The sequence below is a fragment of the Pantoea sp. FN0307 genome, assembly GCF_050113815.1.
In the GTDB taxonomy this organism is placed as follows: domain Bacteria; phylum Pseudomonadota; class Gammaproteobacteria; order Enterobacterales; family Enterobacteriaceae; genus Mixta; species Mixta alhagi.
The window spans coordinates 398,228-455,898 of the sequence record NZ_JBNJSO010000001.1 but is presented as its reverse complement, the minus strand read 5'-3'; the positions used below and the strand labels follow the sequence as shown (position 1 = coordinate 455,898).

49 protein-coding genes and 1 pseudogene (2 of these 50 running past the window's edge) are annotated in these 57,671 nt (G+C 54.4%); 13 read left to right on the top strand and 37 right to left on the bottom strand.

Annotated features, from left to right (window positions below; all coding sequences use genetic code 11):
- The 3 genes from ACQE3Z_RS02150 to ACQE3Z_RS02140 all read right to left on the bottom strand — a co-directional run.
- Positions 1 to 563: the 5' portion of an oligogalacturonate-specific porin KdgM family protein gene (locus ACQE3Z_RS02150; RefSeq protein ID WP_426971916.1), read on the bottom strand. 118 nt of this gene lie to the left of the window's left edge; only the first 563 of its 681 coding nucleotides appear in the window; its start codon is at positions 561 to 563; its stop codon lies beyond the left edge, outside the window.
- A 59-nt stretch (positions 564 to 622) separates the two neighbouring features.
- Positions 623 to 2,674 (bottom strand): right-handed parallel beta-helix repeat-containing protein, encoded by a 2,052-nt coding sequence (locus ACQE3Z_RS02145; RefSeq protein WP_426971915.1) that lies wholly within the window; start codon positions 2,672 to 2,674, stop codon positions 623 to 625.
- Between the two features lie 74 nt (positions 2,675 to 2,748).
- Positions 2,749 to 4,326 carry an MFS transporter gene (locus ACQE3Z_RS02140; protein WP_426971914.1) on the bottom strand — a complete coding sequence of 526 codons (1,578 nt, stop codon included), beginning with the start codon at positions 4,324 to 4,326 and terminating at the stop codon, positions 2,749 to 2,751.
- Positions 4,327 to 5,073: 747 nt separating this feature from the next.
- Here ACQE3Z_RS02140 and nrdA point away from each other — a divergent pair.
- From nrdA to yfaE, 3 genes are all read left to right on the top strand, one after another.
- On the top strand, positions 5,074 to 7,359 hold the full coding sequence (gene nrdA / locus ACQE3Z_RS02135) for a class 1a ribonucleoside-diphosphate reductase subunit alpha (protein ID WP_426971913.1): 2,286 nt from the start codon (positions 5,074 to 5,076) through the stop codon (positions 7,357 to 7,359).
- 160 nt (positions 7,360 to 7,519) lie between these two features.
- A complete protein-coding gene (gene nrdB / locus ACQE3Z_RS02130) occupies positions 7,520 to 8,650 on the top strand; it encodes a class Ia ribonucleoside-diphosphate reductase subunit beta (protein WP_085071046.1) in 1,131 nt (376 codons plus the stop codon).
- Between the two features lie 2 nt (positions 8,651 to 8,652).
- The gene (yfaE, locus tag ACQE3Z_RS02125) at positions 8,653 to 8,913 is read left to right on the top strand and encodes a class I ribonucleotide reductase maintenance protein YfaE (protein WP_426971912.1); all 261 of its coding nucleotides are present in this window, start codon (positions 8,653 to 8,655) and stop codon (positions 8,911 to 8,913) included.
- 48 nt (positions 8,914 to 8,961) lie between these two features.
- Here the strand turns inward: yfaE and ACQE3Z_RS02120 are convergent, their stop codons facing one another.
- A complete protein-coding gene (locus ACQE3Z_RS02120) occupies positions 8,962 to 10,158 on the bottom strand; it encodes a nicotinamide mononucleotide deamidase-related protein YfaY (protein ID WP_426971910.1) in 1,197 nt (398 codons plus the stop codon).
- A gap of 226 nt (positions 10,159 to 10,384) precedes the next feature.
- Here ACQE3Z_RS02120 and ACQE3Z_RS02115 point away from each other — a divergent pair, with 226 nt between their 5' ends.
- Together ACQE3Z_RS02115 and ACQE3Z_RS02110 are read left to right on the top strand one after the other, a co-directional pair.
- On the top strand, positions 10,385 to 11,827 hold the full coding sequence (locus tag ACQE3Z_RS02115; protein ID WP_426971908.1) for a catalase: 1,443 nt from the start codon (positions 10,385 to 10,387) through the stop codon (positions 11,825 to 11,827).
- A gap of 116 nt (positions 11,828 to 11,943) precedes the next feature.
- Entirely contained in the window at positions 11,944 to 12,543 is a 600-nt protein-coding gene (locus tag ACQE3Z_RS02110) for a LysE family translocator (protein ID WP_426971906.1), read from the top strand.
- 19 nt (positions 12,544 to 12,562) lie between these two features.
- Here the strand turns inward: ACQE3Z_RS02110 and ACQE3Z_RS02105 are convergent, their stop codons facing one another.
- From ACQE3Z_RS02105 to elaB, 8 genes are all read right to left on the bottom strand, one after another.
- Positions 12,563 to 12,958 (bottom strand): VOC family protein, encoded by a 396-nt coding sequence (locus ACQE3Z_RS02105; protein ID WP_426971905.1) that lies wholly within the window; start codon positions 12,956 to 12,958, stop codon positions 12,563 to 12,565.
- Between the two features lie 91 nt (positions 12,959 to 13,049).
- Complete coding sequence (gene menE / locus ACQE3Z_RS02100) at positions 13,050 to 14,453, bottom strand: o-succinylbenzoate--CoA ligase (RefSeq protein WP_426971903.1); 1,404 nt, start codon at positions 14,451 to 14,453, stop codon at positions 13,050 to 13,052.
- Positions 14,435 to 15,397 carry an o-succinylbenzoate synthase gene (gene menC / locus ACQE3Z_RS02095; RefSeq protein ID WP_426971902.1) on the bottom strand — a complete coding sequence of 321 codons (963 nt, stop codon included), beginning with the start codon at positions 15,395 to 15,397 and terminating at the stop codon, positions 14,435 to 14,437. The genes menE and menC overlap by 19 nt, the downstream gene beginning before the upstream one ends.
- On the bottom strand, positions 15,397 to 16,254 hold the full coding sequence (menB, locus tag ACQE3Z_RS02090) for a 1,4-dihydroxy-2-naphthoyl-CoA synthase (protein ID WP_085071038.1): 858 nt from the start codon (positions 16,252 to 16,254) through the stop codon (positions 15,397 to 15,399). Before menB ends, menC begins: the two co-directional genes overlap by 1 nt.
- Positions 16,255 to 16,269: 15 nt before the next feature.
- A complete protein-coding gene (gene menH, locus ACQE3Z_RS02085; RefSeq protein ID WP_250650430.1) occupies positions 16,270 to 17,040 on the bottom strand; it encodes a 2-succinyl-6-hydroxy-2,4-cyclohexadiene-1-carboxylate synthase in 771 nt (256 codons plus the stop codon).
- Positions 17,037 to 18,701, bottom strand: a complete 1,665-nt coding sequence (menD, locus tag ACQE3Z_RS02080; protein ID WP_426971901.1) for a 2-succinyl-5-enolpyruvyl-6-hydroxy-3-cyclohexene-1-carboxylic-acid synthase — start codon at positions 18,699 to 18,701, stop codon at positions 17,037 to 17,039. The genes menH and menD overlap by 4 nt, the downstream gene beginning before the upstream one ends.
- 67 nt (positions 18,702 to 18,768) lie before the next feature.
- Complete coding sequence (locus ACQE3Z_RS02075; protein ID WP_426971900.1) at positions 18,769 to 20,106, bottom strand: isochorismate synthase; 1,338 nt, start codon at positions 20,104 to 20,106, stop codon at positions 18,769 to 18,771.
- A gap of 196 nt (positions 20,107 to 20,302) precedes the next feature.
- Positions 20,303 to 20,668 (bottom strand): stress response protein ElaB, encoded by a 366-nt coding sequence (elaB, locus tag ACQE3Z_RS02070; protein ID WP_250650432.1) that lies wholly within the window; start codon positions 20,666 to 20,668, stop codon positions 20,303 to 20,305.
- Positions 20,669 to 20,934: 266 nt separating this feature from the next.
- On the opposite strand from elaB, the gene ACQE3Z_RS02065 reads away from it, so the two are divergent.
- On the top strand, positions 20,935 to 22,593 hold the full coding sequence (locus ACQE3Z_RS02065; RefSeq protein WP_426971898.1) for a glucan biosynthesis protein D: 1,659 nt from the start codon (positions 20,935 to 20,937) through the stop codon (positions 22,591 to 22,593).
- A gap of 36 nt (positions 22,594 to 22,629) precedes the next feature.
- Here the strand turns inward: ACQE3Z_RS02065 and ACQE3Z_RS02060 are convergent, their stop codons facing one another.
- Entirely contained in the window at positions 22,630 to 23,079 is a 450-nt protein-coding gene (locus ACQE3Z_RS02060; RefSeq protein WP_426971897.1) for a GNAT family N-acetyltransferase, read from the bottom strand.
- A gap of 173 nt (positions 23,080 to 23,252) precedes the next feature.
- On the opposite strand from ACQE3Z_RS02060, the gene ACQE3Z_RS02055 reads away from it, so the two are divergent.
- Positions 23,253 to 24,182, top strand: coding sequence for an omptin family outer membrane protease (locus tag ACQE3Z_RS02055; RefSeq protein WP_426971895.1), 930 nt, complete (start codon positions 23,253 to 23,255; stop codon positions 24,180 to 24,182).
- A gap of 52 nt (positions 24,183 to 24,234) precedes the next feature.
- Here ACQE3Z_RS02055 and nuoN read toward each other — a convergent pair whose 3' ends face one another.
- The 15 genes from nuoN to ACQE3Z_RS01980 form a co-directional block, all read right to left on the bottom strand.
- Positions 24,235 to 25,692, bottom strand: a complete 1,458-nt coding sequence (nuoN, locus tag ACQE3Z_RS02050; RefSeq protein ID WP_426971893.1) for an NADH-quinone oxidoreductase subunit NuoN — start codon at positions 25,690 to 25,692, stop codon at positions 24,235 to 24,237.
- Positions 25,693 to 25,698: 6 nt separating this feature from the next.
- Positions 25,699 to 27,219 carry an NADH-quinone oxidoreductase subunit M gene (gene nuoM, locus ACQE3Z_RS02045; protein WP_426971892.1) on the bottom strand — a complete coding sequence of 507 codons (1,521 nt, stop codon included), beginning with the start codon at positions 27,217 to 27,219 and terminating at the stop codon, positions 25,699 to 25,701.
- Between the two features lie 126 nt (positions 27,220 to 27,345).
- Positions 27,346 to 29,181: an NADH-quinone oxidoreductase subunit L gene (nuoL, locus tag ACQE3Z_RS02040; protein ID WP_426971890.1), complete on the bottom strand. Its 1,836-nt coding sequence runs from the start codon at positions 29,179 to 29,181 to the stop codon at positions 27,346 to 27,348.
- Positions 29,178 to 29,480, bottom strand: coding sequence for an NADH-quinone oxidoreductase subunit NuoK (gene nuoK, locus ACQE3Z_RS02035; protein WP_085071027.1), 303 nt, complete (start codon positions 29,478 to 29,480; stop codon positions 29,178 to 29,180). The genes nuoL and nuoK overlap by 4 nt, the downstream gene beginning before the upstream one ends.
- Positions 29,477 to 30,034, bottom strand: a complete 558-nt coding sequence (gene nuoJ, locus ACQE3Z_RS02030; protein WP_426971888.1) for an NADH-quinone oxidoreductase subunit J — start codon at positions 30,032 to 30,034, stop codon at positions 29,477 to 29,479. The genes nuoK and nuoJ overlap by 4 nt, the downstream gene beginning before the upstream one ends.
- Before the next feature lie 10 nt (positions 30,035 to 30,044).
- Entirely contained in the window at positions 30,045 to 30,587 is a 543-nt protein-coding gene (gene nuoI, locus ACQE3Z_RS02025) for an NADH-quinone oxidoreductase subunit NuoI (RefSeq protein ID WP_426971887.1), read from the bottom strand.
- A 13-nt stretch (positions 30,588 to 30,600) separates the two neighbouring features.
- Complete coding sequence (gene nuoH / locus ACQE3Z_RS02020; protein ID WP_426971885.1) at positions 30,601 to 31,578, bottom strand: NADH-quinone oxidoreductase subunit NuoH; 978 nt, start codon at positions 31,576 to 31,578, stop codon at positions 30,601 to 30,603.
- The gene (gene nuoG, locus ACQE3Z_RS02015; RefSeq protein ID WP_426971883.1) at positions 31,575 to 34,298 is read right to left on the bottom strand and encodes an NADH-quinone oxidoreductase subunit NuoG; all 2,724 of its coding nucleotides are present in this window, start codon (positions 34,296 to 34,298) and stop codon (positions 31,575 to 31,577) included. The genes nuoH and nuoG overlap by 4 nt, the downstream gene beginning before the upstream one ends.
- Positions 34,299 to 34,508: 210 nt before the next feature.
- Positions 34,509 to 35,849, bottom strand: coding sequence for an NADH-quinone oxidoreductase subunit NuoF (nuoF, locus tag ACQE3Z_RS02010; RefSeq protein WP_208615357.1), 1,341 nt, complete (start codon positions 35,847 to 35,849; stop codon positions 34,509 to 34,511).
- Between the two features lie 2 nt (positions 35,850 to 35,851).
- The gene (gene nuoE, locus ACQE3Z_RS02005) at positions 35,852 to 36,367 is read right to left on the bottom strand and encodes an NADH-quinone oxidoreductase subunit NuoE (RefSeq protein ID WP_085071021.1); all 516 of its coding nucleotides are present in this window, start codon (positions 36,365 to 36,367) and stop codon (positions 35,852 to 35,854) included.
- Between the two features lie 2 nt (positions 36,368 to 36,369).
- Positions 36,370 to 38,169 (bottom strand): NADH-quinone oxidoreductase subunit C/D, encoded by a 1,800-nt coding sequence (nuoC, locus tag ACQE3Z_RS02000; protein WP_426971881.1) that lies wholly within the window; start codon positions 38,167 to 38,169, stop codon positions 36,370 to 36,372.
- 118 nt (positions 38,170 to 38,287) lie between these two features.
- Positions 38,288 to 38,962 (bottom strand): NuoB/complex I 20 kDa subunit family protein, encoded by a 675-nt coding sequence (locus ACQE3Z_RS01995; protein ID WP_085071019.1) that lies wholly within the window; start codon positions 38,960 to 38,962, stop codon positions 38,288 to 38,290.
- 15 nt (positions 38,963 to 38,977) lie between these two features.
- Positions 38,978 to 39,415: an NADH-quinone oxidoreductase subunit A gene (locus ACQE3Z_RS01990; protein WP_085071018.1), complete on the bottom strand. Its 438-nt coding sequence runs from the start codon at positions 39,413 to 39,415 to the stop codon at positions 38,978 to 38,980.
- A gap of 661 nt (positions 39,416 to 40,076) precedes the next feature.
- Positions 40,077 to 41,003 (bottom strand): transcriptional regulator LrhA, encoded by a 927-nt coding sequence (gene lrhA, locus ACQE3Z_RS01985; protein ID WP_085071017.1) that lies wholly within the window; start codon positions 41,001 to 41,003, stop codon positions 40,077 to 40,079.
- A 793-nt stretch (positions 41,004 to 41,796) separates the two neighbouring features.
- Complete coding sequence (locus ACQE3Z_RS01980) at positions 41,797 to 42,009, bottom strand: hypothetical protein (protein ID WP_426971879.1); 213 nt, start codon at positions 42,007 to 42,009, stop codon at positions 41,797 to 41,799.
- Between ACQE3Z_RS01980 and ACQE3Z_RS01975 the strand changes: the two genes are divergently transcribed.
- Together ACQE3Z_RS01975 and yfbR are read left to right on the top strand one after the other, a co-directional pair.
- The gene (locus ACQE3Z_RS01975; RefSeq protein WP_426971878.1) at positions 41,997 to 43,214 is read left to right on the top strand and encodes a pyridoxal phosphate-dependent aminotransferase; all 1,218 of its coding nucleotides are present in this window, start codon (positions 41,997 to 41,999) and stop codon (positions 43,212 to 43,214) included. The genes ACQE3Z_RS01980 and ACQE3Z_RS01975 overlap by 13 nt on opposite strands.
- A gap of 107 nt (positions 43,215 to 43,321) precedes the next feature.
- On the top strand, positions 43,322 to 43,921 hold the full coding sequence (gene yfbR / locus ACQE3Z_RS01970) for a 5'-deoxynucleotidase (RefSeq protein WP_426971877.1): 600 nt from the start codon (positions 43,322 to 43,324) through the stop codon (positions 43,919 to 43,921).
- Position 43,922: 1 nt separating this feature from the next.
- On the opposite strand, the gene ACQE3Z_RS01965 is transcribed toward yfbR, so the two are convergent.
- From ACQE3Z_RS01965 to yfbV, 4 genes are all read right to left on the bottom strand, one after another.
- Positions 43,923 to 45,758, bottom strand: a complete 1,836-nt coding sequence (locus tag ACQE3Z_RS01965) for an SLC13 family permease (RefSeq protein ID WP_426971876.1) — start codon at positions 45,756 to 45,758, stop codon at positions 43,923 to 43,925.
- 77 nt (positions 45,759 to 45,835) lie between these two features.
- On the bottom strand, positions 45,836 to 46,495 hold the full coding sequence (locus ACQE3Z_RS01960) for a sugar phosphatase (RefSeq protein ID WP_426971875.1): 660 nt from the start codon (positions 46,493 to 46,495) through the stop codon (positions 45,836 to 45,838).
- Between the two features lie 13 nt (positions 46,496 to 46,508).
- Positions 46,509 to 47,003 (bottom strand): YfbU family protein, encoded by a 495-nt coding sequence (locus tag ACQE3Z_RS01955; RefSeq protein ID WP_085071013.1) that lies wholly within the window; start codon positions 47,001 to 47,003, stop codon positions 46,509 to 46,511.
- Positions 47,004 to 47,140: 137 nt separating this feature from the next.
- Entirely contained in the window at positions 47,141 to 47,590 is a 450-nt protein-coding gene (gene yfbV, locus ACQE3Z_RS01950) for a terminus macrodomain insulation protein YfbV (RefSeq protein ID WP_426971873.1), read from the bottom strand.
- A gap of 334 nt (positions 47,591 to 47,924) precedes the next feature.
- Here yfbV and ackA point away from each other — a divergent pair, with 334 nt between their 5' ends.
- From ackA to ACQE3Z_RS01935, 3 genes are all read left to right on the top strand, one after another.
- A complete protein-coding gene (gene ackA, locus ACQE3Z_RS01945; RefSeq protein ID WP_085071011.1) occupies positions 47,925 to 49,127 on the top strand; it encodes an acetate kinase in 1,203 nt (400 codons plus the stop codon).
- Positions 49,128 to 49,193: 66 nt separating this feature from the next.
- The gene (gene pta, locus ACQE3Z_RS01940; RefSeq protein ID WP_426971871.1) at positions 49,194 to 51,347 is read left to right on the top strand and encodes a phosphate acetyltransferase; all 2,154 of its coding nucleotides are present in this window, start codon (positions 49,194 to 49,196) and stop codon (positions 51,345 to 51,347) included.
- A 407-nt stretch (positions 51,348 to 51,754) separates the two neighbouring features.
- Complete coding sequence (locus ACQE3Z_RS01935) at positions 51,755 to 52,786, top strand: hypothetical protein (RefSeq protein WP_426971870.1); 1,032 nt, start codon at positions 51,755 to 51,757, stop codon at positions 52,784 to 52,786.
- A gap of 46 nt (positions 52,787 to 52,832) precedes the next feature.
- Here ACQE3Z_RS01935 and ACQE3Z_RS01930 read toward each other — a convergent pair whose 3' ends face one another.
- From ACQE3Z_RS01930 to ACQE3Z_RS01910, 5 genes and pseudogenes are all read right to left on the bottom strand, one after another.
- A complete protein-coding gene (locus ACQE3Z_RS01930) occupies positions 52,833 to 53,786 on the bottom strand; it encodes a transketolase family protein (RefSeq protein WP_426971868.1) in 954 nt (317 codons plus the stop codon).
- A complete protein-coding gene (locus ACQE3Z_RS01925; protein WP_426971866.1) occupies positions 53,779 to 54,609 on the bottom strand; it encodes a transketolase in 831 nt (276 codons plus the stop codon). Before ACQE3Z_RS01925 ends, ACQE3Z_RS01930 begins: the two co-directional genes overlap by 8 nt.
- Positions 54,606 to 55,996, bottom strand: a pseudogene (locus ACQE3Z_RS01920) (PTS ascorbate transporter subunit IIC). Before ACQE3Z_RS01920 ends, ACQE3Z_RS01925 begins: the two are co-directional and overlap by 4 nt.
- 127 nt (positions 55,997 to 56,123) lie before the next feature.
- On the bottom strand, positions 56,124 to 56,396 hold the full coding sequence (locus ACQE3Z_RS01915; RefSeq protein WP_250650450.1) for a PTS sugar transporter subunit IIB: 273 nt from the start codon (positions 56,394 to 56,396) through the stop codon (positions 56,124 to 56,126).
- 77 nt (positions 56,397 to 56,473) lie between these two features.
- Positions 56,474 to 56,917, bottom strand: coding sequence for a PTS sugar transporter subunit IIA (locus ACQE3Z_RS01910; protein ID WP_426971864.1), 444 nt, complete (start codon positions 56,915 to 56,917; stop codon positions 56,474 to 56,476).
- Positions 56,918 to 57,151: 234 nt separating this feature from the next.
- On the opposite strand from ACQE3Z_RS01910, the gene ACQE3Z_RS01905 reads away from it, so the two are divergent.
- Positions 57,152 to 57,671: the 5' portion of a LacI family DNA-binding transcriptional regulator gene (locus ACQE3Z_RS01905; RefSeq protein WP_426971863.1), read on the top strand. The gene runs 500 nt beyond the window's last position; only the first 520 of its 1,020 coding nucleotides appear in the window; it begins with the start codon at positions 57,152 to 57,154; the stop codon falls past the right edge of the window.

Below are 57,671 nucleotides of genomic sequence, written 5' to 3'. Positions count from 1 at the left end.
GCCTTTATGTTTTGCTCGTAGTCCCATTTTTTATTATTAAAACGGATCTGATCGCTGTGTTTGTAGATATAGTTATATTCCACTTTCCAGTCAGTAAAGTCGTAACCTAACCATATTTCACCGCGGTTGGTTTTCATATCCTCTTTATCAGTCTCGCTCTCACGGGTGTATTCATAGCGGTAGCGGCCGTTAATATAGATACCGTTAGCAAACGCATAGCCGGTCATTAAAAAGGGCTTATAAATACTCCTTTCTTCCGAAGATTCCAGGGTAAAGCCCGGCTGTACAAACCACTCTTTGATCGGACGATACTGATAGTTGAGCGTACTTTCAGTGCCGTTACTCACCATATCGCGAAAGGCTTTGTTTTTATTATCGCCTCCCGACCTCCACTTTGCTTCCAGGCCAAAGCCAATACCATTATCAAAGCGATGCGATACGGCGATGCGATCCTTATGGGCTTTGCTGTCATCCAGCCATTCATGACGTACATCGATAGTTACCGCCGCGGTCTGTGTTGAAGCCAGCAGTAATCCGCAGCACATTAAAGTCTGTTTATTCATTGCTTGATCCCATCAGTATTGATACAGAGGTTTTTTATTATTTTATTAAGTTCGAGGCGTTATTTTTCGCTTAATAAAAAATCATTATCTTTTTCAATGCTTCCTGTTACCACATCGGCATATTTCACTGCATTATTTCGCAGTGACAGATTTCCGGCGAACTGACCCTGTTTTTCGGGTTGCGTATAAGGTCCGGCGCGGAAGATAAAATTAAAACGATGGTTATCTACGGCGATATTATTTTTCACCACCAGCATGCCAGGATTAAAATTGTCGGTGAATCCATCCATGCCATTTTCTATCGCTACGCTGTTGGTTATGCGATGCGCAACCGGGATCCCTTCACCGCCGAGCTTGAAACCATTATTGGTATTGCGTAACGCCACGCTATGCTCAATGCTGACCGCGCCGTTGGCACCATCTTCAATCTTGTTGAACAGATCAAAACCGTCATCAGCATTATCATGCGCAAAGCAGGCTACCAGCCGGTTTCCCTCACCCACACGCATTTTTACCGCAAATCCATCCGCATTGATGCGGCCAGCATCCTGATTTCCCCAGGATTCTGCGTGAGCAATCAGGTTATGACTGGCCCACAACGCCCTCCCCACACCTGGCGGCGAGGCGACCCAAATCCCGGTATCATCCGCATGATGGGCGATAACCTGACGGATCTGATTATGGCTGCCGGATATATTGAAACTCTTGTCGGTTACCTCGATATGTTCAATATCCCAATAGCTGGCCGGGAGATTTAATCCATGAAAAACCACCTTTCCTGTCAGCGGCCTGAGCTTTTTAAGTTGATCCCTGCTGCCGCTGCTGGCTGCTGCCAGCGTCGTTAATGGGTAGTCGCCCGGTGCCAGCCATAGCGTACCGCCGGGTGATAACAGTGCTGCCGCCGTCGCGACATCAAGCGGGTGCTGCTGGCTGCCGTCATTCTGCGCGTTACCCTGCGGGGAAGCGTAGAGGCGGCTGGCATCCGCAACGTGCTGCCGCGTAACGGTCAGATTATCCTGCACTACCTCGCCATGCCGGGTTTCCAGCCGGTAATCGATACGGGTGGCGTTGGCACTAAGCGACAGCGGCAGGCTCACCATTTCTCCCGCTTTTAGCGGGCGATCCTGCAGATGCACAATGCCATTACTGCTTACCGTTAACTGCCCGTCATCGCTGCTACGCAGCTGAAACTGATAGCGCGCGGTGGCAGAAACAGCCGCTGAGGCTATTTCAACGCTTACCGGCGGTTGTGGACTGACAAACGGCTGATGCGTCTGGGCCCGATGCTCGCTAAGCGTCAGGCTGGCGCTGTGTACGGTAATGCGGGCGTTACGTGAGGCGAAAAAGCCCACATAATAGGCGTCTGGCTCCAGTACCCTTATCCGCTCCGCATCTCCCGTCTGTTGGCTTTGCCAGTTATCACTGCCTGCTGGTGCCCATGCGGCGCTAAAGCCGGTATCAGTGCGTGCCAGACGCAGTCGAAAACGCGGCGTCTGGCTGAGATCGATCCTGGGCTGGTAAGACTGACGTTTGATCTCTACGCCGGTATTGCCCCACGGCTGGGTGACGCCATTACGGGAAATGAGCGTCGCCTCTACCTGGTGATGCGAACGCTTTTGGGCAGCAACGATCGCATTCATCACCATATTGGCGGCGGCGGGAAACTCTTCGTAACCAGCCTGTACCGGATCGCGGCGTGCTTTGCCGAGCGTATCCCGAACCAGCAGTCCTGCCCCCTCCTGACCCGCCGGTAACGCGCCGTTTTCGGGTCCGAACTGGTCAACGCTGATTTCAGCTTCCAGCTGCATGTTGGCGCTGGCTGGCAGGCGGGTATAATAGAAGGTCAATCCATCATGGCTGTTGCCAATTTTACCGCCGCGACTTTCCAGGATAGCGGGCAAATGCAATCTTTCGCCTTTTGCGCCTGCGCGGCTGCCATCGGCAAAGCTCACCTGATTCAGGCCCACCTTTTCCGGCAGAACATTGGTGGCGAAATTAACGTCGGTTGACTGACCAAAGGTAATCGCGTGCCACTCCAGCGAAGCGGTTTGCGGCAAAGCTGCGGCCGCGCCATTGCTGGCAATAACTAACCATAAACAAGCTTTGTACATTTTGTTTCCTTGAGGCGCAGGTATCCTGGCCCACCCGAAGGATGGGCCTTAAAAGCCATTTAACGTGGGGGTTTTTATGCCTGAGGGGCCTGTTTCGGCTCCGGCGTATTCTCCGTGACCAGCGGGGCCAGTTTCATTTTCTGGCAGATAGCGCTACGGCCCCAGCACTGCTCATAGGGATAGCCTACCAGCGCCTCGATAACTTCCCGTACTTCCGGTTTGATATCGCTCTGTGCGCCGCCAGCTTTAATGCGCGCCACCTCTTCCAGCACCACCAGATGCGTTTTACGGTTGAGCAGCATCTGTCGGCTGAAAATAATGGCGATAAGAGCCAGGCCAATCACACCGCCGAAGAAGACCCAGGAAATGGCATGCATCGCCGTTTCTGGCTGGGTATGAGATTTAGACTGGAAGCCGTAATAGCTAAGGATTGCCCCCATCACAAACACAATAATTGAGCGCATGATTTTACCGGAGAAGGTCATTGCCCCGGCGTAAATGCCTTCACGACGGCGGCCGGTAAAGACCTCGTCGACATCCGCCAGGAAGGTATACACCGTCCACGGAATGTAATAGACGCCGCCGGTGCCGAGGCCGAAAATAACGGTGATCGCAATGATAGCCACGGTCGCAGTTTGCGGCGGCAGGTTGAAAAAGTGCAGCAGGGAATAGCAGCAGACAGCGAAAATCACAATGCTCAGCGCCCAGATATAAGGCTTACTGAAACCGCGCTTCACGCAGAGCGCGATAAAAATCGCCGTGGAACAGAGCTGCAAAATGGCGTTCAGGCTGTTCAGCCCGGCAAGGATAGCCGGATCGTACAGCAGCACAAACACCACATAATAGGTAAATACCGAAGCGAACAGCCACTCCGCGCCAAAGCCGAACAGGTACATGCCTAAATGTTTGCGAAATACGCGCAGATAGAAAGTGGACTGCATATCACGCGCCAGCGCGCTCAGGGTTTTCCAGAGAGACTGCTTCTGGCGTAACTCTTTTATGCCGTTGTCTTTGCGCTCCCAGCTAAACCAATAGAGCAGGCCCACCGCAATAAACAGAATAGCGCCGTAGGTAATACCGGTATAAAGAAACGGCTGCGCCGATTCTTTGCCATACAGCAGAATAAACTGGCCCGGAATTAACGCCGCGAGGAAATTAGCAATCTTACCAAAGATGGCTTTATAACCGGTGAGCTTGGAGCGCAGGGTAAAGTCATCCGTCATTTCGGTAGCCAGCGTTTCATAGGGCACCATGACGGAGGTATAAATCAGCTCAAAAATAACGTAGGTGGTCAGGTAATACCAAAAGCCAAAGCCTTCAACCCACAGCAGCGGATAAAACACCATCAGCGGCGCGCCGATTAACAGAAAAAAGCGCCGACGGCCAAACCGCTTACCGAGCCAGGTATTACCAAAGTTATCGGTGAGATAGCCCATTATGGGGTTACTGATGGCATCAATAATGCTGGCGACGGAAAAAATAAACGAGGCCTCCAGCAAAGAGAGCCCGCAAAAGGTGGTGTAAAAATAGAGTAGCCAGGCGCCCGCGATGGCTAAAGCTCCACTACCCAGCAGATTTCCGCCGCCGTAGGCCAGTTGATGACCCAGCGTGATTTTCTTATTGGTTCCCAGAGGTATTGATTTTCTTATCATGATATGTCGGCCTTTATATTATTAAACCGCTGTTTCATTTTAAATGAAGTGCTTTTTTATATATTTATAACGAGCGGAATAATGTGATTAACGCCGCATTAAAATCACGTTAATGAGCTATTCATAAGCGCCGTAACGCTTATGGCAGGAGGGGCAGAAAGGAGGCTAAGGAATTTTTTTATTTTTAATCAGCCTTTTACGAAAAGAACACGACAGGAAAAAGTGGGCGGCAAAGCTGATAAACATGAGTATTGTTAAGAAAATATTTTTGATTTAGCGAGATATGTCACATGCTGAAAAAACGCCCAGCTTTTCACTTGAAATTTTTATTTGGTTTCTCTCTTTTCAGGCAACCGTAAAACGCCAGAGATAAAGCAGACCAGGCCTGCTCTGCATTTGACTGTTTTTGCTACAGCGCGTAGACGTTTTTTGCAGAAAAAAAAAGGAATTTTTGCCAGCTGAACAAGAACCAGGCGCTCGATCAAATTCTAACGTTTTTTTTTCAAAGGATTGACATCCGCTGCGCGCCTTATGAAACGTGGACTTAGGAAATTACTTACCCACCGATCACGATTTTTACGCGAAAATCAAGGCTTGTTAAGATGCGATTAATTACTAGAATACTCACCATCTTGTTGTTCATTTACTCCTCACCCCCTATATATAGTGTTTATCCACAGAGTTACTCACAAAGAGCAAGCTGTGTATAAACGGGGGATATTTTTTCACGGACAGGTATAACGCGACATGAATCAGAGTCTGCTCGTCACTAAACGCGATGGCCGCAAAGAGCGCATCAATCTGGACAAAATCCACCGGGTTCTCGACTGGGCTGCGGAAGGCCTGCAAAATGTTTCCGTTTCTCAGGTTGAGCTGCGTTCCCACATCCAGTTCTACGACGGCATTAAAACCTCCGATATTCACGAGACTGTTATCAAAGCCGCCGCCGATCTGATCTCGCGTGACGCGCCAGATTATCAGTATATGGCCGCACGCCTGGCGATTTTCCACCTGCGTAAAAAAGCCTACGGTCAGTTTGAGCCGCCAGCGCTCTACGACCAGGTGGTGCGCATGGTCGATATGGGCAAATACGATCGTCATCTGCTGGAAGACTACAGCCGCGAAGAGTTTGAGCAGATGGACGGCTTTATCGACCATTGGCGCGATATGAACTTCTCCTACGCGGCAGTCAAACAGCTGGAAGGCAAATATCTGGTGCAGAACCGCGTCAGCGGCGATATCTATGAGAGCGCCCAGTTCCTCTATATTCTGGTAGCGGCCTGCCTGTTCTCTAACTATCCGCGTGAAACCCGTCTGGATTACATCAAGCGTTTCTATGACGCGGTATCCACCTTTAAGATTTCATTGCCGACGCCGATCATGTCTGGCGTTCGCACCCCGACTCGTCAGTTCAGCTCCTGCGTGCTGATCGAGTGCGGCGATAGCCTGGATTCCATTAACGCCACCTCCAGCGCCATTGTGAAATATGTTTCCCAGCGTGCCGGTATCGGTATTAATGCGGGTCGTATTCGCGCGTTGGGCAGTCCGATTCGCGGCGGCGAGGCGTTCCATACCGGTTGTATCCCGTTCTATAAGCATTTCCAGACTGCGGTGAAATCCTGTTCGCAGGGCGGCGTGCGCGGCGGTGCGGCTACGCTGTTCTACCCGATGTGGCATCTGGAAGTAGAAAGCCTGCTGGTGCTGAAAAACAACCGTGGCGTGGAAGGCAACCGCGTTCGTCACATGGACTACGGCGTACAGATCAACAAGCTGATGTATCAGCGCCTGCTGAAAGGTCAGGATATTACGCTGTTCAGCCCTTCTGACGTACCGGGCCTGTATGATGCGTTCTTTGCCGATCAGGATGAGTTTGAGCGCCTGTACACTAAATATGAGCAGGACGACAGCATCCGCAAGCAACGCGTGAAAGCGGTCGATCTCTTCTCGCTGATGATGCAGGAACGCGCCTCAACCGGCCGTATCTATATTCAGAACGTCGATCACTGCAACACCCACAGTCCGTTCGATCCGTCGATTGCCCCGGTACGCCAGTCCAACCTGTGCCTGGAAATCGCGCTGCCGACCAAGCCGTTGCTGGATGTCAATGACGAGAATGGCGAAATTGCGCTCTGTACGCTTTCGGCCTTCAACCTGGGCGCCATTAACAGCCTGGAGGATCTGGAAGAGCTGGCGACGCTGGCGGTGCGCGCGCTGGACGCCCTGCTTGACTATCAGGATTACCCGATTCCGGCCGCGAAGCGTGGCGCAATGGGTCGTCGTACGTTGGGTATCGGCGTGATTAACTTCGCCTACTATCTGGCGAAGCATGGCGTGCGCTATTCCGACGGCAGCGCTAACAACCTGACGCATCAGACCTTTGAAGCCATTCAGTATTACCTGCTGAAAGCCTCTAACGAGCTGGCAAAAGAACAGGGCGCCTGCCCGTGGTTCAATGAAACCACCTATGCGCAGGGTGTTCTGCCGATCGATACCTATAAGAAAGATCTGGATGCCATCTGCAACGAGCCGCTGCATCTTGACTGGGATACGCTGCGTGAGTCGATCAAAACGCACGGCCTGCGTAACTCCACGCTGTCTGCACTGATGCCGTCTGAAACCTCTTCGCAGATTTCAAACGCCACCAACGGTATCGAGCCGCCGCGCGGTCATATCAGCATTAAAGCTTCTAAAGACGGCATTCTGCGTCAGGTGGTGCCAGAGTACGAGCGTCTGAAAGATAGCTATGAACTGCTGTGGGAAATGCCAAACAATGATGGCTATCTGCAGCTGGTCGGCGTCATGCAGAAATTTATCGATCAGGCGATTTCTGCCAATACCAACTACGATCCGTCACGCTTTGCCAACAGTAAAGTGCCGATGAAGCAGCTGTTAAAAGATCTGCTGACCGCCTATAAGTTCGGTGTCAAAACGCTTTACTATCAGAACACCCGTGACGGTGCGGAAGATGCGCAGGACGACATCGCCCCATCCATTCAGGATGACGGCTGTGAAAGCGGCGCCTGTAAAATTTAATCGGGTCTGGCCGGCACCTCTCCGGCCATGACGCTTCTTTTGGCCACGTTGGCGACGTGGCCGCAACATGGCAGGCCGTGCGATGCACGGTCAAAACGGCTGTCAGCGCCTCGCCCTGTGCGGCAAGGCCAGCCTGTCCCGTTAGCATGTGGAATCAACTATGGCTTACACCACTTTTTCTCAGAATAAAAACGATCAGCTGCTGGAGCCGATGTTTTTCGGCCAGTCGGTCAACGTTGCGCGCTACGATCAGCAAAAATATGACATTTTTGAAAAGCTGATTGAAAAGCAGCTCTCCTTCTTCTGGCGTCCGGAAGAGGTTGACGTATCACGCGACCGCATCGATTTCCAGGCGCTGCCGGATCATGAAAAACATATCTTCATCAGCAACCTGAAATATCAGACGCTGCTGGATTCCATCCAGGGCCGTAGCCCGAACGTGGCGCTGCTGCCGCTGATTTCGATCCCGGAACTGGAAACCTGGGTAGAAACCTGGGCCTTCTCAGAAACCATTCACTCACGCTCCTACACGCATATTATTCGTAATATCGTTAACGATCCGGCGCTGGTGTTTGATGACATCGTTACCAACGAACAGATCCTGAAGCGCGCCAGCGATATTTCCGGCTACTATGACGATCTGATCGAGATGACCAGCTACTGGCATCTGCTGGGCGAAGGCACCCATCAGGTCAACGGCAAAACCGTAACCGTTAACCTGCGCGCGCTGAAAAAACAGCTTTATCTCTGCCTGATGAGCGTTAACGCGCTGGAAGCGATCCGCTTTTATGTCAGCTTTGCCTGCTCTTTTGCCTTTGCCGAGCGCGAGCTGATGGAAGGCAATGCGAAAATTATCCGCCTGATCGCCCGCGATGAAGCGCTGCACCTGACCGGCACCCAGCATATGCTGAACCTGATGCGCAGCGGCGAAGACGATCCGGAAATGGCTGAGATTGCGCAGGAGTGCCGCCAGGAGTGCTACGATCTGTTTAAGCTGGCCGCCGTGCAGGAAAAAGAGTGGGCGGAATATCTGTTCCGTGACGGCTCGATGATCGGCCTGAATAAAGATATCCTCTGCCAGTATATTGAGTACATCACCAATATTCGTATGCAGGCGGTGGGTCTGGATCTGCCGTTCCAGACGCGTTCAAACCCGATTCCGTGGATTAACGCCTGGCTGGTCTCTGATAACGTGCAGGTTGCGCCGCAGGAGGTAGAAGTCAGCTCCTACCTGGTTGGTCAGATCGACTCCGAAGTAGGCGAAAACGACTTCGACGACTTCCAGCTGTAATCATGGCCGGGAAGCGAATCACGCTGTGCATCTCCGGTGCGCAGCTTGAATATACCGACGAGCACCCTTCTCTGCTGGCGGCGCTGGAAGCGCATAATATCTGCGTGGAATATCAGTGTCGTGAAGGCTACTGCGGCTCCTGCCGCACCCGCCTGATTAAAGGGGAAGTGAGTTACGCCGGTCAGCCGCTGGCCTTTATTCAGCAGGGCGAAATTCTGCCCTGCTGTTGTAAAGCCAACGGTGATATCGAGATAGAGCTGTAGCGTTACTGCCTTCAAGCCCAACCATCGGTTGGGCTTTTGCGTTTCCCATTACGCTTTTAGCGTTTCCACCACATCAACCCAGCCATGCCCGGTAGAGACATCCATGCCGTGCAGCCAGCGACGCAGCATATTCATCGCCATCATCGCCACCAGCTCCTGACGCGTTTTGACCGTGTGACGCTGGTTATTAAACTTCACCTGCTGACCATACGTGCCATCCGGCGTGTGCAGCGCAAAACCGAGCTGCTCATCCTGCAACGATCCTACCAGCAGCGCCAGCGACGCCTGCTGCGCCTTTGCCCGCGCCTGCGCCCGCTGCGCCAGCTGTGAAAGCGTCTCTTCTCCGTCAGGCAGCACTTCACCAGCCCGGCACGCCACGCCGCCGGAAAGGAGCTGCCACAGCAGCAGGCCCGCGCTGAACCGTTCGCTGACGGTGAGTGTCAGCTGCCGCGCGTTTAGCTGCTGCGCCAGCAGCGCCGGTAGCCCCTGCGTGCCTTCAAACAAGGTGCATTCCGCCAGTTGCAGACGCACCTGCTGCCAAACCTGCTCCATTGCTACCCGCTGCGCGGCCGGGCCGGTGAGTTTGATTTCGATAATCGGCGCAGAGGAGCGATAGCCCATGACCACGCCTTTCGGCAGCGGCAGCGGCTCCAGCTCCGCCGCCAGATCGCTCTCGCCGCGCCCAAAGGTAGTCAGACGTAAACAGAGCGGCGGCTCCGGCAGTGCAAAGCGCGCTTTCAGGCGCGGCAGAATTTGCTGTTCCACCATCACTTTAAATTCTGACGGCACGCCGGGCGTAAAGAAGATCCAGCAATCATTGAGCGTGACGGCAAAGCCGCAGGCGGTGCCTACCGGGTTATCAATCAGTTCGCTGCCAGCAGGGATCTCCGCCTGCTTGCGATTGCTGGCTGCCATTGGCCGTCCACGGCTGGCAAAAAAAGCCTCGATTTTTTCCAGCCAGGCAGGCTGCAGTTCCAGCTGTACGCCACAGGCGTTTGCTGCCGCCTGCGCGCTTAAATCATCGCTGGTCGGGCCGAGGCCGCCATTAACAATCAGCACATCCGCAATGCGGCTGCGCTCGGTCAGTGCTTCCACCAGTGCGGAGAGGCTGTCGCCGACGGTGGCGCGGCTGGTCATTGGCAAGCCCTGCTGAAACAGGGTATCAGCCAGCCACGCGGCATTGGTATCGATAATCTGGCCGTGCAGCACTTCATCGCCCGTTGAGAGCATTTCCACTCTAATCACTTCACGTCCCTCGTTTGGTTAAGGCTTTTACTGTAGGAAGGCACGTCAGTGAATACAACGAAAATATCGCAGATGAGAGCGTTTCAGAGATAGCAGTGATAGCTTTTGCCTGATTGTCAGCACGGCGGCTTAGCAGCAAAATAGCGGAAACAATAGGTTTACCCAATCAATGACGGGTTTTACCTCGGTTAAACCTTTGACAATCACACCGATAGAGAATTGCCATATGAATAAAAAAGGTCTTACTACCGCTTCAGGCGCGCCGGTTGCCCATAACAATAACTCTATGTCTGCCGGACGTCGTGGCCCGCTGCTGTTGCAGGATGTCTGGCTGCTGGAAAAGCTGGCGCATTTCGATCGTGAAGTGATCCCGGAACGTCGCATGCATGCCAAAGGCTCAGGCGCTTACGGCACCTTTACCGTAACGCAGGATATTACCCGTTTTAGCCGAGCAAAACTCTTCTCAGAAGTGGGTAAAAAAACCGATCTTTTCATCCGTTTCTCTACGGTTGCCGGTGAACGCGGCGGCGCTGATGCCGAGCGTGACATTCGCGGCTTTTCCATGAAATTTTATACCGAGGAAGGCAACTGGGATCTGGTTGGCAACAATACGCCGGTTTTCTATCTGCGCGATCCGCTGAAATTCCCGGATCTTAACCATGTGGTTAAACGCGATCCACGAACTAACCTGCGCAACCCCACCTACAAATGGGACTTTTTCTCGCATCTGCCGGAAGCGCTGCATCAGTTGACTATCGACTTTAGCGATCGTGGTCTGCCGCGCTCTTACCGCCACATTCATGGTTTTGGCAGTCACACCTACAGCTTTATCAATGACCAGCAGGAACGTTTCTGGGTGAAATTCCATATGCGTTGCCAGCAGGGCGTGGAAAACCTGATGGATGAGGAAGCCGCGCAGCTGATCGCCCGCGATCGTGAAAGCTCGCAGCGCGATCTGTTTGAATCGATCGAACGCGGTGATTTTCCGCGCTGGAAATTTTACGTACAGGTTATGCCAGAGCAAGAGGCGTCACAGACACCGTACAACCCGTTTGATTTAACCAAGGTCTGGCCGCACGCCGACTACCCGCTGATTGAAGTGGGCGAGTTCGAGCTGAACCGTAACCCGGACAACTATTTCGCCGAGGTTGAGCAGGTTGCAATGAGCCCGGCTAACGTGGTGCCCGGCATCGGCTTCTCGCCGGACCGCATGCTGCAGGGCCGTCTGTTCTCCTATGGCGATGCGCATCGCTATCGTCTGGGCGTGAACCACCACCAGATCCCGGTGAACGCGCCGAAATGCCCGTTCCATAGCTATCACCGCGACGGCGCAATGCGCGTGGACGGCAACAGCGGCAATGGGGCGACCTATGAACCCAACAGCTTTGGTGTGTTTCAGGAGCAGCCAGACTTCAGCGAGCCGCCACTGTCGCTGGAAGGCGCAGCCGATCACTGGAACCACCGTGAAGATGATGACTACTTTAGCCAGCCGCGCGCGCTGTTTAATCTGCTGAGCGAAGAAGAGCATCAGCGTATGTTTAAGCGTATCGCCGGTGAACTGGTGCAGATACCAGAGTTTATTCAGCAGCGTCAGATTGCGCTGTTCCGTGAGGTAGACGAAGCCTATGGTGCCGGGGTGGAAAATGCGCTGCGGGCGCTGCAGGGGTAAGCCTGCATTTTCCTGGTACTGAATCAACCGTTTACAGCCCAACCGCAAGGTTGGGCTTTTTTATTGCCTGTTAGCGGCTGGTCAGCAATGGGAGCGTCACCTAATATTCAGGGTTAATGGACATCAATCTAATCGGCTTTCTGCCGGCCCTGTTACCCGTGGCGCTTTCGCCTGGCGCAAGCTTTACGCTGGCCATTAACAGTGCGCTGGCAGGTGGCCGTCGCGGACTGTGCTCTACTCTGCTCGGAACGACACTGGGTATTTATACGCACGCCGTTTTAATCGGATTGGGTATCACGGCGATGGTCGCTTCGCCTGCATTTTTCAACATGCTGAAAATTGCCGGCACCGCTTATCTTCTCTGGTTGGGCATTCAGCTGATCCGTAGCGGCCTTTCAGCGCATACGTTTTCTTTCGATCATGCAGCAAATCCCGTGACGTTAAAAAAAGCCTGGCTGGCCAACGTGCTGAATCCCAAGGCCATCCTGTTTTATCTGACGGTGGTCTCCCAGTTTGCCGGCAGACAGGGGAATATCAGCGATTATCTGGTGCTGGCTTCGCTACACGTTGTGGTAATGGTCGCCTGGCTGCTGCTAGTCAGCAGAGCACTAATTTGTTCTGTCCGTAAAATCGATCCGTTAATGCTGAAAAAATCTGTAAATATCATTGGCGGGCTGCTGCTTATCGCCCTCTCTCTAAAAGCGCTGCTATCCTGATTTTGTTATCAATAACAATTCAGGAAGCCGCCCATCGGCTGTTTTGCAAAACCACACGGTAGCCATCCTTGTCCTGAAAAGTGATACCTTTATTCTTCCAGTACGGGTTAAAAGCACAGGTTCGGGTAAAACCCGCCTGCTCCATTTGATTACAGGCTGCCGTCCACGCTTCCCTTTCCGGAATATACAAAACCAGAAGATCCTCTGCCGAGGGCGCAGGCATAACAGGATGGTCATGGCACAGAGTAAACTCCAGGTGCCAGGGCAAGTCATAACGACCAAGCATACATCCGCTAAAGCCTTCATGGTTGGTAAATTCGCCGATTTCCTGTAGCCCCAACCCACGGCAATACATGTCGCTGCTCTGCCTGAGATCTGTTACCGGTCGCGCGATACGTAAGTGATGAAATAACATCTGTTTTCGCCTGCAATGAAAGGTCAAAACACCATAACACTACTCCCGGCCATTTTCACAGAGAGCCATATCATCAGCTTCCACTCTCCTGCTACCGGGCCTGCAGCCACTGCGCCAGCTGCTGACGTGATAATTTAATACCGCCCTGTGCAAGGTCTTCCGGTAGCTGCAGCCAGCGGAAGGGGCGTTGAAAGCTGGCCAGCTGCGTGCGTGCCCAGGCGGCGATGTTTTCCATCTTTTCATCCGTTGCCAGCGTCAGCAGCGCAACCGGCCTTGCGCCCCACTCTTCATCCGGCTGCGGCAGAATAACCGCCTGCATCACGGCGGGATGCTGCATCAGCAGGCTTTCTATCGCTTCCGGCTGTACCGCCTCGCCGCCGCTGAAAAACAGATTGTCTTTTCTGCCCAACACCTGCAGTTCGTCCTGATGCCAGCGCCCCAAATCGCCAGTGGCAAACCAGCCCTGCTCATTTGTCAGCGGCCACAGTTGTCCATCGCGCCAGTAGCCACTGGCTAAGGTTGCGCCACGGATCCAGATTTCGTCATCAACAATCGCTATCTCACGCCCGTTTAACGCCCTGCCGACGCCAGCCCGGTTGTCCGCCCGCTTGCCACATACCGTGGCGGCGCTTTCCGTCAGGCCATAACCACACCAGCAGCCGATGCCTGTGGCTTGTGCGCGCGTGACTAAATCAGCAGGGATCGCAGCGCCGCCGAGCAGTACCGCCCTTAACCCCGCAGGCCGCTCAGGCTGCCGGAGAAGACGCCATAGCTGGGTTGGCACCAGCGATGCAAAACTGCATCCGCTGAGCGCCTGCGACAAAGGCGATACGGGTAGCACCAGGCAGGCGCCCGCCAGCAGCCAGCGCCAGACGATCCCCTGCCCGGAGACATGATACAGCGGCAGCGACAGCAGCCAGCTTTCGGCAGCGTTGAAATTCATTAGCTGATTCACCCCCGCCGCGCTGAGCAGCAGCGCCTGAAACGTGTGTGCTGCCGCCTTCGGCAGGCCAGTGGAGCCAGAGGTGAGCGTCAGCGTGGCAAGAGCATCGGGCCGCCATAAAACCTGCATTGTTGTCGCCAGCGGCGGCGTCTGGTTTAACCACTGCGCCGTCGGAAAAGTAAGAGGCTGTGTTGCAACCGGCATAACGTCAGACAACGGCTCGGCCAGATCCAGCATGAAGTCAGGAAGCAACATGCGCAGCAACGGCAGCAGCGTCACTGACGGCAGCTGCGGATTAAGCGGTAATACCCGCGCGCCAGCCTGCAATAATGCCAGCCAGGCCAGCAATAGCGACAGGCTGTTATTACCACGTAGCGCCACCAGCGATCCGCACGTCACGCCCTGCTGCTGAAAACCGCTACAGAGCCGCTCCAGCCGCTCTGCCAGCGCCTGCCAGCTTAGCTGCTCTTTGCCTGCCTGCAGCGCGATTGCCGCAGGCAGGGTTTGCGCCCGCACGCGCCATGGAAAATCATTTAATAAATGCGCGTCCACGTTTCCCGATCCTGTAAGGGCAGCATGCAGCCAGGCCAGCATCGCACCAGCTGCTGACGCATCAACGTTAAGGTACCCAGCCCCGGCAGCGACTGTGGCGTTAGCCAGTGCGCCAGCCGCGCCAGCTGCGTCAGTCCCAGGCTGGACTCCAGCGCCGAGCTGATAATCACCTGTAACCCCAGCCGCTGCGCCTCGTGGATTTGCTGCTGAATACGCGCCAGCGAGCCGGTTAACGTGGGCTTGATTACCAACGCTGTCAGCCCCGGCGCAGCCTGTAACTGAAAGCCCGGTTCACGCAGGCTCTCATCCCAGGCGATCGCTATTCCCCATTCGGCGGCAAACGCCAGGCTTTCGGCAGGTGTACGGCAGGGTTCTTCAATAAAGGCGATACGCGCACGCTGTGACGGCGTCAGGCAGCGGGCAAACTGCCGCGCTTTTTCCAGCGTCCAGCTGCGGTTGGCGTCCAGGCGCAGCTGCAGAGCGGGCAACGCTTCCAGCAGCAGGCTGACCTGCAGGCCGTCGCGTACCGCTTCATACAGTCCGACTTTCATTTTGGCACTGGGCGTTTCCTGCTCCTCAAGCTGTAACAGCAGCGCATCGGGATCGCCGTGACACAGCTGCGCGCTGCGCCAGATACCCGCTAACGGCAGCTCCTCCGCCAGCTCTGCGCGGGCACAGCTCAGGCCAAAAGCCACCGAAGGCAGCAGGCTTTCATCAACCGGCCGTGCGGCAAGCCACTGCGTCAGCCAGGCTACGCAGGCCTGCTGCGCCTGCTCCAGCGTTTCGCAGCTGAATCCCGGCAGCGGCGCGATTTCGCCCCAGCCCTGCCGATCCTGCTGTTGCAGCATCACCAGCAGCCCTTGCCGCTGCGTCAAACGACGATCGCGCAATACCACGCCGCTTTCCATGGGAATGGCATAACGCCACAGCTTCGCCTGACGCATCAGGGGTTACGCCTGAACTGACTGAAATCGGGCTGACGCTTCTGGTTAAAAGCGTTGCGCCCTTCCTGCCCCTCTTCGGTCATATAAAACAGCATGGTGGCATTGCCAGCCAGTTCCTGCAGCCCTGCCTGACCGTCGCAGTCGGCGTTCAGCGCCGCTTTCAGACAGCGCAGCGCCATCGGGCTGTTATGCAACATTTCGCGGCACCAGCGCACCGTTTCCGGCTCTAACTGCGTCAGCGGCACCACATGATTCACCAGCCCCATCGCCAGCGCCTGCTGTGCATCGTACATGCGGCACAGGAACCAGATCTCACGCGCTTTTTTCTGCCCAACAATGCGCGCCATGTAGGATGCGCCCCAGCCGCCATCAAAGGAGCCGACTTTCGGCCCGGTTTGTCCGAAGCGCGCATTGTCCGCTGCGATGGTGAGATCGCAGAGCATATGCAGCACGTGCCCGCCGCCAACCGCATAACCCGCCACCATTGCTACCACCGGCTTCGGGCAGTTGCGGATCTGGCGTTGAAAGTCGAGCACGTTAAGATGATGCACGCCGCCGTCATCCTGATAGCCGCCGTAATCACCACGCACTTTCTGATCGCCGCCAGCGCAGAAAGCCTGTTCACCTTCGCCGGTAAGAATAATGACGCCGATCCCTTCGTCATAACGCGCATCCTGCAGCGCCAGCATCATCTCCTGTACCGTCAGCGGTCGAAAGGCATTGCGCACCTGTGGCCGGTTAATGGTAATTTTGGCTATGCCCTCCGGCGATTTGTGATAGCGGATATCGCTGAATTCACCACTGCAGTCATGCCATTCAACCGGCGCGGTAAGCTGTTGTTCATCGGGATAAAGCATAAAGTTCTCCAGAATTCAGACAGGTTGACGCAGCAGTTGCGTCAACCGATCGCTAAAGGCGGCAGGACTGGCACGATGGGCATTGTGTCCGGCAGCCGGGATGGTGTGCAGCGGCAGACGCGCCTGCATGGCGAGCTGAATAAATTTATTGTCCCATTCACCGCACAGATAGCTGAAAGGCACGCTCAGCTGCTGAAGTTCCGGCAGCAAATCAGGCTGCTTGCTTAATGAAGTGGCGTGCAGCATTGCCGCCAGCGAAGGGCCGTCGCCCGTGCTTCGGTGCCTGACCAACGTGTTGCGCTGTTGCTCGGTCAGCTCGTTAAAGAGCGGCTGCCGATACCAGACCTGTAGCGCGTCAGGCAGCGGTAGCTGGCGGAAACGGCTTATCCACAAGGTATCGCGCGCAGCGCGCGCCCGACGCTGTTGTTCATCGGCCAGCCCCGGATGCCCCGCCTCCACCACCAGCCCGCATAGCCCAGGCAGCGCTGCGCGGCAGGCGTAATACATCGCCACGCGTCCGCCGAGGGAATAGCCGATGAGCCAGTAATGTTGAATCTGGTAATGACGCAGCGTAGCGCCGATGCGCTCGCTGAGTTCATCAAAGCCGCTGACGCGCTGCCCGCAGGAGCCGCCGTGCCCGGGCAGATCGATGCTCAGCATCGGCCAGTCGATAAACGCCTGCTGTACCGGCAGCCAGTCATGCAGGGTGCCCAGGAAACCATGCAGCCAAACCAGAGTTGGCTTGCTGCTGCGCCGATGTCCCTGCCAGCGGGCGTGCAGGATCATAGCGCTGCTCCCATCGCCACCAGGCGGGCAAAGGTCTCCGCACCGCTATCGGGCGCTACGCTGAACTCTACCAGCGTGCCGCCCTGCTGCATAAAACCCTGTTTAACGGCCTGTTGTAGCGGTTCCCAGGCGGTAACATGCTGATAATCAAGGCCGAACATCTGCGCTGCCGGGGCAAAGCTGACCGACTGCGGCAAAGTGAAAAAACGCTCGCGCTCGCTGACCGGCGTCGGCAACAGAGAGAAAATGCGGCCGCCGTTGTTGTTAACCACCACCAGCACCAGCGGCGCGGCAAGCTGACGCAGCAGCGCCAGACTGTTCAAATCATACAGGGCAGAGATATCGCCCAGCAGTGCCAGCACCGGACGCGCCTGAGCGCGCTGGATGCCGCTTAAGGTTGCTATCAGGCCATCGATCCCGCTGGCGCCGCGATTGCAGTAAACCGGGTAGCCAACCGGCAACTGCGCTAACGCATCTGTCAGCCGTATCAGCAGGCTGTTACCAAGAAACAGCGCGCCATCCGGCGGCAGTAATTCCGTCAGCCGGTGCGCCAGCAGAGCCTCTGGCGTATTTCCTACGACCGCGCTGGCCTGGCGCTGGATGGATGCGGCCAGCATGGCCAGCTCAGGTGCCCAGGGCGTAGCGGCTACTGCCGGATGCGCATTAATCCAGCCGCCGATCTCACTGACGATACGTCGCCCCGGCTGGCTGGCTGGATCGCGCCGCCCCGGCAGCGCATCGATAAGCCACCACTGCTGCGGGCGCGCCTGCTGCTGCCACTGCAAGAGCCGTTTGCTAATCAGACTGGTGCCAAACTGCACTACCAGCTCCGCCTGATTTAATTGCTGCTGCGCCTGCGGGCTGCTCAGCCACAAATCCGCACAGGGCAGCGGCTGGCCGGTTTGCGATTGAATATCTGCCAGCAGCGGCCAGCCCAGCGTGGCCGCCCACCGCGCCACCGCCGCGCCCTGTTCCGGGCGCATTTTGCCTGCGATAACCACGCCGCGTTTTTGTCGCCAGGCTGGCCAGTCGCTCTGCTGCGTATGGTTTTCCGGCGCGCTGTGGGTCACCCACGGGATCGATTGCTGCATCCATGCATCCAGCGACGCCAGCCATTCACGCCAGGCGTTATCCTCTGTGCCATAGAGCGGCTCAGCAAAGGGACAGTTAACGTGCAGCGCGCCCGTCCCGGCTGCGGCAATCGCTTCATCCAGCGCCGCCGCCAGCCAGCGGGCATCAATTTCAGGCGTTGGCCGCGGTAAATCGCAGCGGTGGGCAAAATGTGAAAATATGCCTGGCTGGGTAATCGCCTGATTAGCGCCGCAGTTAATCAATTCCGGTGGTCGATCGGCGCTCAGTACAATCAGCCGCTCACCGGTTAGCTGCGCCTCAATAACGGCGGGCAGCAGATTCGCTACGGCAGTGCCCGAGGTCACTATCAGCGCCACGGGGGTACGCGAGCCTTTCGCCAGGCCAAGTGCTAAAAAGCCCAACCCGCGTTCATCAAAATGGGTATGGCAGGTCAATGCAGATTTGGCTGCCGCCAGCGTGAGCGGCGCAGAACGTGAGCCTGGCGCGATACAGATATGACGCACCTGATGACGCGCCAATACCTCAATAATCACCTGCGCCCAACGGCGGTTAAAGCTACTGTCAGACATACTCTCCCCTTAGTGTCATAACGTTGTCCGACGATGCAGCGAGCTTTCCTTCGCCATGCGGATGAATTCAGGCGGAATGCGCCACTGGCGGCTTCCCGGTCAGGCGGGGTTGTAGTGGTGCCGCGCGGGTGGGCAGCAATGCTGCCAGCGCCGCCATTTTGTTTTCTGTTTCCTGCCATTCCTGTTGCGCATCGGAACCGGCGACGATCCCCGCGCCGCCATACAGCCGCACTCGCGGCCCCTGGACCAGCGCACAGCGCAGCGTGACGCAGAATTCGCTTTTTTGTCGGGAGATAAAACCAGTGGAACCGGCGTACCAGTCACGATTCAGCGCTTCATGGCGCTGCAGAAAGGCGTATGCCGCCGTGCGCGGCAGCCCAGCTACCGCCGCCGTGGGTTGCAGGCGCTGTAAAATGCGCGCGTCGCTGCGGCTGCGTAATTTGCCGTGGATGCGTCGTCGTAAATGCTGAAGATTGCGCAGGCGTACCAGCTCTACCGGCATGACCTCCAGTTCGCTGACTATTTCCTGTAGCCGGGAACAGATATCTTCCATGACCAGTGCGTTTTCATGCTGATTTTTGGCGTCCTGCAGCAGCCACTGCGCCTGCTGCAGGGCAAGTATGGGATCGATATCGCGCGCCACCGTGCCCGCCAGCGCCTCAGTCAGCAGCGTATTTTGCTGCCGCAGCCAGAGCCGCTCCGGCGAGGCGCAGACCAGCGCGCTGTCGTCTGCAAAGCGCAGCATAAACTGATAACAGTGCGGATTGGCGCGCCGGCTGGCCGCCAGCAATGCCTCCGGCGGCAACGGACGATCCCATAGCAGGTCCATCGTGCGTGCCAGCACCACTTTTTCCAGCTCTCCGGCGGCAATTGTCGCTAACGCCGAGTTTACTCGCTGGCTCCACTCCGCCTGTTCCGGCTCACACTGGCTCTGTTGCAGCTGCCCACGTATTAATGGCAACGGCTGCGGCACGCGCAACCCATGCAGGAAGCGTACGGCAACCTGCGCATCCTCCTGCAGGTTATGATCGCTTTGAACAAACAGCGTCAGCCGTTCACCACGGCTGTCCTGCTGCCACATTAGCCGCGGTAGAAAGAAAAAGCTGTCAGTGGCGGCAAAACGGTTGCTGCCCCAGATCCGCCAGTTCCCGGGCAAAGCGCGACACGCCTGTTCAGCCTGATACAGCGTCTGGTAACAGCGGATGGCTCCGCAAAGCGCAACCTGCTCATGGCCGTTGCGGTGCTGCCACCAGAGCTGGGGCCGGTACGGCTGGGCACAAAGCCAGGACAGGGAATCCTCGCCGGACGCAAGGGAAACGGTTAACGCGCGAAAGCCCGCTCCTCTGCTGTTGATTTTTGCCAGCTCAGTGAGCAACGCGCTATACGCGGCAGGAAGCGAATACACGAATACCTCCATAATCATAAAGAGGTAGCTAGTGTAAAAGGGAGAGTGACAGGGGATTTTGATGCAGAACAGTTCGCACCACGTTTTGTCGCGGTTCAGGCTGAGAAGAGTCGGGTAAACGCAGAGGATTGTACGGCGGAAAAGAGGAAAAACCAGCCTCTTCCCGGTTGGTCAGAGGCTGTTTGCTACAGAACGCTTAGCGACGCGCCAGCAGCAGGCCGAGGATCAGGCCCGCAGCTGCGCCGATACCGATACCCTGCCAGGGTTTTTCATGAACGTAGCCATCGGCACGACAGGCTACCTGTTTGGCACGGTAGTAGTAGGAATCGGACGCCGCGCTGACGCGCGTTTTCACTCCGTGCAACGCCTGTTCCGCCTTCTCTTTTAGCTCAAGGTATTTCTGATCGGCCGGATCGCCGGAGGATTTCAGTACCTCTTCCAGCGTTTCGGTAAGCAGCGTGAGATCATCATCCAGGCGCGTTTCCTGTGGTTCACCGGCTACCTGAGGCTTATCCGTTACTTGCGGATCGCGCTTTTCTTGCGAGTCAGTTGATACAGCCATTTTCTTCCTCCGTGTAAAACACATGAATGTCCACTAACTATAGACACTTTTTACATCCCTGCCTGAACAGACGTTTAGGAATTTACTGACAGGGCTGGCGGAAATTCGTTGGTTTATATGATTAATCTGATAAATTCCTGTTAACCGAATTTTTGCCGCCTGCGTCTGTCGTAGCTGACTGTACCCCAGACTCATCCTGGGAAAGCAAATGGGTGCAGAAGCTCGATCACTACAAACTCGTTCAGCATAAGGAAAGCGTTTCTGGCATGAATCGAAGAATGTTTATGAAAACCTCAATGGCATTCGCTGCGGTTAGCGGCATGTCTGGCTTATCCACGCTATTTGCACAGTCCGCCTGGGCAGAAGATGGCATCGCTGACGGCACTGCGACGCGCTTTGACTTTGAGGTACTAAAGAAAAAAGCCGCCGCGCTGGCGCAAAAGCCCTGGGGCGGCGCGCCAGGCCCGTTGCCGGATACGCTGGCGACCATGACGCCGCAGGCTTATAACGCCATCCAGTATGATGCGAATCACTCTCTCTGGAACGATATCGATAACCGGCAGCTGGACGTGCAGTTTTTCCACGTCGGCATGGGTTTTAAACGCCGTATTCGCATGTTCTCTGTCGATAAAAGCAGCCGCGAAGCGCGTGAGATTCACTTCCGCCCGGAGCTGTTTAACTACCAGAACACCAGTGTCGATACCAAACAGCTGGAAGGTAAAACCGATCTTGGCTTTGCCGGTTTCCGCGCGTTTAAAAAGCCGGAGCTGGCGCGGCGCGATATCGTCTCTTTCCTGGGAGCCAGCTATTTCCGTGCGGTGGATGAAACCTACCAGTATGGCCTGTCGGCGCGCGGCGTGGCGGTAAACACCTTTAGCAACGGACAGGAAGAGTTTCCCGATTTCGTCGCCTTCTGGTTTGAAACGCCAAAAGCGGATGACACCACCTTTACCGTTTACGCCCTGCTTGATGGTGCCAGCCTGACCGGTGCCTATAAGTTTGTTATCCACTGTGAGCCGAAGCGCGTGGTGATGGAGGTGGAAAACCACCTGTATGCCCGCAAAGATATTCGTCAACTGGGGATCTCCCCAATGACCAGTATGTTCAGCTGCGGCAACAGCGAACGTCGTATGTGCAACACCTATCATCCGCAAATCCATGATTCCGACCGTCTGGCGATGTGGACCGGTAAAGGGGAATGGATTGCCCGTCCGCTGAATAACCCGCGCAAGCTGCAGTTTAACGCTTACGATGATGAGAACCCGCGGGGCTTTGGCCTGTTGCAGTTGAATCATGATTTTGAAGATTATCAGGATGTGATTGGCTGGTATGACAAGCGCCCCAGCCTGTGGGTGGAGCCGATCGGCAAATGGGGCAAGGGCGCCATCAATTTGATGGAGATCCCTACCACCGGCGAAACGCTGGATAACGTGGTCTGTTTCTGGCAGCCGGAGCAGCCGGTTAAAGCCGGTAGCGAACTCTCTTTCCAGTACAAGCTTTACTGGAGCGGCCTGCCGCCGGTACGCAGCGAACTGGCGCGCGTAGAGGCAACCCGTTCCGGCATTGGCGGCTTCCCCGAAGGCTGGGCACCTGGCGAGCATTTCCCGGATGTCTGGTGTCGTCGTTTTGCCGTTGATTTTGTTGATGGCGATCTGAAAAATGCCGCGGCAAAAGGCATCGAGCCGGTGATTACCGTCTCTGCCGGCACCATTAAGCAGGTAGAGATTCTGTATGTTGAGCCGCTAAACGGCTATCGCATCCTGTTTGACTGGTATCCCACCAGCGATGCTGTTGATCCGGTCGATATGCGCATGTTCCTGCGCACCAACGATGAAACGCTGAGTGAAACCTGGCTTTATCAATATTTCCCGCCACCGCCGGACCAGCGGAAATATGTTGATGACCGCCAGATGACGGTAGGCTAAATAACAGGCGGAGCATTGCGCTCCGCCTGTTACGTATTACTTCATCATATCGATATGCGGAATATTATCTTCCAGATAGACCTCGCCCTGCGGCTTAAAACCCATGCATGCGTAAAAGCGCTGTAGATGCGCCTGCGCCGAAAGAAACTGCTGACGTTCAGGCCAGTACTGCTCACAGCTTTCCAGAACCCTTTCCATCAGGCGATAGCCGAGCTGTAATCCCCGCGCTTCGCTGGTAACAATCACGCGCCCAATCTTTACCGGGCTGTCGGCATTTTCTGGCGCCAGAATACGTGCGCAAGCCAGTATTCTTCCTTCGCCCAGCGCAAAAATATGGCGGTTATCACGCGCTAAATCCTGCCCATCAATATCTTCATACGCGCACTGCTGCTCGACGATAAAAACGCGATTACGCAGAGCCAGAATGTCATGCAGTTGCTGAACGTTTAGTTCGCTATGATGCAAATCGTACCAGGTTAACTCCATACGCCTGCTTTCCCCTTGGTTTTAGCCACATGTCGCCATCGAACATCAATTTTGCCTGCTAATAATGCGCGTTATGCCGGTTTAATATAACCTCAATCGATGCTTAAAAAACCGGTATCGTTTTAAAAATCATGGAAAAATGCCTGCGCTTTTATATCAACAGGAGGTTGAAGATGAAATCGATAAAAGCGCTTTGCAACGGAACGCTCCCCTTGACGCTGTGGCTAATGAGCCCGCTGGCGATCGCCAACAGTCTCCCCTCTTATCCGGTAACATTTACACTGGCGACTGGCTGGCTCGGTGGCAAATCCAACGAATACGTTTACGACGAAGGGCATAAAAATAGCGAGCTGGACTGGAAAATAAAGAACGCAGCGGTTATTCGTGGCCATCTCGACTGGGAGATTGCGCCGCAACTTAGCCTGGCGCTTAGCGGCTGGACAACCCTGGCGCGGGGCAGCGCAAAGATGGATGACTATGACTGGATGGTTGATAACCAGTCGCACTGGAGCGACTGGTCTACCTGGCCTGCTGCCCGTCTTAACTATGCTAATCAGTTTGCCGTCAGCATTACCGGCTGGCTGCTACAGCAACCGGAATATAAGCTTGGCGCAGCGTTGGGTTATCAGCAGACGCGGATCAGCTGGCAGGCACAGGGCGGCAGTTATATCTATGATAACGGTGCCGATATCGGCCGTTTTTCCCGTGATGAGCGTGCCGCCGCTTATCAGCAGCGTTTTTCCGCGCCCTGGCTCGGCATCGCCGGACAGTATCGTTATAAAAAACTGGAGCTTAACGCGCTGATTAAATATTCCCCGTTTACCAACGCACACGATAATGACGAGCATTACACCGATTATAATACCTTTCGCGTCAAAACCCGCCGTAGTGATTACTGGGCCGCCAGCATGGATGCAGGCTATTATCTTTCACCACAGTTAAAAGTGCTGGCAGCGCTAAGTTGGGAAGATTACCGGCAAAGTCGCGGGCAAATGCAGATAATTGATTATGACCAACAGACCTATGATTATAGCGAGAAGGGAGGCGGCGGCGTGAGTCATAAAAATTACAGCCTGACCGCTGGCCTGCAATATCATTTCTGATGCCAAAAAAAAAGCCCTGTATCGCTACAGGGCTTTCTCTTTATCGGCTGACTTACATCAGCGGCTGCGCCATCTGTACCAGGCTGATAAGCGGCTGTGGGTAAACGCCCAGCAGCAGAACCAGAATGGCGGAAATCAGCACCACGATGCCGCCCGCGGTAAACGCCCAGTTAGCTGGCGTATCGCGCGTATGCAGCTCAGGCGGGCTAAGATAGAGGCTAACGGTAACGCGCAGATAGTAATAAAGGCCAATGGCGCTGCCTAATACCACCGCACCGGTCAGCCACCACAGCGAGGCGCTAACGCCCAGCGCAATCACATAGAACTTACCAATAAAGCCCAACGTCATTGGAATACCGGCCAGCGACAGCATCATTACTGTCATCACTGCTGACAGTACCGGACGATGCCAGAACAGGCCGCGATAGGAGTAAAGCGAGTCGGCATCCGGACCACGATACGGGCTGGACATCAGGCTCACTACGCCAAAGGCACCGATGCTGCTGAACAGGTAGCCAGCCAGATAAACACCGGCGGTTTCCAGTGACATCTGATGAGACTGCACCGCAATCAGCGCAACCAGTAAATAACCCAGATGCGAGATAGAGGAGTAACCCAACAGACGCTTGATATTACTCTGACTGATCGCCAGCAGGTTACCAAACAGGATGGAAACCACAGCGATAATCGCCAGCACGTTGCGCACCGCTTCGCTATCGGTAGCCGGAGCATACATAAACAGACGCATCAGCGCGCCAAAAATGGCGATCTTGCTGGCGGTCGCCAGGAAAGTGGAGACCGGAGCAGGCGCGCCCTGATACACGTCTGGCGTCCAGAGATGGAACGGCACCAGCGACAGTTTAAAGCCCAGACCGACAATCATCATGCCAAGACCCAGCAGCAGCAGCGGCTGATGCAGCACGGTGTCACTCAGGTTTTTACCCAGTTCCACAAAGCTCAGGCTACCGGCATCGGCATACACCAGCGCAATACCAAACAGCAGGAAGGATGAGGCCGCTGCCGACAGGATGGTATATTTCAGCGCCGCTTCCAGCGAACGTTTCTGACGGAAAGCGTAGCCAATCAGGCCAAACAGCGGCAACGACAGCAGTTCCACGCCGATAAACAGCGAAGCCATATGGTTAGCGCTTGCCAGCACCACGCCGCCCAGCGCGGCAATCAGCACCAGCAGATAGAACTCGTCGCAGTTATCGCTGAAGCCCTGCAGCCACGGATAGGCGAAGGTACAGGTGGCCAGACTCGCCAGCATCACCATCCCGGTATAGAACATCGAGAAACCATCAACGCGCAGCAGCGGCGTGACGTCCATCGGTCCTGCCTGGCCCACAAACCAAAGTGACAACAGCGCCAGGTTAAGGCCAATCACGGTCAGCGTCGCATTGGCAAAATGGTTGCGTCGCCACGCAATGGACAGCATCACAACCACCACCGTCAATCCGACGATCAACAGCGGCAACAGCGCGATCAGTTGTTGAGGAGTTATTGTCATGGCGAATTACGGCCTTGTAGTTGAAATTGAAGCGGTAAACCACTGCTGAATGTTGCTCATTGCAGCGTGTGAGGTGTCCAGGATCGGCTGTGGATAGACTCCAAGCAGCACCAGCAGAACCACCAGCACCATAATCATGATGAACTCACGTGCGGACATGCCGCGCAGCGGCGTTTCCGACTTTGGCGCACCATAATAGGCGCGTTGCATCATGATCAGCGAGTAAACAGAAGCAAACACCAGACCAAAAGTCGCGATAACGATAATCGTCGGCACCACCTGGAAACTGCCGGTCAGAATCATAAATTCGCCAGCAAAGTTACCGGTGCCCGGCATGCCAAGGTTGGCCACTGCAAAGAACAGCGACAGACCCGGTATCCACTTCAGGCGTGACCACAGGCCGCCCATCTCACGCATATCACGCGTATGCAGGCGCTCATAAAGCTGGCCGCACAGGATAAACAGCGCCGCAGCTGACAGGCCATGCGCAATCATCTGCACCACCGCGCCCTGGAAAGCGAGCTGGTTGCCGGTATAGATGGCGATCAGCACGAAGCCCATATGGGAAATCGAGGTGTAGGCGATCAGACGTTTGATATCGGTTTGCGAGAACGCCATCCATGCGCCATAGAAAATACCGATAATCCCCAGCCACATTGCAATAGGCGCAAACTCCGCCGACGCGTTCGGGAACAGCGGCAGGCTAAAGCGCAGCAGACCGTAAGCGGCGGTTTTGAGCAGGATCCCGGCCAGGTCCACGGAACCGGCAGTTGGCGCCTGGCTGTGCGCATCCGGCAACCAGCCGTGTAGCGGCACCACCGGCATTTTTACCGCAAAGGCGATAAAGAAGCCGAGCATCAGCAGATATTCCACGCCACGTGACATCGGAGTGTGCAGCAACTCTTCATAGTTGAATGTCCAGACGCCGGTCGCGCGGTAATGCACAAACACCAGGCCAAGAATCGCAATCAACATTACCAGGCCAGAGGACTGGGTATAAATGAAGAATTTGGTGGCGGCAGTGATACGGGTTTTCCCGTCTGATGCCTTATGACCCCAGAGCGCGATGAGGAAGTACATCGGCACCAGCATCATTTCCCAGAAAAAGAAGAACAGGAACATATCGATGGCAAGGAATACGCCGATAACGCCACCGAGGATCCACATCAGATTGAGGTGGAAAAAGCCCTGATATTTCTCAATTTCATTCCAGGAACAGAGCACTGCCATCAGGCCCAGCAGGCCAGTCAGCACCACCATCAGCAGCGACAGGCCATCCAGTGCAAGGTGGAAAGCGATGCCGAAGCGCGGGATCCAGGGAACGGAGAACTCAGATTGCCACTGCGGCAAACCTGCCGCCTGGGTCAGTGAATAGCCTCCCTGCAACCAGAGCTGCAGTGAAAGCGCCAGCGTCAAGCCCATTGTAATCAGCGCGATCCAGCGCGGCGTCTTCGCGCCTAAGCGCTCAGCGAGCCAGCACAGAAAGCCGCCAACAAATGGGATAACAATTAGCCAAGGTAATAACATGGCGGTTACGGTCCCTTTTCTAGTCCTGCATGAGCCGCCGGCAAAGATAACCGGTCAGCCCAATCTCAGGTTTTTTCACAAGCTTATCGGGTGGAAGGCAGCAACGCCGCCTTCCGCTCACTAACCTTACATCACCAGCAGCAACGCCAGCACCACAACGGCACCGATGCTCATGGAAGCGACGTACCAGCGCAGATAACCATTTTCGCTTACCGCCAGCCCTTTATTCGCCAGGCGTGATACCAGAGCCGGCGTATTCAGCAGCATATTCAGCGGATCGCGTGACAGCAGCCAGGCGATGCCTAAATAAGGCTTAACGAAAATTTTGTCATACAGCCAGTCGAAGCCCCATGCGGCGAACCACCAGGTGCCGAAGAAACGCCCCGGAGCGCTGCGCGCCACGCTGGTAACCAGCGTACGCTTGCCGAGCCAGAGCCAGGCGGCAATCAGAATGCCGACGATGGCCACCACGCCCGAAGCAATTTCCAGCCCCATTTTACCCGCTTCGCCATGTTCGCTGGCAGGCAGTACGCCAGCCAGCGGCGGCGTAATCAGCGCGCCAATAAAGGTGGAAAGAACCAGCAGCACGATAAGAGGCAGATGATGCGTGATCCCTTTGCCTGCATGCGCATGAATTTTCTCTTCACCGTGAAACACGATAAAGATCATGCGGAAGGTGTAAATCGAGGTCAGGAAAGCACCAACTAAACCGGCAACCATCAGATTGACATGACCGTTCGCCAGTGCGCCGAACAGGATCTCATCCTTACTGTAGAAGCCAGCGGTAACCAGCGGCAGCGCAGCCAGTGCCGCACCACCCACCAGGAAGCAGACATAAACCAGCGGAATGCTTTTACGCAGGCCGCCCATTTTGAAAATGTTCTGCTCATGGTGGCAGGCCAGAATTACCGAACCAGAAGAAAGGAACAGCAGCGCTTTAAAGAAGGCGTGGGTCATCAGGTGGAAAATAGCGGCATCCCATGCCTGAACGCCCAGCGCCAGGAACATATAACCGATCTGGCTCATGGTGGAATAGGCCAGGACGCGTTTGATATCGGTCTGTACCAGCGCCGCAAAACCTGCCAGCACCAGCGTCACCGCACCAACGATACCCACCAGATGCAGTACTTCCGGCGTCATCAGGAACAGCCCATGCGTACGGGCGATCAGATAAACGCCCGCGGTCACCATGGTCGCCGCGTGGATCAACGCCGAAACCGGCGTCGGACCCGCCATCGCATCAGCAAGCCAGGTCTGCAACGGCAGCTGCGCCGATTTACCGACCGCGCCGCCCAACAGCATCAGCGTAGCCCACTGCAGCATATGGTTATCAGCAGCGAAGTGCGCTGGTGCCAGCTCGACCATTTCGCGGAAGTTCAGCGTGCCCAGCTCGTTATAGAGAATGAACAGCGCAAAGGCGAGGAATACATCACCCACGCGGGTAATGATAAACGCCTTCATCGCCGCCTTGCCGTTATCCGGATTGGTGTAATAGAAACCAATCAGCAGATAAGAACAGAGGCCCACGCCTTCCCAGCCGAGATACATCAGCAACAGGTTATCGGCCAGCACCAGAACCACCATGCTGGCGATAAACAGGTTGGTATAGGCGAAGAAGCGCGAATAGCCCTCTTCCCCACGCATATACCAGGAGGCGAACATGTGAATAAAAAAGCCGACGCCGGTTACCACCGACAGCATGGTCAGGGAGAGACCATCCAGCGTCAGGGTTACGCCGATATTAAAGTTACCGACATGCATCCAGGTCCACAACGCCTGGGTAAACAGCGTACGATCATGGTTAAAGAAATCGATGCCAACCCAGGCAGTGACCAGCGCGGTCAGTCCGATTGAACCCACGCCAACGGTAGCAGACAGGTTTTCTGACCAGCGGCCACGAGAAAACGCCAGCAGCAAAAAGCCGATCAGCGGAAGCAGTATGGTTAAGTAAAGAAGATTCATCCGCGCATCTCGCTCACTGTGTCAATGTTCAGGGTTTGACGACGGCGGTAGAGCTGCAGCAACAGCGCCAGACCAATGCTGGCCTCCGCTGCGGCAAGGCTGATCGCCAGGATATACATCACCTGACCATCTGCTTGCCCCCAGTAGCTTCCCGCCACCACTAACGCCAGAGCCGAGGCGTTAATCATGATTTCCAGACCGATTAACATAAACAGCAGATTACGACGCAGCACCAGCGACGTGAGTCCGAGGACAAACAATATGGCTGCCAGAATCAGTCCATGTTGTAGAGGGATCATGCGCGTTCCTCCTTTGTTTTCGCAACCGCTGCATCGCTGACGCGGTTGCTAAGCACTTCGCCCTGACGATCTTCACGTCCGATATGGAACGCAACCACCAGACCTGCCAGTAGCAGCATAGAGGCCAGCTCAACGGCCAGTACATAAGGCCCGAACAGGCTGATACCGACCGCTTTCGCATCGATTACGGTGCCGTCGATGCCCTGGTCATTGGCGCTCATAATGGCATACACCATTACCGCCAACAGCAGCAGCGACACCAGCCCTGGACCAATCCACAGCGAAGGCTGCAGCCACTGGCGCTCCTGCTCCTCAACCGACTTGCCAAGGTTAAGCATCATCACCACGAAGACGAACAGCACCATAATGGCCCCGGCGTAAACGATGATCTCCAGCGCGCCAGCAAAGTAGGCGCCAAGCGAAAAGAAGACGCCAGCAACCGCCAGCAGCGAAACAATCAGGTACAGCAACGCATGTACCGGGTTGGTGTGGGTAATCACGCGTAGCGTGGTTAACACCGCCACCAGACCACAAAGATAAAACGCAAATTCCATGCCGGGCTCCTTAAGGTAACAAGCCTTTGACGTCGATGGGTTTGGCTTCGTTTTCCGCTTCGCCCTTGTCTTTCCCTTCGATCGCCATGCCTGCCATACGGTAGAAGTTGTATTCCGGGTATTTGCCCGGCCCTGAAATCAGCAGGTCTTCTTTCTCGTACACCAGATCCTGACGCTTGAACTCGCCCAGCTCGAAATCGGGCGTGAGCTGAATCGCCGTGGTCGGGCAAGCCTCTTCGCACATGCCGCAGAAAATGCAGCGTGAAAAGTTGATGCGGAAAAATTCCGGATACCAGCGACCATCCACCGTCTCCGCTTTCTGCAGCGAAATACAGCTGACCGGACAGGCGACGGCGCACAGGTTGCACGCAACGCAACGCTCTGCCCCATCGGGATCGCGCGTCAGTACAATACGGCCACGATAGCGGGGCGGCAGATAAACCGGCTCCTCCGGATACATCTGCGTTTCACGCTTCGCGAAGGCATGCAGGCCCATCAACCAGATACTGCGTACCTGGGTGCCGAAACCGACAATAATGTCTTTTAATGTCATGGTTACAACCCCTTTACTGCGCGTTGTACAGAATCACTGCGGCGGTAGCCAGCAGGTTCAACAGCGTCAACGGCAGACATACTTTCCAGCCGAAGGACATTACCTGGTCATAGCGCGGACGCGGCAGCGCAGCACGAATCAGAATAAACATCATCATAAAGAACGCGGTTTTAATGGCGAACCAGATGAAGGGCGGCAGCCATGGTCCGTGCCAGCCGCCAAAAAACAGCGTAACAATCAGCGCGGAAACCGTGGTAATCGCCACATATTCGCCCACGAAGAACAGACCGAATTTCATACCGGAATATTCGATGTGGTAACCATCTGCCAGCTCCTGCTCCGCTTCCGGCTGGTCAAACGGATGACGGTGGCACACCGCTACGCCAGCAATACAGAAGGTCAGGAAGCCAAAGAACTGCGGAATAATGTTCCACAGATGCGCCTGGTTATTAACGATGTCGTTCATATTGAACGAACCGGCCTGCGCCACCACGCCCATCAGCGACAACCCGAGAAACACCTCGTAGCTCAGCGTCTGTGCAGAGGCACGCATTGCGCCCAGCAGGGAGTATTTGTTGTTACTCGCCCAACCGGCGAACAGCACCGCGTAAACCGCCAGACCCGCCATCATCAGGAAGAACAGCAGCCCGATGTTAAGGTCGGTCACCATCCATGTCGGACTGACCGGCACAATGGCGAATGCTAACAGCAGTGAAACGAAGGCGATGACCGGAGCCAGCGTAAAAATAAAGCGATCCGTGAACGGCGGGATCCAGTCCTCTTTAAAGAACATTTTGATCATATCCGCCACCAACTGCAGCGAGCCGCCCCAGCCGACACGGTTAGGCCCGTAGCGGTTCTGGAACAGGCCCAGCAGACGGCGCTCGGCGAAGCTCATAAAGGCACCGCAGGAGACCACCACCAGCAGGATGACAATCGCCTTGAGAATGCCCAGCAAGATATCGATAACGTCCGGCGTCAACCAGCTCATTGTGCCGCCTCCCGCAGAGTCTCAATAGTCGCGCCCGACAGGAACGGCGGTACGCTCGGCATGCCCAACGGTAAACCTACCTGCCCTGCCTGCAGTGCGTCAGAAAAGCGCACAGGCAGGCGCAGCGTTTCACCGGAGCAGTTGAACTCCACTGCTGTACCGACGTTAACGCCAAGCTGAGCGGCATCGGCCGGGTTAATCACCAGAGCGGCCTGCGGCATACGCTGCTGAATAACCGGCGCGCGCTGCGTCATCTCTTCGCTGCCGAACAGATTGTAGTAAGGCGCAACACGCCAGCCGCCGTTGCGGGCAAAGGCGGTTGGCACCTGGGTAAACCACTCCAGTTGTTCTGTCGTGGCTTCAAACAGACGCACGCCAGGATCGCCGTTACGCAGTTTGCCGCCCACTTCATCCTGGAACTTGTTCCACGCCTGCGGTGAGTTCCAGCCTGGCGCCCAGGCGAAAGGAATCTCAGAGCGCGGCGCGCTGGGCTGGTTGTTCCCTTCCATAGAGAAGGAGAACATGGTGTCCATATCCTGCGGCTGACGCGGCTCATGCACGCTGATATTAGCGCGCGCGGCGGTACGTCCGCTGGAACGATGTGGCGAACGCGACAGTTTCTGACCACGAATACGGAATGAGGCATCTGGCGCGGCATCTTTAATGCCTTTCAGCTGCGGCAGCGCCACAACCACGGCATCAATCACATGATCCAGCTGCGTCCAGTCGACGTGACGGCTTTCCAGCGCGCTGTGCAGCGAGTGCAGCCAGCGCCAGCTTTCCAGCATCACTACCGTTGAGTCGTAGTAAGAGGGATCGTAAACCTGGAAGAAGCGCTGAGCGCGGCCCTCCTGGTTTATCAGCGTGCCATCGCTCTCAGCAAAGCTGGCGCCTGACAGAATCAGACCTGCTTTTTCCATGGTTGCCGTGCGCTGATGATCGACCACGATAATGCTGTCGGCGTTGCGCAGTGCGGCATCCACTTTCGCTTTCGGCGCATGACGATAAAGATCGTTTTCCAGAATCACCACCGCGTCGGCGCTGCCGTTTTCCAGCTGCGCCAGCGCATCCTCCAGCGTATTGCCACCGATCATGCCAAGGCCCACGCTGTTCGCTGCGGAAGCCAGCAGCGTAATGCCGACATCGGCACCGCGCCCTTTCAGCGCTTTAGCGACGTTAGCCGCCGCCTCGATCATCGCCTCACTGCCAGAATGTGTACCAGAGATAATCAGCGGTTTCTTCGCCCCGGCCAGCGCCTGGACAATAACGTCAAGTTTACCGTTCAGGCTGCTGTCGAAATCGCTTACTGCCGGCGCACTTGCGTCCAGCGCGTGGGCGATAGCGAAACCGAGACGCGCCTGATCTTCCACCGGCGCGCGGTAGCTCCAGGCAGCGATATCATCCAGACGGGTTTCATCAACGTTGGTGACAAACAGCGGATGTTTCGCGTGCTGACCAATGTTCATGATCGCCGCGATTTGCCAGTCGGCTACTTTCTGCGCCGCCGCCATTTCGCGAGCTTTGCCTTTCACCGCCTGACGTACGGAGAGCGCTACGCGCGCGCCGGTTTGGGTCAGATCTTCGCCCAGCACCAGCACCGCATCGTAGCTTTCAATCTCACGTAGCGCGGGCGTATGGATACCGCCTTCACGCAGCACTTTCAACATCAGCTCCAGACGCGCCTGCTCGCCAGCGGGCATGCCGGTTGAGAAGTTAGCCGCGCCAACCAGTTCACGCAGCGCAAAGTTGCTTTCTACGCTGGCACGCGGTGAGCCAATACCGATCACTTTTTTCGCCTGACGCAGAATATCCGCCGCGCCCTGCATCGCCTGCTCAGCATTCAGCGCTACCCAGTCGTTGCCGCGACGCTGCATCGGCTGACGCGGGCGATCTTTGCGATTAACGTAGCCATAGCCAAAACGGCCACGGTCACAAAGGAAATAGTGATTCACGCTGCCGTTATAACGGTTTTCAATACGGCGCAGCTCACCATAGCGCTCGCCCGGGCTGGTGTTACAGCCGACGCTGCACTGCTGGCAGATGCTGGGCGCAAACTGCATATCCCATTTACGGTTATAGCGTTCGGAGTGGGTTTTATCAGTGAACACGCCGGTCGGGCAGATCTCTACCAGGTTACCAGAGAATTCGCTTTCCAGCGTGCCATCTTCCGGGCGACCAAAATAGACGTTGTCATGCGCGCCATATACGCCCAGATCTTTGCCGTCTGCATAATCTTTGTAGTAACGCACGCAGCGGTAACAGGCGATACAGCGGTTCATCTCATGAGAGATAAACGGCCCCAAATCCTGATTGCGATGGGTACGCTTGGTGAAACGATAGCGACGGAAGCTGTGGCCGGTCATCACCGTCATATCCTGCAGATGACAGTTGCCGCCCTCCTCACATACCGGACAATCGTGTGGGTGGTTGGTCATCAGCCATTCGACCACGCTTTCACGGAACTCTTTCGCTTCGCCATCGTCGATAGAAATAAAGGTACCGTCGGCAGCAGGCGTCATGCAGGACATGACGAGGCGACCGCGCGTATCTTCAGCGTTTTGGTATTGCTTTACCGCGCACTGGCGGCAGGCACCCACGCTTCCCAGCGCCGGATGCCAGCAAAAATAAGGAATATCCAGGCCAAGAGAGAGACACGCCTGTAGCAGGTTGTCCGCTCCATCTACCTCATATTCTTTACCGTCTACATGAATTGTAGCCATAGTGAACATGCTTCCGTAAGGCTCGGCATCACCGAGCGTTAAACACAATTCTTCTTACCCTTCACCTTTCAGGCCGCAGCGGTGTTGGCTGCCTTCACTCACCGCGCTCACTTACTTGCGTAAGCTCGCGGGATTCATTCAGTTGTCGCCTTGCCGCAATCCGAAATGCTTTGGGTAAGCGGTGCGCACCTTTTCCGTTGCTGCTCTGTTTTACCAGCGCGCTTTCAGCAGGTTTGGCTGAATGCCGTTAATGGCACGCGTATTACCAAACACCTGCGGCGCGATACCGGCTTCAAACTCTTCACGGAAGTATTTGATCGCGCTTTGTAATGGCTCTACGGCGCCGGGTGCATGCGCACAAAATGTTTTACCTGGGCCCAGCTGACGACAAAGTTGCAGCAGCGTTTCGATATCTCCCGGCTGCCCTTTGCCCTGCTCCAGGGCGCGCAGAATTTTCACGCTCCACGGCAGGCCGTCGCGACATGGCGTACACCAGCCGCACGACTCACGGGCAAAAAACTCTTCCAGGTTGCGCACCAGCGAAACCATATTGATTTCGTGATCCACTGCCATCGCCAGCGCGGTACCCAGACGGCTGCCTGCTTTGCCGATGCTGGCAAATTCCATTGGCAGATCCAGGTGCTGTTCGGTCAGGAAGTCTGTGCCTGCGCCGCCCGGCTGCCAGGCTTTAAACTTCAGCCCGTCACGCATGCCGCCCGCATAATCTTCCAGAATTTCACGCGCCGTGATGCCGAAAGGCAGCTCCCAGACGCCCGGGTTTTTTACCCGACCGGAGAAGCCCATCATTTTGGTACCGGCATCTTCACTCTTCGACAGCCCCTTGTACCACTCCACGCCGTTAGCCAGAATGGCCGGCACGTTAGAGAGGGTTTCCACGTTATTAACGCAGGTCGGCTTGCCCCAGGCACCGGCAGAGGCCGGGAATGGCGGCTTGGAACGCGGGTTGGCGCGACGTCCTTCCAGTGAGTTAATCAACGCCGTCTCTTCGCCGCAGATATAGCGGCCAGCGCCGGTATGAACGATCAGTTCGAAATCAAAGCCGGTGCCAAGAATATTTTTACCCAGGAAGCCCGCTTCGGTAGCCTCGGCGATGGCGCGACGCAGATGTACCGCCGCCTCAATATATTCACCGCGCAGGAAGATATATCCACGGTACGCTTTCAGCGCAAAAGCGCTGATCAGCATCCCCTCCACCAGCTGGTGCGGCATTTGCTCCATCAGCAGGCGGTCTTTATAGGTACCCGGCTCCATCTCATCGGCGTTACAGAGCAGGTAACGGATATTCATCGACTCATCTTTCGGCATCAGGCTCCATTTCAGACCGGTGGAGAAGCCTGCGCCGCCGCGCCCTTTCAGGCCGGAGTCTTTAACTATCGCGACGATTTCGTCAGGTGCCAGGCCTTTCAGCGCTTTTTCCGCACCGGCATAGCCATTTTTGCTACGGTATTCGTCAAACCACACCGGCTGCTTGTCGTCACGCATACGCCAGGTCAGCGGATGGGTTTCCGCAGTACGAATGATCTCTTTTATTGTCATTGATACTGCTCCAGTAACGATGGAATGTTTTCCGGCGTCAGGTGAACGTGCGTATCTTCATCCACCATCATGGTCGGGCCTTTATCACAGTTACCCAGGCAACAGGTTGGCAGCAGCGTAAAGCGGCCATCCGTGGTGGTCTGGCCCGGTTTGATGTTCAGCGACTGTTCCAGCGCCGCCTGAATGCCCTGATAACCGGTGATATGACAAACCACGCTGTCGCAATAGCGGATCACGTGGCGGCCAACCGGCTGACGGAAAATCTGGCTGTAAAAGGTAGCAACCCCTTCAACATCGCTGGCGGGAATACCTAACACTTCAGCAATGGCATTAATGGCACCATCCGGCACCCAGCCGCGTTGTTTCTGCACGATTTTCAGCGCTTCAATTGAGGCTGCGCGTGCATCTTCATAATGGTGTTTTTCATGCTCAATCGCGTCGCGTTCTGCTGCACTCAGCTCAAAGACCTCGGTCGGGTCGATCGTTTCGATAGCAATTTTTTGATCGTGCATAATTAGCGGTCCACGTCTGACATAACAAAATCGATACTACCCAGGTAAACGACCAGATCGGATACCAGGCTGCCGCGGATCACTGATGGGATCTGCTGCAGGTGCGGGAAGCTTGGCGTACGAATACGCGTGCGATAGCTTACGGTACTGCCGTCGCTGGTCAGGTAGTAGCTGTTGATCCCCTTGGTCGCTTCGATCATCTGGAACGATTCGTTCGCAGGCATTACCGGTCCCCAGGAGACCTGCAGGAAGTGGGTAATCAGGGTTTCAATATGCTGCAGCGTACGCTCTTTCGGCGGCGGCGTGGTCAGCGGATGATCGGCTTTAAACGGCCCGGCCGGCATGTTGTTCAGGCACTGCTCCAGAATACGCAGGCTCTGACGCATCTCTTCCATCTTCAGCATCACACGGGTATAAGCATCGCTGACGCCATCACCTACCGGAATTTCGAAATCGAAATTCTCATAGCCGGAATAGGGACGCCATTTACGCACGTCAAAGTCGATGCCGGTAGCGCGCAGACCAGCACCGGTGGTGCCCCAGGCCAGCGCTTCATCTTTACCATAAGCGGCAACGCCTTTAGCACGACCTACCAGCACGCTGTTTTTCAGCGCCACGGTTTCATATTCCTTCAGGCGCTTCGGCATCCAGTCGAGGAATTCACGCAGCAGACGTTCCCAGCCTTTCGGAAGATCGTGTGCGACGCCGCCGATACGGAACCAGGCGGGATGCATACGGAAGCCAGTAATAGCCTCCACAACGTCATAAATTTTCTGGCGGTCGGTAAAAGCAAAGAACACCGGTGACATGGCACCGACGTCCTGAATAAACGTAGAGATATAAAGCAGATGGCTGTTGATGCGGAACAACTCAGAGAGCATCACGCGAATGACATTAACGCGATCCGGCACCACGATGCCCGCCAGCTTTTCAACCGCCAGCACGTAAGGCATTTCGTTAACGCAGCCGCCCAGATATTCCACGCGGTCGGTGTAAGGGATGTAGCTGTGCCAGGACTGGCGCTCACCCATTTTTTCTGCGCCGCGATGGTGGTAACCGATATCAGGCACACAGTCGACGATCTCTTCACCATCCAGCTGCATGACGATGCGGAATGCACCGTGCGCCGATGGGTGGTTCGGACCGAGGTTGAGGAACATAAAGTCCTCGTTTTCGGTGCCACGCTTCATGCCCCAATCTTCCGGCTTGAAACGCAGCGCTTCCATCTCCAGATCCTCTTTCTGTTTAGTCAGCTCAAAAGGATTGAATTCTGTCGCGCGCGCCGGATAGTCTTTGCGCAGCGGGTGCCCTTCCCAGGTTGACGGCATCATGATGCGCGTCAGATGAGGATGCCCGTCAAAGGTGACGCCAAACATTTCCCAGGTTTCACGCTCATACCAGTTGGCGTTAGGAAAAATTTTAGTGATGGTTGGCAGATGCATGTCATTTTCAGACAAGGCCACCTTGAGCATAATGTCGCTGTTGCGCTCAATAGAAAGCAGATGGTAGAAAACGGAAAAATCCGCAGCGGGCAGCCCGTTACGGTGGGTACGCAGGCGCTCATCCATGCCATGCAGGTCATACAGCATCACATAGGGCTTTGGCAGCTTGCGCAGGAATTCCGTAATCTCCAGCAGCTGTTCACGCTTCACCCAAACCACAGGAATGCCGGTTCGCGTCGCCTGAACGGTAAAGGCATCCGGCCCAAAACGGTTACGCAACTCGCCGATCACCGGATCATCCAGGTGATCCCGGGTTTGCCATGCAGGCTGAGCGAAATCTTGCGTGGTCAAATCTGTCATACGTTACTCACCATTGGCCTGAAAACAGGCACGAAGTCGTTGGTGTCAGGATGAGGTGCGCGCGTTGGTTGGTCGTATTATTGCGCTGCGTGTCAGGCCCCATCCATAAATTGTTGATTTAAATTTCGTCCGGGGTACGCAGGTTCGTTACCGCAATGCGATCGCCGCGCTTCCTTTCACGCTCGGACTGCATATTGGCGCGATAAACGCCCTGATCGCCAACGACCCAGGAGAGCGGACGACGTTCTTTACCAATGGATTCCTGCAACAGCAGCAGCGCCTGCATATAGGCTTCCGGGCGCGGCGGGCAGCCAGGGATATACACATCCACCGGCAGGAACTTATCAACGCCCTGCACCACTGAATAGATGTCATACATGCCGCCTGAGTTAGCGCAAGCCCCCATGGAAATCACCCATTTCGGCTCCAGCATCTGATCGTACAAACGCTGAATAACCGGGGCCATTTTGGTAAATGGCGTACCGGCTACCACCATGAAGTCAGCCTGACGCGGAGAGGCTCGAATAACTTCGGAACCAAAGCGGGCGACGTCATGCACCGAGGTAAAAGAGGTGGTCATTTCGACATAACAACAGGAGAGGCCGAAGTTAAACGGCCACAGAGAGTTCTTACGACCCCAGTTCACCATGTCATGCAGTGCGTTTTCCAACTTGCCCATATAAACGCTGCGGTGGACATGCTGCTCCAGAGGGTCGGAAACGATCTCCTGTTTCTGCAGGGGATAACGGTCGTTCTCACCGTTGGGGTCTATGCGGGTGAGCGTATAGTCCATCTTAATGCCTCGCTGTTACTGCTTTTGAGGGTTGGTGTTAGTGACCTTACCAGTGTCAACGTCTACGCGACGACGCGCAGGCGCCCAATCCAGCGCACCAATACGCACCAGATAAACCAGACCAGCCAACAGCACCAAAATGAAAATTGTGGCTTCAACAAAGCCGACCCACCCGCTTTCGCGGATAGAAGTCGCCCATGCATATAAAAACAGGGCTTCTACGTCGAAGATAACGAAGAACATAGCCACCAGGTAGAACTTGGCAGAAAGGCGCAAATGCGTGCTGCCAACCGGATCGATACCTGATTCAAAGGGAGTGTTTTTATTACGTGCGCGGGCGCGACCGCCTAACAGCCAGCCACCAGCCAGCATAAAGAGACATAGCCCAAAAGCGACAACGATAAAAACAGCGAATGCCCAGTGATGAGCGATAACTTCTGTGGTTGTTGACATACTCTCTGCTTACTCATCAAAAGTGGCGTTTAGCGTCCTGCGATGCCGATAGCGAAGAACACACCACATTAATTCAAGGGAAGGATGAAAAACCTTATAAATTATGCTGTCATTAACCTATAAGCAGCAATTTAATGGGGTTTTTTACCCCTTTCTATAACCTTTTGTCAACTTTGGCAAAAGTATCCACACGTTAATTTACAGCTGCAGCATTTTATTAACATATGATGCGTAATAATTAAGCTAAATCGTGTCAGTTTGAGAATGTAAATTAAGTGTAGTGGGTATTTGCACGGTTGGATCGTGCATTTAACAAACATATTTTGACAGGAAAACGGCAGATTTCCTGCCCCTTTGCGGGGTTATTTTTTTGATCCAGGACACACTTTTGCCCTTTTTGATAAAATAACAGACAATTCAGGTGGGTAATTTTTAGGCAAATGCGCAACAAAGGCTGATTACAACAAGAAACATTACGTTTTAAAATCGCGTTTCATTATGGCAGGAAGTATCACAAAGAAAGTTGCCAGGAAAGGGCAAAAATAGCAGCAAAAAGAACAACAAAAAGGCCTCTTAGATCGTTACCGAGCTAAGAGGCCTTTTTTTAACAGTTTAGAATCAGAAATCACATTCTAAATGAGAAAACGTCTCATTTTTATACTTATTCTTCATCATCCAGCAACATTGCATCACCCTGCCCTGTTAAGGACAGATTGTATGGGTCGTTGCTGGATTCCATGGCGTTGAAAATAGCCAACGCCAGTTCGTTTTCACTGTCCGGATTGCGGCACAGCAGGTATTGCGTATCCGGCAGCACTGGCAGGCCTTCAGCCGCGCCCATTACGCGCAGTTCAGGGCTCATCATTTCTACCGGACGTGCGGTCACGCCCAGGCCCGCTTTCACGGCGGCGCGAACCGCAGCCAGCGTAGAGGCCACGTAAGAGATGCGCCACGGAATGCCAGCTTCATTCAGATGGTCGATCGCCATATCGCGATACGGACTTGGCTCGTCCAGCAGCACCAATGGGATCGCTTCGCCGCGCTGGAAAATATAATCCGCAGCGCAGTACCACAGTGTTGGCGAAGTGCGCAGCACCTGATGAGTAAAGGAACCCGGACTGGAGGTGGTCACTACCAGGTCAACTTCGCCCTGGTTGAGCATTTCCATCATAAACGGATTGCGCTTCACGCGTACATCAATCGCCAGTTTCGGGTAGACAGAGGTCACGCGGTTCAGCAAGAACGGCAGAATGGTATCTGACGTATCGTCCGACGCGCCGATAGTCAGTACGCCCTGGACGTTGCTGTACATCAGCGAGGTACAGGCTTCATCGTTGAAACGTAAAATTTTACGGGCATAGCCGAGCAGCTGAATGCCATGCTCGGTCAGCAGCTTATTACGGCCATGACGGGCAAAAAGTTCTTTGCCTACCAGCTGCTCCAGACGCTGCATCTGCTGGCTAACAGCTGATTGCGTTCTGCATACGGCAGCGGCGGCGGCGGCGAAGGTGTTGAGATCTGCTACTGCAACGAAAGTTCTCAGCAGATCGAGATCGAGATTAAGTATCGGACGATTTGCATTAGTCATATTTTTCTTCACTTATAAGTTTTTAAGAACAACTACCCTGGTGTTACTCCCGCCGATCAAATGTCAAACGGAGATTTAAGATGGCAACAATGACGTCTCCGATAAGCCGGAAGCGACAGCTCAACACTGCAAAAAGAAAAGCTGCTTTTCATAATACCGCTGGAGGAATGCATACAGACCAGCCAGTGCCGCCGGTATTTAATGACCAAATACTCAGCGCCGGAGCGCTGCAACAGTAGACGCAAAATGCGCCCTGCTTAGTGATGGAAACCGCGCCAACTTCAGGCAAGTTAACTACGGGGCCGCTGGTTCATAATTTCTACATACTGCGTTTGCAAAACTGCGCAACGCAAAAAAACCAATAAATCGCCGGACTTAACCTTTACTGCCGCCGTTTTAATTCTGGCTACAGTCAGGCGTGTTTGTTTTATCACAAAGCCCGTTGATGGATATCCTGCCACAACGACGTCTAATTTTTAAGCCCCAATCGCATTTTTCTTATCAATAAAGCGCGGTTTTAGCATTATTGAGCTTTTTTTTAACGATTGTTTTTAACGGCTCGCTGGCTGAAAAGCATCCTGAAGCGCAATGGGGTGCTTGATGGCAAAACAGCAGAAAAGTATCCAACCCGTTTAATCATTATACCCCTTTCAGGTTATCGGCACTTTAAGTAGTAAAATTTAACTGTTTCACTCCGCATCAATCTACTTTTTTTATCTTAATTTGTTTCTTTTTCTGATCCAGCTCGCATACCGTGAAGAGATTTTTACAGTCAGAAGAGCACCCTGGTGCTTTATGCTGGATTTAAGCAAAATTTTGGTTTTTTAATCCAGCTAATCAAGGTTGCCTGACGTTGCATACCAGCCAGCTCCTTATTGCCTTTCAGTTGCGCCAAAAGCCAGCCTTGCCCTTCAAATCGCAGGAGCAGAAGAGTAAATTGAGCGGGTTTATTTCCACGGCAGGAACGCAGTTCTGTCAGTAAAGGCGCATGTAATGAATTCAACAATCGAAAAATCGTCAAAGCTGGATAATGTTTGTTATGACATCCGCGGTCCGGTGTTAAAAGAGGCCAAACGCCTTGAAGAAGAAGGCAACAAGGTTCTGAAATTAAATATTGGCAATCCCGCTCCGTTTGGCTTTGAAGCCCCGGATGAGATTCTGGTCGATGTTATTCGTAACCTGCCTGGCGCTCAGGGATATTGTGATTCAAAAGGGCTCTATTCGGCGCGCAAAGCTATTATGCAACATTACCAGGCGCGCAATATGCGCGACGTTACCGTAGAAGATATTTATATCGGTAACGGCGTATCTGAATTGATTGTTCAGTCAATGCAGGCGTTGTTAAACAGCGGCGATGAGATGCTGGTGCCTGCGCCGGACTATCCGCTGTGGACCGCTGCGGTTTCCCTTTCCAGCGGTAAAGCGGTTCATTATCTGTGCGATGAATCCGCCGGTTGGTTTCCGGATCTGGCCGATATTCGCAGCAAAATTACGCCGCGTACCCGCGGTATTGTGATTATCAACCCGAATAACCCTACCGGCGCCGTCTACAGCAAAGAGCTGCTGCTGGAGATTGTGGAAATTGCCCGCGAACATAATCTGATTATTTTTGCCGATGAAATTTACGACAAAATCCTTTATGACGCCGCGCAGCATCACTCTATCGCCGCACTGGCGCCCGACTTGCTTACCGTAACCTTTAACGGTCTGTCAAAAACCTATCGCGTTGCGGGATTCCGTCAGGGTTGGATGGTGCTTAACGGCCCGAAAAAACATGCCAAAGGCTATATTGAAGGGCTGGAGATGCTGGCGTCTATGCGCCTTTGCGCCAACGTCCCGGCGCAACACGCTATTCAGACAGCGCTGGGCGGCTACCAGAGCATCAGCGAATTTATCATGCCGGGCGGACGTCTCTACGAGCAGCGCCAGCGCGCCTGGGAACTGATTAATGACATCCCTGGCGTAACCTGCGTCAAGCCGCAGGGCGCGCTCTATATGTTCCCGCGTATCGATGCGAAAAAATTCAACCTGCACGACGACCAAAAAATGGTGCTGGATTTTCTGCTACAGGAAAAAGTGCTACTGGTACAGGGATCGGCTTTCAACTGGCCGTGGCCGGATCATGTCCGCATCGTGACTCTGCCGCGCGTTGACGATCTGGAGATGGCCATCGGCAAATTTGGCCGTTTCCTGGAGGGCTATCGCCAGTAACCGCCCTCAGCTCTGCCTGCTGTAGCGCAGAGAATGAAAAGGCGATACTGTTGCTGTGGAGACCGGAAATGCCGGTTTCCGCAGTGTACAGAGGAGAAACCTTTTCAATGAAGCAGAGCCATTTCTTTGCCCATCTTTCCCGCCTTAAACTGATCAATCGCTGGCCGTTGATGCGCAACGTGCGAACGGAAAATGTCTCTGAGCATAGCCTACAGGTCGCGATGGTTGCGCATGCGCTGGCGCTGATAAAAAACAGCATGTTCAACGGTAATCTTAACGCGGAACGCATTGCGCTGATTGCGCTCTATCATGATGCCAGCGAGGTGCTGACCGGCGATTTGCCGACGCCGGTTAAGTATTACAATGCGCAGATTGCCCATGAATATAAAAAAATTGAAGAGATCGCCCGCCAGAAGCTGATTGAAATGCTTCCTGCCGAGCTGCAGAATGCGTGGCGTCCGCTGCTGGATGAACAGCAGCAGAGCGAAGAGGAAACGGCCATAATCAAGCAGGCCGATGCGCTATGCGCCTATCTGAAATGCCTTGAAGAGCTTTCAGCCGGAAATAATGAGTTCCGCCGGGCCTTGTCGCGCCTGGAAAAAACGCTTGAGCGGCGTCGCAGCGAAGAAATGGACTATTTTATCGCCGTGTTTGTGCCCAGTTTTAACCTTTCGCTGGATGAAATATCGCAGGATACGCCGCTGTAAATCAGAACGGAAACAGCAAGGGAACCAGCAGGACGCTAACCACCATCACTACCAGGGTAAAGGGAACGCCAATTTTAACGAAATCAGCGAAGCGATAACCGCCCGGCCCTAAAACCAGCGTATTAACCGGGGAAGAGACCGGCGTCATAAAGGCGGCGGAGGCAGCGATAGCGATAATCATCGTGAAAGGATAAGGCGATACGCCCATCTGCTGCGCCGCCGCTACGCCAATCGGCGCCATCAGCACGGCGGTGGCCGTATTGGAGATAAACAGTCCAATGCTGGCACAGAGTATAAACAGGCAGAGCAGCATAATATGCGGGCTTCTGCCGCCAGCAATATCCATCAATCCCTGCACAATCAGCGCCACGCCACCGGTTTTTTGCAACGCCAGCGCAAAAGGCATCATGCCGGCAATCAGAATGAGTCCCGGCCAGTGAATGGCTTTATAGGCGCTCTCCATATCGATGCAGCGAAATTTCCCCATCAGTAAACAGGCGATAATTGCCGCAATCGGGCCGGGAATCACATCGGTAATCATCATCGCCACCATCAGCGCCAGGGAGAATAACGCATGCGGTGCCTGACTGTGCGCCGGGACCGCCTCATCAATCTCTGCAGGCAGCGCCAGCAGCAACAGATCCCGTTTCTGCTGCTGTAGCTGCTGAATACGCCGCCAGTCACCGATAACCAGCAAAATATCCCCCACCTCCAGCACAGTATCCGCCAGCGTGCTTTCCACCAGGCTGTTGCGACGCCGAATACCGATCACGCTTAGCCCATAGCGCTGACGGAAACCCAGCTCGCGTACGCTTTTGCCTGCCAGTTCTGAATCGGGAACCAGGGCGGCCTCAGCCATACCGACATCACGCGCACGATCGGAAAAATAGTCGCCGCGTAAAATTAACGGTTCCAGCAACTGTTCACTGCAAAACTGCCGTAGATCGATCTCGGCTGCCGACATATCAATCAGCAAGACGTCTCCGCTGCGAAAGGTTGTTTCGCCCGTTACCGTAACCATCACGCGTCGAAACTTGCGCCAGCGCTCCAGGCCAACCACATTTGCGCCATATTTTTCTCGCAGTCTGAGATCGTCAAGGCGATAGCCCACCAGCGGCGAACCGGTGCGGATTGCCAGACGACGGGCGCGACCGCTAAGCCGATATTCCCGAATCAGATCGCGGAAATTGCGGCGGCGCGGTGCGGCAGATGAGGATGATTCCGCAGATGAATCGGCCAGCCAGTAGCGAGCTATCAGCATATAGCCGATGCCCAGCGCCAGCACCGTTATCCCCACAGGCGTAACGGCAAAAAAGCTAAAGCCCTCTAGCCCTTCACGTTGAAGTTCACTATTCACCACCAGATTGGGCGGTGTAGCCACCAACGTCATCATGCCGCTAATCAACCCCGCCACGCTAAGCGGCATCATAAGCCGCGCGGGCGATGAGCCAATCTTCGCCGCTACGCTCAGCACCACGGGAATAAAGATAGCCACCACGCCGGTAGAACTCATAAACGCGCCTAACGCCGCCACGGTCAGCATCAGCCAGAAAATCATTTTACTTTCGCTGTTGCCGGCAATTTTCATTAGCCATTCACCGGTCTGCAGCGCTACGCCGGTGCGCACCAGCCCTTCACCAATGACAAACAGCGCGGCAATTAAAATCACGTTGGGATCGCTAAAGCCGATGGTCGCTTCCTGCAGCGTCAACGTACCGCTAAGCACAAAAGCGATAATCACCAGCAGCGCAACGACATCCATACGCAGCCTGCCGGACGCAAACAGCCAGACGGTTATTGCCAGCAGGCTAATCACCCAAAGAAGTTGACTATTCACAGCCCTTTCCGTGTCACCAATCCTGAATGCGCGCAGCATGCCATAAAATAAACCCCGCGGTAGCGGGGTTAAATCAATCAAGCCTGGGTTAGCACCGTGATTGTTCCGTCATCCTCTTTGGTGATGCGCAGCGCCGTGAGCGTGGTCAACTGCAGAGCGGTTTCCGCCAGGCGCGGCGTACCGGCAGGCGCGTTCACGGCAATCACCGCACAGCCGGCGGCAAGGCCGGAAAGAATACCGGCGGGAGCATCCTCCACCACCACGCAGTCAGCAGGCGCCAGGCCTAGCAGCTCTGCGCCTAACAGGTAAGCATCTGGTTCAGGCTTGCCGTTTTTAACCCGCTCGGCGGTGACAAAATGGGTTGGCAACGGCAGTCCTGCCGCCTGCCGCCGCGCGGAGGCGACCGGTACCGACCCAGAAGTCACGATCGCCCAGGGAATGGCCAGCGCGTTTAAATGCTCCAGCAGTTCACGGGCGCCCGGCAGCGCCGTTACGCCTTCCGTATCTTCAGCTTCGGTTTTTTCCAGTAGCTGAAATTCCTGCTGGATTTCCTCTTCGCTGCAGCCGCGCATAAAGTGACGCAGTGAAGTGATAGCCTGTTTGCCGTGGATAAAATCGAGGATCTCATCCGCGTCGATGCCGTGACGCTTGCCCCAGTTACTCCAGGCGCGTTCCACCGCCGGCAAAGAATCGACCAGCGTGCCGTCTAAATCAAACAAAAAACCTTTACACTTCACTCGCGTTTCCTTCTCAGGCGTTGATGATTTGCGCAATCTCTGTGGCGCAGAGATGATACTGGCGCGGGCAGGTTTGCCAGACGGCCAGCATGCGTTGATATTTGTCCCACATGGGCGTCTGGGCATTAAAGCCGTGCGTACCGGCATCGAAATGGGTATAGCGTCCTTCTACGTTAACCATAAAACGCACATATCCCAGATAGCGCGCTTCGGTTGCCGCATCGAACCCCAAAAACTGTAACCGACGCTCGTCAATAGCAGCGCGCTCCTTCAGGTTTTCCCAGGATACCCGCAGTGCATGATGCATTTCCATAATATTGATGATGGTGCGGCAAACCGCTTCGCCCAGTTCGCCAAATTCGCGATCTAACTCACGCATCTGCAGGCTGTAACCGCGTTCAATGATAGTTTGCAGGCGGCGATAGCGCTCGCCGTTATCAGGATCGAGCAGGGTCATCAGTTTGTATTGGTTAGAAAGAATTAAGCGCTGCGCATGCGTCATGTCCATCGTCATCTCCTGTATCAGGCACAGTAAAAGGATGTTCAAGAATCGCACGACACATAAAAAGGCGGTATCACAAGCCAGCCTTTCTTTGATTTAAGCCGGGTTGCCATTGAAAAATTCTCTGGCAACCCGAAACTTATTCAGAGATCGTCAAGGAAAGTGTTATCCAACTGACGGAAAGCGCGTTTAAGCAGATCTGCCAGCGCCTGATAGGTGGGTTTTCCTTCCACAGGCGCGATCGACTGCCCGGCCTGCTGCAATTTCTCACGCACCTCATGAAACCAGTTCAGCAGCGTGGGCGGCAGCGGTGTTACAGAACGGCGTCCTAACCACCACAGCCCCTGCATCGGCAGGCTACAGGCAAACAGTGCGGTCGCGACCGCCGGTCCCAGCTGTCCACCCAGGGCAATTTGCCAGCTGAGCGTGAAAATCGCCAGCGGTGGCATAAAGCGGATCGCAAAGCGCGTGGCGCTGCTGATACGGTTCTCCGGAAAAACCGGCGCGAGGCGTTTATCGTTCGGCCATGTTTTCATGTAGTGCTGTCCAAGCTGGAATGTTTTAAACCAACCGACGCTGGATTCATTTGCCATGGCTCACCTCAACTTCTTTTGCAAGATTTAAAAAATTTAAACAACGAAACAACTTTGTGTGACAACCTTCAAAAAATTTTGTTTTTACCAGAGACTGCCGTTATTCTGAGCGCGTTATCAGCGCCGCCAAAGGCAATAATCTTTATTATTTTGAGGTGAAGCCATCGAAGGCGACACAAATTTCAAAATTTTACGTAAAATTACCGTCTTTTTTTGCTGTCGGATAACTTTTTGCTGGCAGTATGATGATAATCATTAATGTACCAGCTTTCATACACTACGATGATAGGCTGATTGCTTTTTTTTTAGCCACTTTTGACAAATAGGTACTTCCATGTCGAGTAAGTTAGTACTGGTTCTGAACTGCGGTAGCTCATCTCTTAAGTTTGCCATCCTCAACCCGGCGGACGGTAAAGAGTATCTGTCAGGTCTGGCCGAATGCTTCCATTTGCCTGAAGCGCGCATTAAATGGAAACTGGACGGCGCTAAACAGGAAGCTGAGCTGGGTGCGGGCGCAGCCCACAGCGAAGCCCTGAACTTCATTGTTAAAAACATTCTGGCACAAAAACCAGAGCTATCGGCACAAATTGCTGCAATCGGTCATCGTATTGTTCATGGCGGGGAAAAACTGACCCAGTCAGTGCTGATTGACGATAAAGTGGTGCAAAGCATTAAAGACGCCTCCTCTTTTGCTCCGCTGCATAACCCGGCGCACCTGATCGGCATTGATGAAGCGCTGAAAAACTTCCCGCACCTTTCTGATAAAAACGTAGCGGTTTTTGATACTGCTTTCCATCAGACAATGCCGGAAGAGTCTTACCTCTATGCCCTGCCTTATAATCTTTATAAAGAACATGGCGTTCGTCGCTATGGCGCTCATGGCACCAGCCACTATTATGTGTCGATTGAAGCTGCCCGCATGCTGAATAAGCCGGTGGAAGAGCTGAATGTCATTACCTGTCACCTCGGCAACGGCGCTTCCGTCTCCGCGATCCGCAACGGCAAGTGCGTGGATACCTCTATGGGTCTGACCCCGCTGGAAGGCCTGGTAATGGGTACACGCAGCGGCGATATCGATCCGGCGATTATTTTCTTCCTGCACGATACGCTGGGCATGAATATTGATGCCATCAATAAGCTGCTGACCAAAGAGTCCGGCCTGCTGGGTCTGACCGGCGTAACCAGCGACTGCCGCTACGTAGAAGAAAATTACACCACCAAAGAAGATGCGAAACGCGCGATGAACGTTTTCTGTCATCGTCTGGCTAAATATATCGGTTCCTACAGCGCGATGATGGATGGCCGCCTGGATGCCGTGGTGTTTACCGGCGGTATCGGTGAGAATGCGGCCATGGTACGCGAGCTGTCGCTGGCAAAACTGGCGCTGCTGGGCTTCGAGGTGGATCACGAGCGCAACCTGGCGGCGCGCTTCGGGCAGGAAGGCTTTATTAACAAAGAAGGCACCCGTCCGGCATTGGTTATCCCCACCAATGAAGAGTTAGTTATCGCTCGCGACGCTGCGCGCCTTACCGCATAAGACTTTCTCCGTCAGCTCAGGCTGGCGGAGTTGTTTTGACAGCCTGAAATACCTGAGAGGTTTACTGTGTCACGTACCATAATGCTTATCCCTACCGGCACCAGCGTCGGGTTGACCAGCGTCAGCCTCGGCGTTATTCGTGCGATGGAACGCAAAGGGGTTCGCCTCAGCGTGTTCAAACCCATCGCGCAGCCCCGCGCCGGTGGCAATACGCCTGACCAGACCACCACCATTATTCGTAAAAACTCCTCCATTCCTGCCGCTGAGCCGCTGCAGATGTCACGCGTGGAATCGCTGCTGGGTTCTAACCAGCAGGACGTGCTGATGGAAGAGATCATTGCTCGCTACCACGCCAATACCCAGGACGCGGAAGTGGTGCTGGTGGAAGGCCTGGTGCCAACGCGTAAACATCAGTTCGCCAGCGCGCTTAACTATGAGATCGCAAAAACCCTGAATGCGGAAATTATCTTTGTAACCGCGCTGGGCAACGATTCACCGGCACAGCTGAAAGAGCGTATCGAAGTTACGCAAAGCAGCTTTGGCGGCAGTAAGAACAAAAACATTACCGGCGTCATCATCAACAAACTCAACGCGCCGGTCGATGAACAGGGCCGTACTCGCCCGGACCTGTCAGAAATTTTTGATGACTCCACGAAAGCCAGCGTCGCGAATATCGATCCGAGCCAGCTGTTTGCCAACAGCCCGCTGCCGGTGCTGGGCTGCATTCCCTGGAGTTTTGATCTGATCGCCACCCGCGCGATTGATATGTGCCGTCACCTGAACGCGCGCGTAGTCAATGAAGGTGAAATTCAGACGCGTCGCGTAAAATCAGTGACGTTCTGCGCCCGTAGCCTGCCGCATATGCTGGAACATTTCCGCCCAGGCTCGCTGCTGGTGACCTCCGCCGATCGTCCTGATGTGCTGGTTGCAGCCTGTCTGGCTGCCATGAACGGCGTTGAAATCGGTGCGATCCTGCTGACCGGCGGCTATGAAATTGATGACCGAATTTACAAACTCTGCGCACGCGCCTTCCAGACCGGCCTGCCGGTGTTTATGGTTGAAACCAATACCTGGCAAACCTCTCTTAGCCTGCAAAGCTTTAATCTGGAAGTGCCCAGCGACGATACGCAGCGCATCGAAAAAGTTCAGGAGTACGTTGCCAGCCATATCAGCAGCGACTGGATTGAATCTCTGACCGCCACCTCCGAGCGCAGCCGTCGTCTTTCGCCGCCAGCCTTCCGTTATCAGCTCACCGAGCTGGCGCGTAAAGCGGGCAAACGCATTGTGCTGCCGGAAGGCGATGAACCGCGTACCGTTAAGGCTGCCGCCATTTGCGCCGAGCGCGGCATTGCGCATTGCGTGCTGTTAGGCAACCCGGATGAAATTCAGCGTGTCGCCGCGGCGCAGGGCGTCGAACTGGGCAAAGGTATTGAGATTATCGATCCGGAAGTGGCCCGTGCCAATTACGTGGCGCGCCTGGTTGAACTGCGTAAAAACAAAGGCATGACCGAAGTTGTTGCGCAGGAGCAACTGGAAGATAACGTGGTGCTGGGCACCATGATGCTGGAACGTGACGAAGTGGATGGTCTGGTTTCCGGCGCGGTACATACTACCGCCAACACCATTCGTCCGCCGCTGCAGCTGATTAAAACCGCCCCTAACAGCTCGCTGGTCTCTTCCGTGTTCTTTATGCTGCTGCCGGAACAGGTTCTGGTTTATGGCGACTGTGCCATCAACCCGGATCCAACCTCTGAACAGCTGGCGGAAATTGCTATCCAGTCGGCGGATTCCGCAGCGGCATTCGGCATTGAGCCGCGCGTCGCAATGATCTCCTACTCTACCGGCAACTCTGGTGCGGGTAGCGACGTGGAAAAAGTACGCGAAGCAACGCGTATTGCGCAGGAAAAACGTCCCGATCTGGTGATCGATGGCCCGCTACAGTATGACGCAGCAATTATGGAAGATGTAGCGAAATCAAAAGCGCCAAACTCTCAGGTAGCGGGTCGTGCTACGGTATTTATTTTCCCGGATCTGAACACCGGTAATACCACTTATAAAGCGGTACAGCGTTCAGCAGATCTGATCTCCATCGGACCGATGCTGCAAGGCATGCGTAAGCCGGTTAACGATCTGTCACGTGGCGCACTGGTTGATGATATTGTTTATACCATCGCTCTGACCGCGATCCAGGCTGCACAGGCGGAAGCACAGCAAAACTAATTTTGCCTGCTGATTACAGGCGGCCTGCGGGCCGCCTTTTTATTTCCCGCTGTTGACACGACTATCTTTGCAAATTCTCTGCCCTCCTTTCTTTCTTTTTTCTCTTAATAAAAGGCCCTGCCGACACAATGTTTGTTGTGACTGGATGCGCCCGTTAAAAACGCAATAAATAAGCGCATTGACAAACGCGTGAATTATAAAATAACAAGCGAGACGCCAGAAAAAATAAGCGAAGCGGCAACCGACGCGTTTATTTTTCTACGCAATTTGTGAAATTATTTTGGTCAAATCCGCATTCCCTAACTAGCCTTAAATTACCTGAAACAGAGGTGTCGAAATTTTTCACGCACGTTGAAAAATTAATACTGTGGCAACGGGTTAAAAGATAAACATAGGGAGTAAATATTATGAGTGAACATCCTGAGCATCTCCGCAACCGGCACGATACGGCCTGGGTGGAACCGGTGAATGGTGTACCGCTGAAGCGCATTTCATGGAGCGCTATCTTTGCCGGCGTTATCGCTGCGGTATTAGTCCATTTATTATTATCGCTGTTGGGAATGGCGATCGGCACATCCAGTATCGATCCGATGAAAGAGCAAAATCCGATGGACGGCATCGGCACCGGCGCGGCCATCTGGACCGGCCTTAGCATGCTGGTATCCATCGCCGTGGGTGCCTGGGTTAGCGGACGTCTGGCGCAGCGTGAAGGCATGCTGCATGGTCTGTTAATGTTCGGCGTGAATACCCTGTTTAGTCTGTGGCTGGCTATTATGCTGGTTAACTCCGCTATGAGCGGCGCCATGAACGTGATGGGTGCCGGCCTGAGCGCGATCGGCAGCAGCATTAGCGCTGTCGCTCCACAGGCAACGCAAATGGCGCGTGATAAGCTGCAGGAAAGCGGTATTAATCTCGACGACTTGCAGAATGAATTAGAAACCACGCTGCGTCAGACGGGTAAACCTGAGCTGCAGCCGGAAAACCTGCAAAACGATGCGCAAAATGCGGCAAACAGTGCGCAGAATCAGGCGCAGGCCACGGCAAATAATCCACAGAATGCCGATACGGATATTGCTAACTGGATTAAAGGCGTAATTAACAGTAATCAGGACACGTTACAGGCTGCCGACCGTGAGGCACTGAAAAATATTATTCAGGCACGTACCGGTAAATCTGATGCCGAAGCTGAACAGATTGTTACTCAAACGGAACAAACCTATCAGCAGGCGCGTCAGAAATATAATGAGCTAAAACAGCAGGCAGAACAGAAAGCGCGTGAAACTGCGGATAAAGCTGCAGAAGCAACCGCTAAAGCCAGCTGGTTCGCCTTCTTTATGCTGATTATCGAAGCGATTCTGGCAGGCGTCATGGGTATGGTCGGTCGTCGTACTCAGCCGCGTCAGGTACTGAGCAATCAGCGTCCTACAAAACGCGATTAAATACCCTCAGTGAGTAAAAAGGCGGGAGACTCTCCCGCCTTTTTTATTAGAGCAGTTCACGCGCGGCTAAAACAATATCCTGCGCCGTCAGGCCATATTCCTGTTGTAAAAACGCCTGCGTGCCTACCTGACCGTAGCGCTCCTTCACGCCAACGCGCCGCATCGGCACCGGACAGGTTTCTACCAGCACTTCCGCTACTGCCGAACCCAGCCCGTTATGGATACTGTGGTTTTCACAGGTCACAATACGCCCGGTTTTACCGGCATAGTTTTTTATCAGCATGCGATCCACAGGTTTTAGAGTAAACATATCGATCACTGCGGCGCTGATGCCTTCCTGCTCCAGCTGCCGCGCCGCCTCCAGCGCTTCTGTCACCATAATACCGTTGGCGATCAGGGTAATATCTTCGCCATCACGTAACACATTGCCCTTGCCGATAGTAAACGTTGAGCCTGGCGCATATACGGCGGGTGCCTGTTTGCGGATGGTACGCACCCAATAAAAACCGTCCAAATCGATAAGCTGATGCAGCAGATCGTCAAACATTACTGCGTCTGTGACCTCCAGCACCACCGAATGGGCCAGCCCGCGCACAATGCCCATATCCTCAAACGACATATGCGTGCCGCCGTTGTGGCAGGCGGTGATGCCGGCATCCGATGCAATGACCTTCACATTATTACGTGCGTAATCCAGCGCCATAAATAACTGGTCAAAGCAGCGACGGCTGGCAAAAGCAGTAAAAGTGTGTACGAAAGGCTTTCGTCCCGTCAGCGACAGCCCTGCGGCAATGCCTATAACATTGGCCTCCATGATGCCGCAGTTGATAACCTGCTGCGGCCAGGCCCGCGCCACGCTATCCATCGCCATTGAACTCATCAGATCCGCCTCAAGGGCGATAATAGAGCTTCCCGCCGCAATCTGTTTCGTTACGAAGCTGGCATATACCTTACGCATCTCGGGCGCGTCGTTTTGTCCTGCAGGTGCAATCTTAATCATGTGCCGCCTCCAGTTGGTGAATAGTTTCCCGGAGCGTCTGTTTCATCTCATCCGTCAGCCGCAGATGATGAGAGTTACTTAACTGCTCAAGGCAGGGCACGCCCTGCCCTTTAATACTGTCGAGGATCACCACGCGTGGGCGGGCATCCGCAGCCGGAACTGGCTGAACCTGCTCCAGCAATCCGGCGACGTCATCGCCTTTTACCGTTACCACATCAAAGCCAAAGGCACGGAATTTTCCTTCAAGGTCAAACGCGCAAATGATCTCGTCCAGCTCGCCGTCAAGTTGCTGTTTGTTCCAGTCGATAAATATCGTCAGGTTATTCAGGCGGTGATGGGCGATAAACTGAAATGCCTCCCAGCACTGGCCTTCATTCAGCTCACCGTCACCAACGATGCAAAACACCCGATTTGACCGTCCCGCCAGCTTATGCGACAGCGCCATGCCACCGGCAATGGAGATCCCCTGTCCCAGCGAGCCGGTTGTAGCATCAACGCCGCGCGTTTTCAGTCGGTCCGGGTGACTGGGAAGCCGGGTGCCGTTCTGGTTTAGCGTGTTTAACGCTTCAACAGGAAAATAACCTTTAATGGCTAATGTGCTGTATAACGCCGGGCCGGCGTGCCCTTTCGACAGAACAAAATAGTCCCGCTCCGGCCAGTCTGGATCTGCCGGGTCGATTTTCATTACCGCGCCGTACAATACCGCCAGCGTTTCCACTACCGACATACTGCCGCCATAATGACCGAAACCCAGCTGCGTCAGAGATTTAAGCGTGGCGATGCGAATATTGCGCGCCAGCTGTGTGACTTCCTGTACATTCATGATTTAGCCCCGCTATTTTCCTGCGGCTTACCGTCCGCAGATCTGTTTTTTGCCATCAGGTTGTAGGCCACCAGCAGCACGAACAACGCCACTACCAGTCCCGTAATGGCCAGCGGCGGCAGATAGCGCGCCAGATTACCCAGCACAATCCCGATTACGCCAAAATCAGCGTCTGAGAAGGTGGTATTGGCAAAGCCTATTGCGCCCAGTACCGGCAGCAGCAAAACCGGCAGAAAGGTAATCAGCAGCCCGTTAGCGAATGCGCCAACCATTGCCCCGCGCCGTCCGCCGGTGGCGTTACCAAACACGCCAGCCGTCGCGCCGGTAAAGAAGTGCGGCACCACGCCTGGTAAGATCAGTACCAGTTTGAGCTGCCCCAACAGAAATAACCCCACCAAACCGCCAAGGAAGCTGAACAGAAAGCCAATCAGTACCGCATTAGGGGCGTAGGGATAGACAACCGGACAGTCCAGCGCAGGACGCGCATTCGGCACCAGCTTTTCCGAAAATCCGGTAAAAGCCGGAACGATTTCCGCCAGGATCAGACGCACGCCCTGCAGGATGATAAACACGCCCGCCGCGAAGGTAATCGCCATGATAATGGCGTACACCAGATAGTGCTGACCGCCGCTGAACTGGCTTTCAACATATTCTCTGCCCGCGCTTACCGCCATAATCAGATAAATAATCATCATGGTCAGAGAGATGGAAATTGAGCTGTCGCGCAGGAAGCTGAGGTTTTTCGGCAGGTTCATCTCTTCGGTGGATCGGGAGCCTTTACCGCACTTGCTGCCGATCCAGCCGGAAAGCACGTAGCCAAGCGTGCCGAAATGACCGAACGCAATATCATCACTGCCGGTAATACGTTTCATATAACGCTGCGCCAGCGCCGGGAAAAAGGCCATAACCAGGCCTAAAATCAACGAGCCGGTAAACACCAGGCCAACGTCTCCGAACCCGGCTACGGTCAGGATCACGCTGATCATACAGGCCATATAAAAAGTGTGATGTCCGGTCAGGAAAATATATTTCAGCCGTGTAAAGCGCGCGACAATAATATTCGCCACCATCCCGAATGCCATGATCAGCGCGGTAGAGGCACCATATTTTTCCAGTGCAATAGAGACAATGGCCTCGTTATTGGGAATAATACCCTGGATATTAAAGGCGTGTTCAAACATACCGCCCAGCGGATTTAATGACCCGACCAGCACCGTTGCGCCGCCGCCCAACACAATAAAGCCGAGAATAGTTTTAATTGTGCCCTTAACAACGTCAGAAAAAGACTTTTCTGTGCCACCAAACCAATTAAGGCAATTAAACCCACCAGCACCGAGGGCACTTTAAGAATATCAACGATAAAATTCAGCGTTTCCCGGATAAACATATCCACCTCGCTATAGAGATTTTATTTTTCAGGCTGCTTTTTCCTGGCTGGCGTTATATACCCGATTAAAAACATAAGAAGCGTTCGGTTGCCGCCTTGCTGCACCCTGAATTTTGATGTTTTGTGATTATTGTTTGTCGAACCAGGCGCGCAGCTGCGTTTCCAGTTCATTGATATCGATAATGTTCTTAATCACCACCAGCTTGCTTTCCGGCACGCTGGCGCTGGCGGCGATATCCTTTGCCATAACAAACAGGTCTGCCGCGTCAGGCGTTGCGGAAGAGAGATCGGCATGCTCTACCTCCGCCTCTCTGCTTAGTTTTTTCAGTACTTTTTTAATATTCATTTCGATCATAAAACTGCTGCCAAGACCGGAACCGCAAATAGCCATGATTTTCATGTTTACCACCTTTTTGAGTAGAGAGGCCCCCACCACGCTGGCGCGTAATGTATTTAAAATCGAAATGCGAAGTGAATTCAGAAGCGTTCGATAATCTTTTTAATATCCTCCACGCTTTTCGCCTGATGTAATTGTTCCATATCCTTATCGCTGGAAAACAATTCCGCCAGCGCAGATATCATTTCAATATGGCTATGTTTATCAGGCGCCGCGAGCATTACTATCAGATCTACCGGGTCAAAGGCTTCAGACTTAAAGGCTACGCCGCGTTTTAGCTTAAGCAGCGATAGCCCTAATCCTTTTGCTCCCTCTTCCGGTCTGGCATGCGGCATCGCCAGCCCGGGTGCCAGCACATAATAAGGTCCCAGCTGGCGATGCTGCTCAATCATTGCCGTAACGTAATTGGGTGTGATGACTCCGGCCTCCAGCAAGGGCCTGGCCGCGAGTTCCAGCGCCTGCGGCCATGCTTCTACGCTCTCCTGTAGCCTGATGGTGGCGTCATGCAGCCATTGTTTAAGCACTTTTCTGTTCCGCCGTTTAGCACAAGATGAACAAACTTTATGCAAGGCAACAATTGTTAACCGTGATAATAATCACAAAGATAGCGCTACCAAAAAGTATCATGCAAAATTGTGATAGCGCTATCAAAGCGTAATCCTGGCAGGAATTCACAGTAAGCAAAGAGGCTTAAGGCGTATACTCTCTGCTATGTGAAGCGAAGGAAGACACTCAGCGTCTGGTCAGCAGGAATGTGTATGTCTCTAACCCGAAAACGGCGCAGTACCGGTAAAGTCACGCTTGCTGATGTGGCTCAGCTTGCCGGTGTGGGCACCATGACCGTATCCCGTGCGTTACGTACGCCTGAACAGGTTTCCGATAAATTACGTGAAAAAATTGACGCTGCGGTGCAGACGCTGGGATATATGCCCAATCTTGCCGCCAGCGCGTTGGCATCAGCCTCATCCAGAACCATCGCCATGGTGGTGCCCAACCTTGCCGAGGCGGGCTGCCCGGAGATGTTTGCCGGGCTGCAACAGGCGCTACAGCCTGCCGGATATCAGATTATGCTGGCGGAATCGCGCCATCGTCTTGAACAGGAAGAGAAGCTGCTGGAAACGCTACTCGCTTCCAATATTGCCGCCGCAGTTTTGTTGAGCGTTGAGCACAGCGATACCGTGCGCCACTGGCTGCACAACGCCGCGATCCCGGTGATGGAAATAGGCGCAATACGCGCCGATCCTGTTGATATGAATATTGGCATTGATAACGTTGCCG

What these genes read in the sequence shown, in the direction of transcription:
- yfbV (WP_426971873.1), bottom strand. Translation starts at nt 47,590, where the DNA reads ATGGCAAATGAATCCAGCGTCGGTTGGTTTAAAACATTCCAGCTTGGA.
- menD (WP_426971901.1), bottom strand. Translation starts at nt 18,701, where the DNA reads ATGTCTGACAGTAGCTTTAACCGCCGTTGGGCGCAGGTGATTATTGAG.
- ACQE3Z_RS02065 (WP_426971898.1), top strand. Translation starts at nt 20,935, where the DNA reads ATGAATCGAAGAATGTTTATGAAAACCTCAATGGCATTCGCTGCGGTT.
- ACQE3Z_RS02115 (WP_426971908.1), top strand. Translation starts at nt 10,385, where the DNA reads ATGAATAAAAAAGGTCTTACTACCGCTTCAGGCGCGCCGGTTGCCCAT.
- ACQE3Z_RS01915 (WP_250650450.1), bottom strand. Translation starts at nt 56,396, where the DNA reads ATGAAAATCATGGCTATTTGCGGTTCCGGTCTTGGCAGCAGTTTTATG.
- menC (WP_426971902.1), bottom strand. Translation starts at nt 15,397, where the DNA reads ATGCGTCAGGCGAAGCTGTGGCGTTATGCCATTCCCATGGAAAGCGGC.
- nuoI (WP_426971887.1), bottom strand. Translation starts at nt 30,587, where the DNA reads ATGACATTAAAAGACATTATTGTCGGTTTCGGCACCCAGGTACGCAGT.
- nrdB (WP_085071046.1), top strand. Translation starts at nt 7,520, where the DNA reads ATGGCTTACACCACTTTTTCTCAGAATAAAAACGATCAGCTGCTGGAG.
- nrdA (WP_426971913.1), top strand. Translation starts at nt 5,074, where the DNA reads ATGAATCAGAGTCTGCTCGTCACTAAACGCGATGGCCGCAAAGAGCGC.
- ACQE3Z_RS01975 (WP_426971878.1), top strand. Translation starts at nt 41,997, where the DNA reads ATGAATTCAACAATCGAAAAATCGTCAAAGCTGGATAATGTTTGTTAT.
- ACQE3Z_RS02055 (WP_426971895.1), top strand. Translation starts at nt 23,253, where the DNA reads ATGAAATCGATAAAAGCGCTTTGCAACGGAACGCTCCCCTTGACGCTG.
- nuoG (WP_426971883.1), bottom strand. Translation starts at nt 34,298, where the DNA reads ATGGCTACAATTCATGTAGACGGTAAAGAATATGAGGTAGATGGAGCG.
- ACQE3Z_RS01955 (WP_085071013.1), bottom strand. Translation starts at nt 47,003, where the DNA reads ATGGACATGACGCATGCGCAGCGCTTAATTCTTTCTAACCAATACAAA.
- ACQE3Z_RS02140 (WP_426971914.1), bottom strand. Translation starts at nt 4,326, where the DNA reads ATGATAAGAAAATCAATACCTCTGGGAACCAATAAGAAAATCACGCTG.
- nuoN (WP_426971893.1), bottom strand. Translation starts at nt 25,692, where the DNA reads ATGACAATAACTCCTCAACAACTGATCGCGCTGTTGCCGCTGTTGATC.
- elaB (WP_250650432.1), bottom strand. Translation starts at nt 20,668, where the DNA reads ATGGCTGTATCAACTGACTCGCAAGAAAAGCGCGATCCGCAAGTAACG.
- lrhA (WP_085071017.1), bottom strand. Translation starts at nt 41,003, where the DNA reads ATGACTAATGCAAATCGTCCGATACTTAATCTCGATCTCGATCTGCTG.
- ACQE3Z_RS02060 (WP_426971897.1), bottom strand. Translation starts at nt 23,079, where the DNA reads ATGGAGTTAACCTGGTACGATTTGCATCATAGCGAACTAAACGTTCAG.
- nuoM (WP_426971892.1), bottom strand. Translation starts at nt 27,219, where the DNA reads ATGTTATTACCTTGGCTAATTGTTATCCCATTTGTTGGCGGCTTTCTG.
- menH (WP_250650430.1), bottom strand. Translation starts at nt 17,040, where the DNA reads ATGATCCTGCACGCCCGCTGGCAGGGACATCGGCGCAGCAGCAAGCCA.
- ACQE3Z_RS02105 (WP_426971905.1), bottom strand. Translation starts at nt 12,958, where the DNA reads ATGTTATTTCATCACTTACGTATCGCGCGACCGGTAACAGATCTCAGG.
- nuoE (WP_085071021.1), bottom strand. Translation starts at nt 36,367, where the DNA reads ATGCACGATCAAAAAATTGCTATCGAAACGATCGACCCGACCGAGGTC.
- ACQE3Z_RS01930 (WP_426971868.1), bottom strand. Translation starts at nt 53,786, where the DNA reads ATGATTAAGATTGCACCTGCAGGACAAAACGACGCGCCCGAGATGCGT.
- ACQE3Z_RS01990 (WP_085071018.1), bottom strand. Translation starts at nt 39,415, where the DNA reads ATGTCAACAACCACAGAAGTTATCGCTCATCACTGGGCATTCGCTGTT.
- ACQE3Z_RS01995 (WP_085071019.1), bottom strand. Translation starts at nt 38,962, where the DNA reads ATGGACTATACGCTCACCCGCATAGACCCCAACGGTGAGAACGACCGT.
- nuoH (WP_426971885.1), bottom strand. Translation starts at nt 31,578, where the DNA reads ATGAGCTGGTTGACGCCGGACGTTATCGATATCTTGCTGGGCATTCTC.
- menB (WP_085071038.1), bottom strand. Translation starts at nt 16,254, where the DNA reads ATGCTTTATCCCGATGAACAACAGCTTACCGCGCCGGTTGAATGGCAT.
- ackA (WP_085071011.1), top strand. Translation starts at nt 47,925, where the DNA reads ATGTCGAGTAAGTTAGTACTGGTTCTGAACTGCGGTAGCTCATCTCTT.
- ACQE3Z_RS01925 (WP_426971866.1), bottom strand. Translation starts at nt 54,609, where the DNA reads ATGAATGTACAGGAAGTCACACAGCTGGCGCGCAATATTCGCATCGCC.
- nuoK (WP_085071027.1), bottom strand. Translation starts at nt 29,480, where the DNA reads ATGATCCCTCTACAACATGGACTGATTCTGGCAGCCATATTGTTTGTC.
- yfaE (WP_426971912.1), top strand. Translation starts at nt 8,653, where the DNA reads ATGGCCGGGAAGCGAATCACGCTGTGCATCTCCGGTGCGCAGCTTGAA.
- ACQE3Z_RS01935 (WP_426971870.1), top strand. Translation starts at nt 51,755, where the DNA reads ATGAGTGAACATCCTGAGCATCTCCGCAACCGGCACGATACGGCCTGG.
- nuoC (WP_426971881.1), bottom strand. Translation starts at nt 38,169, where the DNA reads ATGACAGATTTGACCACGCAAGATTTCGCTCAGCCTGCATGGCAAACC.
- yfbR (WP_426971877.1), top strand. Translation starts at nt 43,322, where the DNA reads ATGAAGCAGAGCCATTTCTTTGCCCATCTTTCCCGCCTTAAACTGATC.
- ACQE3Z_RS02145 (WP_426971915.1), bottom strand. Translation starts at nt 2,674, where the DNA reads ATGTACAAAGCTTGTTTATGGTTAGTTATTGCCAGCAATGGCGCGGCC.
- ACQE3Z_RS02110 (WP_426971906.1), top strand. Translation starts at nt 11,944, where the DNA reads ATGGACATCAATCTAATCGGCTTTCTGCCGGCCCTGTTACCCGTGGCG.
- nuoL (WP_426971890.1), bottom strand. Translation starts at nt 29,181, where the DNA reads ATGAATCTTCTTTACTTAACCATACTGCTTCCGCTGATCGGCTTTTTG.
- nuoJ (WP_426971888.1), bottom strand. Translation starts at nt 30,034, where the DNA reads ATGGAATTTGCGTTTTATCTTTGTGGTCTGGTGGCGGTGTTAACCACG.